Source organism: Desulfoplanes sp., assembly GCF_054921335.1.
The window spans coordinates 1-56,941 of sequence record NZ_JBUDSQ010000015.1 but is presented as its reverse complement, the minus strand read 5'-3'; the positions used below and the strand labels follow the sequence as shown (position 1 = coordinate 56,941).

Genomic DNA, 56,941 nt, shown 5'->3' with positions numbered 1-56,941 from the left:
GCGTTGCTGCTGGTATCCTCAGGGGGCAGGTATGGAACCTGCCCCTACGGGGGGGTGTCTCCTGCCTGCGTTGCTGTCTCTTGCCTGCGTTGCTGCTGGTATCCTCAGGGGGCAGGTATGGAACCTGCCCCTACGGGGGGGGGTCTCCTGCCTGCGTTGCTGTCTCTATCCGGTGGTCATCTCCCGGACCAGACCGGCTATAGCCGCCTTTGCGCTTTGCTGTTTGATCTGGGACCTGGTCCCTGAAAAATGCTCGCACGCGGCCCATGTCCGCCCGTGGACATACCAGCCGATCCAGACCGTGCCCACGGGTTTGTCCGGGGTACCCCCCGAAGGCCCGGCTATGCCTGAAAGGGCCACGCCTACATCCGCGCCGGTCACTCTGCACACGCCCTCGACCATGGCCCGGACGCAGGGGGCACTCACCGCTCCGCTGGTTTGAAGGATTTCTCCATCCACTCCCAGCAGTCCCATCTTGAGTGCGTTGCTGTAGGACACGACTCCCCCCAGATACCAGTCCGAACTTCCGGATACATTGGTCAATTCGTGGCCCACCAGTCCGCCGGTACAGGATTCGGCCGTGGCCATCGTCCTTCCTTTGGCCCTCAGAAGATCGCCCAGCTCACCGACCAACCATTCCATGCTCTTTTCCATCATGATTTCCTCACGCTGCCTCTCATGCAAAAAGTCTCGGGACGCCCATCCAGAGCATGGCTCCGCCAAGGCCCATCTTGGCGATCAATCCGAAAACCTTGCCCCACATGGCCCCCACTGCCGCCCGGCTGGCCCCGGCAAAGGCCATGCCCCCCAGAAGTTCCAGCCCAAGACTCCCCAGATAGGCCCCGGCAAAGGACCCCGGAATGGCCCCGGCCCCGAAAAAAAAGGGCGCTCCCAGAACAGCACCCACAAAGGCCCCGAGCATGGCCCCGAAATTTCCCTTTTTCGTCCCGCCGGACCGTTTCCCGCTCCAGAACAGGGTCACATATTCGAGCCCCTCACCCACAAGTGCCAATCCGGCGAGCACGCCGAAAAACGTCCACCCCATGCCAGCCGCGGGATGGATCCATTTCCAGATCCCGAAAAGGGCCAGAATGAACCAGTTGCCCGGCAAACCCACAAAATGGGTGCAGAAGCAAAGTAGCAGCAAAACGACGAAAAGGATGGCCAGAATCAATATGTTCTCCTAAAACGGACCCGGTATCAATCGCAAAACAATAGCATTTCTGCCTTGCATCTCGCCTCTCCCGCACAATCACCCTGACGGGGCCACAATCGTCCCCTCCTTGACCACTTCCAGTACTCTTTGCCGGCCCATTATCCTTTCCCCTGTTTGACCAGATGAAAGAACATGGACGTATACCTCCCCGAGGCCACATCCGGCAGGGAAAACTGCGGCAGGTCGGCCGGGGGGAAGGCACCGGTCAGCCCGAAAAAAAGATCGGCCGAAATCTGGTCCAGCGCCGGGGCTATTTCCTCCCAGAGATCGTGGGCCGCTGTCAGCGGCATCCCGTGGGTCCTGCACTGCAGGGGGCGGTGGTCAAAGATGAGACATGAGCCCTGCTCGGAAAAGGGACACAGGGTCTTGGTTCCCACCAGACAATGCCTGCCCTCGGCCAGGACCTCTCCCTTGGCCGCCCGTTCCTTACGGGCCACCCGGGCCGCCCGCTCGATGATTTCCTTGCGCACATCACTGGGCAGCCGGGTATCAAGCACCTTGCGCAGGTATTCGGCTTCGGCCAGGGGCATCCGGATCGGGGTGGTGCAGCAGGCAATGGAATCCCGTCCGCATACGGACAGCCCCTTGATCCCGGCACGCAACCGGTCCACCTCGTCCCGGATATTTTCGTATTCCTGAAGAAAGGGTTCGAGGTCCACGCTCTTGCGGACTTCCAGGCTGGGTTTTCGCAGGGTCAGCTTGCCGGTCTTGCGACCGTATTTGCGCACGGTCCACCACTGGTCGAAATTGGCCGGTTTGGCACGCAGATTCTTCAGGATCTTCGCAGCCATCTTGTGCCCGAGCCCCTTGCGCAGAAGGTAGAGGTTAAGAATCGTCCCGGTCCGGCCGATGCCGTGGCGGCAATGGATATACACCTTCTTACCCAGATAGAGGGCCTCATCTAGCCACTCCAAGGTGGGCTCCATGGTGGCCAGATCCGGGGCATCCTCATCATCGATGGGCAGATAATAGACCTCGAACCCGTGATCCTGCTCAATGGTGTGCAGATCGCAGAACTCGCCGCAGAGGTTGAGAATGGCCCCGATCCCCTGGGCGCGCAATGCCTCGAGCTGCACCTGGGACATGGGCGCGCTGCCCACGGCCAATTGGGACGTGACCCAGGTCAAGGAGGATCGTTGTATGGTCATCCGCTGTAAAACTCCTCGATCAGGGGGTCGATCTGTTCCGGTGCGTTCAAACGCATATCCATGAGCCGGGTCATGGCCAGTACCCGTCCCAGACGGACCAGCCCGGTTCGGGTCTCTTCCACGCAGAACCGATTCATGTGCGCGTCCAACCTGTCGCCTTTCACAGCCACTCCAAACCCGTTTTCCCCGAGCACTCGGGCAATGAACGTAAGGCGCAGAAGTCGTCCCTCCATATCCGCCCCGCCCCCCTTGAACCGAAAATTCACATAGGTGTTCTTGGAGGTTTCCGCGAGCAGGCTGTCGACCACGGAAAAATGGTACCCGAATCTGAGAAGTACGTGCATATAGCGTTTGGAAACAACGGCATAGCTGGCCAAAAGCGCGCTCTTGGCACCAAAAATCCCGGCACTGATCCGGTCGAATTCCTCCCAGTCCATATGCGGCATGTTGCTGTCCCAAAAGATGTCCGGACTGGCGAGTCCCTTCCAGAGTTCCCGCAGGGGCAGACAGCGGATCTCTTGCGGGCCGACCGCTGTCCGTCTGTGGTCACTATTCAGCCCATCCCCGAGATCCACGATACGCATGGACAGGGGGAGTTCCGACTCCAGCTTTCTGGCCCGCCCCATACCTCGGCCTGTTTTGTCGACCAGGGCAAACATCGTGCGGACGCCCATCTCGTGCACCAGTCGGATGACATCGTGCAGAGAGCTGCAATGCTCGAGATTGAAATCCGAAGACATGGCGTCCGTAAGATTGAGCGTTCCAATCCGGTCCATAATCCGGTCAAGTCGGTTCGCAACCGGTGAGGATCGGGGTTCGATGCGAACAGCAGCCTTCAGGAGCCCTTCTTCGCGTCCCGGATAGACATGGGCGTTGTTGCCGTCCATGGTCACGAAGGGCGACATGGACGCAATCCCGTCAACCCCGGGTCCCACCAGCACAGGAATGCCGAATTCCCGCGCCACCGCGGCAAAATGACAGGCCCGGCTCCCTGACTCGGCAAGAACACCGCGGACCCGGTCCAGCAGCGAGGCCAATTCGGGCCGAAGGGATCTGACGAGGAGAATGGATCCAAGGGGAACATCTGTTGGACGACCGCAGTCTTTTATCGCATGCACGGGTCCATACGCCGTTCCCGGAGCCACTCGACTGAGGCATATGGGCAGAGGATTGTGTACCGCGGACCCACCGGCCAAATGGCATGTTCGTGCCCCCACAGTGTCGAACGCTGCCGTCAAAGGACGGGTCTGGAGGATGAACAACCGGTTGTGCGCGTCCAGGGCCCACTCCACATCTTGTGGTTCCCCCTGGATCTCTTCGAGTTGCAGGGCGGATCGAGCCAGCGTCGTACAGACCTCCTCGTCCAGACAGTGTTCGATCCCTCCACCACAGAACGGACCGCAGCGGGGAACCAGACCGGCAGTGGGCGTCACCTGGCCGTCCATAAGGGCCTCTCCCCTGCCCCGCACTGCATAGATCCCCAGCATATCGCCCCCCCCCGCAGGATCACGGGTGTATACCACGCCGCTTGCGACCGGATTGAGCATGGGCTGCACCAGGACGGCCATGGGAGTTTCCGTGTCCGTAAATCCGTGATGGATGCGGTAGAACAGGGCATTGGGACTGTACTTGCCCGCAAGAACCCGTTTATACCCCTCCGTAATCCCTCCGAAAGACACGTCCGGGATGCTTTCATACTGCCCGGCAAAGGAAAATGATCCGTCCTCGGCCACAGCGCTGCTGCGCAGGATGAATCGGGAATCCGGTGATGTCCGGCAATACGAACGGACCCTGGACGACAACTCCCCGGCCACGGATTCAGGAACCTCGCTCTCCAGGATCAGATTCTGCATGTACTCGGCAAGCTTGGTCATCTTCACATGATCATGGGGCCGAACGCTCTGCAGGGCCCGATCGATCCTGAAACGCAGATCATTGTGCTCCACAAAAAGCTGCCAGGCCCTGGAAGTGACCACACAACCGGGCAGGACATGGATCCCCCCATGGGACATGACCCGGGACAGGGCAGCCGCCTTGCCGCCGACAAGATGTTCTTCCAGAGGGTGACCATCCAGGTCCAGGAGATAGGGGGGATCCGAGGGAAGAACAGGAAGGGAGCAGCCTGCAAGAATATCCGCTGCGACACGATCATGCCACTGGAGAATATCCCGCGCCGAACCAGGAGACATGGCTCCAAAGGCATGGATCATCCTCCTGGTCGCCTTGATCACCCTGCGGACCAGCCAGTCGATCCTGGCCCAGTCGGCGCATTCGTGCCCGTGACGGATCTCCTGCAGATCCGCGATGATCTCAAGGCCGATATTGTCGTAATGGAGCAGCTCCATGAAGCCGTTGTACCGCTCACGCATGAGCGTGCCGGGTCTAAAAACCCTGCGGGCCAGATGCGAAAGGGAGGGATGCGTCATGGCAGCAAAACGGCTCACCCCAACACCTCGGCAACCTTGGCCTCCAATTCCTCTTTATCGATCGGCTTGACGCAATACTCAACGGCTCCCAGGTTGAGAGATTCCCGGGCCGTTTCCAGGGTGGGATAGCCCGTGAGCATCATCACCTTGATATCGGTTGAAATGTTCATCAGCTCTTCAAGAACGTCCATCCCGCTCATCTTCTTGAGCTTCATGTCCAGAATCGCCAAATCAACCGGGGTGTTACGGGCGAAATCGATGCACTCTTCCTCTTCGGTGAAGGCGTGGACGGTGTGTCCCTTGCGGGAAAGAATGCGCTTTATGAGGATGCCCGCATCCTGGACATCATCGAGTACGACTATATTTGCCATGGCGTCTCCCAGGTCATGATGAAAGGTAGTTCATACCCTTCTTATGCATCCCTTGAACAAAGGTCAAAACACAGATGGCACCCCCGAGCCCCCCCCCCGTACCCAGGTGCTTGCGTGCCTGGTCAGACCAAAATCCATACAAGCTCCCCTCTACTTGCCCGGGGATGCCTGCCTTTCCATATGCAATCCATCAAAAACGCATCATAAAGTTATAGAAATTTTTTAAGCTATACGTATAGATTTGTAATAAAAGAATAATTATTTTATTCGTGACAAAAATCACAAAATACGATCCTTCCTATCGGATATTTTAGAAAATATTGTCCAAAAAAATTCTTTTTTTCCCATTTTTGCCTTTCCATAACCAGGCCCATACAAAACCACTCCAATCACGGGGCGACCCGTCCCAAGGCATGGCCCCGTTTTTTACCACCCGGCAAGGGACGTAAGCTCCCACACCCCCAACCCTCAACCGCACGACCCATTTTCGACATTTTTATCCGCTGATCGTTTCCAAAAAGACAAAAAACGGTTATGGTCTGTTCAAGGCAACGCGGATCCCTACCTTCCACCACATCGCAAGGAGAACACCATGAGTTTTTCAAAAAAGCAGCTGATCGTCATCGGCTTGGCCCTGATGGCCGTTGCCATCTGGTTCGATCCCGTCTGGGCCGACCGTCTGCAGGAAGCCATCGATGCAACCCCCAAGGGAACCGGAGAAGGACAGATCAATCCGGGGGCCCCGACAGGCTTTCTGGGCATCCCGGGGGCCCCGGATATCAGCCTCATCGTGGCCTTTTTCTGGGCCATCTGGGTCGGCTGGATCTTTTCCACGGTGGGGGCCTTTGGCGGCATCATGGCCGGTGTGGGCCATATCACCATCTTCGGCCTGAGCAACTTCGCCTCGGGATTCAAAAAAACCTCCCCGGTCCTGAACAAGCTGGTCACCGACTCCATCCGTGTGTCCAACCAGTGGCTGGTAGGTACCTCCGCGGCCTCGGGGTCGTTCAACTATTACAAGATGGGACGTTTGGTCCTTCCCCTCGGCCTCTGCCTGGCAGCGGGTTCCATTGCCGGTTCCTATCTGGTTCCCTGGCTGACCGCGGGCAAAATCTCCCTCACGTCCTACATCGGCTATTTCGGCCTGTTCGTTCTCTTTTTGGGCTGTTACCTGTTCTACGAAACCACTCCCAAGGGGCAGGCGGGCAAGAAAAAGGCCCGGGCAGCCGCCAAGGCCTTTGAAGAGGCCAACATAGGCAAGAACCGCGCCCAGGCCTCCACCGAGGAACAGGGTGTCAAGGTCCTGAACTTCAGCCTGAAAAAATGCTCCTTCACCTTTTACGGCGTTGAATTTTCCTTCAACCCCCTGGTTCCCATCTGCGGCGGGTTCGTCATCGCGGCCCTGGCCTCCTTCCTCGGCGTGGGCGGCGGTTTTCTCCTGGTCCCCTTTCTGACCAGCGTTGCCGGTCTGCCCATGTACCTGGTTGCCGGCACGTCCTCCTTTGCCGTTCTCGTGGGCATGGTCACCTCCATCTTCACGTACATGGTGGTCAAGGACACTCCGGTCTTCTGGCCGCTCATCGGTATCGAACTGCTCGGCGTGCTTGTCGGCTCCTTCATCGGCCCCCGGACATCCAAGTACATCCCCGATGTCTGGCTCAAGCGACTCTTCGTGGTCCTTGCCCTGTACGTGGGTATCAGATATTCCTCCAAGGGTTTCCTGGGCTTTAGCCTCCTGCCACCGTTCTAGAGGCAGGACCATCCACAGGTATGAAGTACGGCCCGGTTCACCACATGGAGAGCCGGGCCGTTTTGCTTTGACCTGAACCGCGGGAACATTTATACGTATTTTTATAAATCCACCATTCTTTCACCCGGCACACGCCCATGACCTGGACCACCATTCTCTCCATCCTTGATCCCGTCCTCATCGCACCCTACCGGATCTTTTCCGGATCTCCTGAACTGTCCTTCTGGTTCGGCACCGTTATTTTAGCCATGGCCTGCATCGTGCTTGGCGAAGCGTCCATGGCCCTGGTCTATCTGACCAACCGAAAGTACTACGCCCGCCTCAACCGGGAAATGATCCGCATGCACAACATCTCGGTGGACGCCATCAAACAGAAGAACAAATCCGTATACAAATCAGCCAATTCCTGGGCCAACGAATATTTCGGCAAGGTTTTCTTTGCCCAGGCCGCCCTGTTCGCCGTATCGCTGTGGCCGCTCCCCTTTGCCCTGGGCTGGATGCAGGAACGTTTTTCCGGAATCACTATAGCCACCATCCCGGGAATCGGCTGGGGACCGGAATATCCCTTCGCCCTGATCGGCAGCTACATCGTGCTCCGCGTCCTCTTTTCCCGTATCAAACACCGACTCCCCCTTTTCTCCCGGATCGCGGCCATGCACAGGGAGGATGCCGAACTTTCGGAGACAATGGCTCCGTGGGAGGGATAGGGGTGTTTTATGTTTTACGTTTCATGATGGTGCATGCCCATAGCATACTATAAAGCACCACAACTCGTAGGGGCGATTCATGGATCGACCGTTTCTGCAGCCCACAGGAGGGGCTGTATACACAATTTTTGACATTACAGAATTTCTTTTATGGAAAGCATATCTCCATGCAGCGTTTTTTGTTTTCTCTCGCCTCCATGTGCTTGTCCAAACGGGCGACTCGTGAATCACCTTTACATATCAACCTGTAATTCTTGAATCAGCATAAATTCTTACTATACAGTATATGTATTCAAATTGTATCCTGATCCTTGCAATATAAAACATAAAACGGGTTTATACAATGTCTGAATCCCCTTTCTCCTGCCGCATGCGCTTTTGCGTTGTGCTCCTTGGATTGTTGCTCATCCTTCCATGGGTCTCTGGGTGCGACCGGGGGGAAGAGGTCGTCCATGTGGACATGGACAAGCGAGAGACCATCCATCGGCCCAGACAGGAGCGGGCCCTGACCTATGCGTATCTGCCCCAGTACTCCCACTCGGTCTCGTACAAGCGGCACAATGCCCTTGTCCGCTATCTTGCGCAGAAGACCGGCCTGGCCATACGTCAGGTCTTTCCGAACACGTTCGACGAACATCTGGACATGGTCAAACAGGACAGGATCGACATCTCCTTTTCCAATCCCATGGTCTACGTGCGGCTGGCCGGAACCGGAGCCCGGGCCTTTGCGCGGATTATCGAACCATCCTCGGGAAAGCCCACCTTCCGTGGACAGATCATCGCCAGGGCCGACAATCCCTTTGTCAATCGGCTGTCCGACTGCGTGGGCAAACGGTGGATCGCCGTGGATCCGCTTTCCACGGGTGGCTACCTCCTGGCCCTGGGCTATTTTCTCGATCACGGGATTTCCAAGGACAGTTTCTCGTGCATCGACTTCGCTCCGGGTCCGGCCGGCAAGCAGGAAAAAGCCATCCTGGCCGTGTACGCCGGAAAATACGATATAGCCTCCATCCGTGAAGGTGCTCTCCAGGTTGTCGAACAAAAAATCGAGCCCGACTCCATCAAAATCATCGCCACGACCCCCCCCTATCCCAGCTGGGTCTATGCGGCCCGCAAGGACCTCGATCAACAGATCGTGGACCAAATCTCCCGGGCCATGTTTGCCCTGTCCCTGAACGATCCCGAGCAGGCAGCGATCCTCCATACCGCGGACATGGACGGGATCATCCCCACGGTGGACAAAGATTACGATCCCATCAGGCGGTTGGCCGACCGGTTGGCCCATGACGATCCTGGACCTGTTCCGCCATGCCGGCATATGGACGACCCCGGGGGTGACTCGTGAAGACTTTTTCACGCATGCGCGTGAGGACAAAGGTCAACATCGGCATCGCCCTGATCGTTCTTTTTTCCTCCCTGGTGGTCACCCTTTTCGTCACCCCCATAACCTCCAGGGCCCTGATCGACGAGTTCCTCAAACAGGGCAAGGTCATGGCGGGTAATCTCGCCCTGCGGGCCACCGACCCCCTGCTGGCAACGGACATGCTCGCCCTCAAGGGGATGGTCGACGAACTCATGAAGGTCGACGAGGACGTGACCTATGTCTTCATCCAGGACAAACAGGGACGGGTTCTGGTGCACACCTTTGAGCAGGGTTTCCCCTCGGACCTCAAGCAGGCCAACCAGAGCACTGATTCCGCGACTACAGGGACCAAGACCATCGATACGGGCACGGAAAAAATCTATGATTTCGCAACGCCCGTAATTATTGAAGGCAAGCGTCTTGGCACGGTCAGGGTCGGTCTTTCCCAGAACAAGATCCAGCAGGTCATCCACGGTCTCATCCTGACCATCATTCTCATAGCCGGACTGACCCTGTGTGCGGCTTTCGTTCTCTCCGCCCTGTTCTCGCGGCGGATCACCTCCAGGATCGGACTCCTCCAGCACCATGCCGAGGCCATCGTCAAAGGAAACATGGACCAGCCCACCTATCCGGGACCGGTGACCAAATGCTGGGAGATCAGGGACTGCAACCGCACCTCCTGCGTGGCCTGGGGCAACACGAGATACCGTTGCTGGTGTTTGTCCAACACCCAATGCCCCGAGTGCAAGGGTATGCCCTTTCCGGAAAAACTCTCGGTGTGCCGCAAATGCCCGGTCTTCAAAAACCGCAGTGGGGACGAGATCCAGGAACTCATGGAGACCTTCGACATCATGGCCCTGACCATGCGCTCGCACATCGAGGATCTCAAACAGGCCGAAAAGGACATGGCCCGGCAGCAAAAATTCCTGCGGACCATCCTCGACGTCTCCCCGGATCTCATCGGCCTGATCGGGCCGGACCATAAATATATAGCGGCCAACACCGCCTTTGCCCGGTTCGTGGGTAAAACCGTGGACACCGTGGTCGGGTGCACGGACAAGGATCTCTTCCCCCCGGATATTGCCCAATCGCGCATGGCACAGGCCCAGGACATCCTGCTCACCGGGACGGTTGTAAACGAAGAACAGCTCCTGCCCGAACATGACAGCGATTCCGTCCACTGGTTCCATGTCATCAGGCTGGCCATGCGCGACCAGAACCGCAGGATCACCGGGGTACTCTCCACGGCCAGGGACATCAGCGTACTCAAGAGCTATCAGGATCAGCTCATCCAGTCCCAGAAACTCCAGTCACTGGGCAAGCTCGCCGGTGGCGTGGCCCATGAGATCAACACCCCGCTGGGGATCATACTCGGCTACGCCCAACTCCTTCAGGAAGACGTGGAAGAAGACGGCCCCATCTACAACGACCTGCAGACCATCATCAGGCAGACCCATTTCTGCAAGAAGATCGTCGCGGACATGCTCGGGTTTTCCAGACAGAGCCAGAGCCAGAAGGTGATCATGTGCTTCAACAACTCTATCATGGAGGTCATCCATCTCGTCCGTCACAGCTTTCAGCTCGAACATGTGAAGATCATCACCGAACTCGACGACCGCTTCCCCATCATCCAGGGCGATCCGGAAAAACTCAAACAGGTGTGGATGAACCTGCTGTCCAACGCCATGGATGCCTTGGAAGGCGGCGGGGTGATCCTGGTCAGAACGCGACTCGACGTCAGCGACATGACCATCACCGCCTGGATCGCGGACTCGGGATACGGGATTCCCCAGAAAAAAATCAACTCCATCTTTGATCCCTTTTTCAGCACCAAACCAACGGGCAAGGGAACCGGGCTCGGACTATCCGTCTCCTTTGGGATCATCCAGGACCACCATGGGACCATCGAGGCGACCAGCCCCCTGCCCCCCGAATTCAGGACCAAAGACATGCCCGACGACGGCGGACCGGGAACTGTTTTCAAGGTCACCCTGCCCCTGGAACCGGTCCAGGAACCGGGACCGGGATACTGCGTGTATCCGCAAATGAAGGGAACGGAAACCCCATGAGTCTGCGCAACATCTTTTCCCATTGGACCTATGAAACCTTTCCTCCCGGAGCGATCCTTCGCTCCAAGTACAATGCCTTTGCCCGGCTCATGCGGGAGGACGAAACCTGCCTGGGGATCATCGCCGAAATCGAGGAGCTCCATTCCCAAAGCCCCATGGCGGACTGGTCCAGGATCCTGTACCTGACATCACGCCTGGATATCCATGTACGCAGGATGCTCGAACATCTGCAGCGGATCAACCCGGTCAGATTCATGGACCTCATGGATTATGTCTCCAAGACCAGCTTCTACATGCACATGGCCGTGAGCGTGAACGACCCGGAGATACGTCCCCCCTTTGTCTTTCCCCTGGCCGGGGCATTCAAACGAAAAAAACACGCCAATGACGGTTCGGCAGCCCTGTCCCGGATCATGGCCGAAAGCGGTTCCGCCCTGCCGATCCCCCAAGGATTCGTCATTTCCTCCAGTGCATACCATTATTTCATCGAGGCCAATGATCTCCGACCGAAACTGGACAAGATATTCCGGGACGTCGACCTCCGCCAGATCGACAAACTAAAAACCCTGTCCCGGACCTTGCAGGATATTATCCTCGAAGCCCCCATCCCGGCCGGCGTGGCCGATGCCATGGAAATCGCCACCCTGGACCTCGTGGGCGGATCCGGGACCGTGGATCTGGACGCGGACCCGCGACGTACCCCTGCCACCCGTGGACTGGGGGCCCATCACGTCAGACTCTCAGGCATCACCCTTTCGAATATTCTCCGGGCCTGGAAAGAATGTGTGCGGGTCAAATACCGGCCCGAGTGCATCGCCGAACGCATCGCACAGGGGTTGGCCGATAGCGAGGCCCCCATGGTGGTCATGGCCCAGGTTCTGCCCGCACAGGTCGGATCGGGATGGTTCAAGCCCGAACCCACAGAGGCAATACACTCGCTGCCCGAAAGAACCCGAAAACGGGACATGGTTTCCATCGTCCTCGACGCCGCATCGTCCGGCCCAGAAGACACAACCATGCTGCTGGCCAGGGACGAAGGCCACAGAGTGCTTTTGAACCCGGATCCCCCGTTCATGAGTCCACGCAACGCCAAACAGCTGACCATCCATGGGCTGGCCATCCAGGAACTTCTCGCAGCGAACCACACTATCGACTGGGTTCTGGATACGCGCCATCGGTTCTGGATAACATCGGTGGTACCCGACCCCCAAAAAACATCCGTTGGAAAACGCTCCGACAAGACCCTGAGCGCTGTCGGCCGATCATCCCTGCCCCCTGTCGGTGTGGAACAGCATGTTCCACCGGAACGGATCAAGTCCATGTACGATATGATCACTTTTGCCAGGGACAGGGGCATCGAAGAGATGTTCGCCCTGGTCAACCGTTCCGGGCTGGGACTCGAGGGAACCAAGCTACTCGACGATCCGCCGGCCAGGATCTGGGTCCTCAACCTTGCCGACGGTCTTTTCCCTACCGCCGTGGGCAAGAGCACGGTGGACCCCAACGAACTCAAATCCATTCCCATGTGGGCCCTGTGGTTCGGCATCGAGTCAACCATCGCGTCCAAGGGCCTTGACGACGATACCGCCGATGCCGCAGCCCCCCCCCACCTCTTCGGCCACGCCATCCTATCACGGACCTATCTGCATATGAGCATCCAAGCCGGTCCGGATTTTGCCGAAATCGACACGGTGTGCGGCCCGAATCCTACCCAGAACCATATCGGCTTCCGATACAAATCAACCGGCTTCCCCCCGCCGGCCCCCTTGATCGTGGACATGAAAACAACATTGGAGGATTATGGTTTTGCAACCAGTCTCCAGGGCAACATGCTCGAAGGGCGATGCCGGAAAATGGAGGAAAACCTCATCCAGAAACGGCTGGCCGTTGTGGGAAAGCTTGTTGCCGCGCAGAGGGATAAAGAGGGGGTGGGGGGGAGTGACCGGCGTTGACCGTATTGGCAATGTCGGCAGGAATAAAGACCGGGACTGCGGACACAGGGTACCGGCCTGGAACCTAAAACCTGGAACGTAAAACCTAAAACCGCCTATGCATTTCTATCGCCACATTTCCATGGACGAACTCCATTCTGCCAAGGTCGGCATCGCCCTTGGCAGCGGTGCGGCCCGGGGCATCAGCCATATAGGGATGCTCCAAGCCCTTGAGGAACTGGGTATCACCCCCTTTTGCATGGCCGGAACCAGTGTGGGCGCGATCATGGGGTCCATGTATACAGCCGGGAGATTCAAAGCCTATACCGCCAGACTCAGGCAATGGACCCGCAAAGACACCCTAAACATTCTGGACCTGGTTCTCCCGAAATCCGGACTGATCGAGGGGAATAAATTCATCGAATTCCACCGTCAGTATCTGAACATGCCCCGCTTCGAGGACTGCGACATTCCCATGGCCATGGTCATGACCGATGCCCGCACGGGCGACCAGGTCGTGGCCCAAACCGGGGACATCTGCAAGGCACTCAGAGGGACCATATCGGTTCCAGGCTTCATCACCCCAGCGCAGGACAACGGTCGTATCCTGCTGGACGGAGCCCTGGTCAACCCCCTGCCTATCGATATCTGTCGGGCCATGGGCGCGGATCTGGTCATCGGGGTGGACGTCAACTCCAAATTCATCAAATCCAAGATCCAGGGAAAAATCCCCGGTGCCAACCGATCCAAGCCCCTGCCTTCTTTTCTGAGCCAGCAAAATTTCATCACCTCCTGGGTCGAACGTTTGGAAGGCCATGATCTTTTTCCGAGCCAATTCTTCAACAAACTCATCCAGCGCAAAAATGACAATGGCTCGCAGGATATCTCTCTGTTCGAGATCCTCTCGAACACCATCGACATTATGGAAAATGCCCTCAAGGAAACCCGCCTGGCAAAGGATCCGCCGGACATTCTCCTCAAACCGGACACCCGGCAAATCAGCTTCCTGGACATACACCTGGCCAACGAGGCCATTGCCGCCGGAGAGAAAAGCGTCCGAGAAATGATGGATGGGATCAAAAAAACGGACAGATAATAATCCGAGAAGGTTAGGGTGTTGTTCCCGCAGCACGCACAGGGCCCACCAGAATATTTCTGGTGGGCCCTGTGCGTGCTGATACATCCTGGTTACCGGTCGGCGGGAACAAAACGAGCTGGTCGAAACCTAGGAATCCCTGCGGTCATCCACCCTTTTAGCCTTACCCTGGCTGCAGGGGAGGGTGTTGTGCTCGACCAGGTCCACTCTTGGGGTGATCAGGATTTCATCCCGGAGCTTGCGGGCGATGGACTGCTGCAATCCCTTCAAGACCCGCATGTCCTCTACAAAGAAATCATCTTTGACCTCGACCTTTATCCGCATCTGGTCCAGAAATCCTTCCCGTTCAAGAACGATAAGGTAGTTCTGACCCACTTCCGGAATCCCCATGAGCACCCGCTCGATCTGCATGGGATAGATATTGACCCCCTTGAGAATGATCATGTCATCGGCCCGGCCGAGAATCCTGTCGAGCCGACGATGGGTCCGGCCGCACGGGCAGTCACCGGGGAGGAACCGGGTCAGGTCCTTCGTCCGGTACCGGATGAGGGGCATACCCTCGCGGGCCAGGGTGGTCAGGACGAGTTCCCCGATCTCGCCGTCAGGCACGGGTTCGAGGGTTTCCGGATCAAGAATCTCGGCCAGATATGCATCCTCCCAGATATGCATGCCGTCCTGCTCCATGCATTCAAAGGCCACGCCCGGGCCATTCATCTCTGAAAGCCCATAGGAATTATACGCCTTGATCCCATAGATTTCTTCCACCCGCCGACGTACGGCCTCGGAGTGGGGCTCCGCACCGATGACCGCAACACGCAGCTCAAGAGAGCGCGGGTCCATGCCGATGGATTCGAATACCGTCGCCAAATGTAGGGCATAAGAGGGGATGATATGGATGACAGAAACGTGGAAATCCTTGAGCAACTTGATCTGCCGTTTGCTGTTCCCCGCCCCTGCAGGGATGGTGCAGCAGCCCAAGCGCTCGGCCCCATAATGGATGCCGAGGCCACCGGTAAACAGCCCGTAACCGGACATGTTCTGGAAAACATCCTCGGGTCGGATACCCACGCCATACATGGACCGGGCCATGAGATCGGCCCAGGTCTGGATATCGTTTTTCGAATAGAACACGCAGGTGGGAGAACCCGTGGTGCCGGACGAGGCATGCATCCGGTTCATCTCTTCGATAGACATGGCCAGCATGCCGTCGGGGTAATGCTCTCTCAGATCGTCCTTGGTGGTAAAGGGAAGTTTGCGGATATCCTCGACGGAATTGATATCAGCTATGCGCACCCCGGCCCTGAACAATTGGTCCCGGTAGAACCTGGACTTGCTGGCCTGGAAGGCCGCGTTCTTGAGACGCACCCCCTGGAGGGTGTCAAGGGATTCCCGGTCGAGTAATTCATTCTTGTGGAACACATCGTTGGTCATGATTCCCCGTCCTTGGGCTACAGGTCAGAAATTTTGGAGATTTGAAAAATTTTGGAAATTTGAGAGAGTTTGGGGATTTTGGGGACATAAGAGATTGGAAAGGGGGGCCGCTCCACCAATTTCTTGATTTTCTTACCGTCCCTAATTGCCCGCCATTTCTTCGGAAGGCGCGATATTGGCGAGATTTTCAAAGGCAGTGTATTTATTGAGGTACGTGAGTTCTACCGTTCCGGTCGGTCCATTACGCTGCTTGCCGATGATGATCTCGGCGATCCCCTTCTTGGGATTGTCCTCAGCCTGATTGTAGGCATCGTCCCGGTAGAGGAAGACGATGACATCCGCATCCTGCTCGATGGCCCCGGATTCCCGCAGATCGGAAAGCATGGGTCGCCGGTTGGTCCGTTCCTCGACCTTGCGGTTGAGCTGGGACAGGGCGACCACGGGCACGTGCATCTCCTTGGCCAGGGCCTTCAAGGTCCTTGAAATTTCAGATATCTCCTGTTCCCGGGAATCGATACGATGACTGGCCTTCATCAGCTGGAGATAATCGACGATGACCAGACCGAGATTTTTCTCGGCCTTGAGGCGACGGCACCGTCCGCGCATTTCCATGGTCCCGAGGGACGGGGTGTCATCAATATAGATAGGGGCCCTTGAAAGAACCTCGGCAGCCTCATAGAGCCGCTTCCAATCCTCGTCGTCCAAAAAACCGCTGCGCAGGTGACTCAAATCCACTTTTCCCCAGCAGCAGAGCATACGCATCATCAGCTGTTCCATGGACATTTCCAGAGAAAAGACCGCCGTGGGCACCTCATGCATGACGGCGGCCCGCATGCCCATATTCAGGGCAAAGGCGGTCTTCCCCATGCTCGGACGCCCTGCAACAATGATCAGGTCTGAGGGCTGCAGCCCTGCGGTCATCTCGTCGAATTTGTGATAGCTCGTGGGGACTCCGGTGACCAATTCCTTGCGTTCGACCCGTTTTTCCAGTTCGGAAAAAACGTCTGCAACCAGGTCCTTGGCCGACCGGAACACCGGTTTGACCTTGGCCTCGGAGATGGAAAAAATTTTCTGCTCGGACTGATCGAGCAGGGACTCCACGTTCTGGGAAGAATCGAAGCACTGGGAAAGGATGTCCGTGCTCGCTCCGATCAACTCCCTGCGGAGGGCTCTCTCCTTGACTATATTTGCGTGGAAGAGGGTGTTCGCGGCGTTGGGAACGGATTCGACAAGCGAGGTCAGGTACATCCCCCCGCCCACCTTATCCAGGTTGCCATTGGCCTGCAGAAATTCCGTCACCGACAAGAGATCGACGGGAATGCTCCGACGATACAGATCCTGGAACGCGGCAAAAATCATCCTGTGGACCGGAGAATAAAAATCATCCTCGACCAAAATATCCACCAGGGAATGGAACACCCCGTTGCGCAAAAAAACCCCGCCCAGAACGGCCTGCTCGGCCTCCAAATTCTGGGGGGGGAGTTTACGTAAAAGGTCGGCAGAGACCTTATCCAGACCTGCTGCCGACCCCTTGGATGCGGTATGTGGAGAACCGGCGTTATTCTTCTTCTGAAACTGGTTCAGCTGCGGGTTCTTCTGATTCGGATTCTGGTTCATCGGCTTTGTGTCCATGCGGTACGACCGAGACGCTCAATTCCGCTTTGACATCGGGATGCAGTTTAACTTCCAGAGTATACTCGCCCAAGGCACGGATGGGATCATCCAGCACGATCTTCCGCTTGTCCACCTCAACACCCATTTCCTTCAGGGCGTCGGCAATATTGACAGTGCTGACGGATCCATAAAGCTTGCCGCCTTCACCCACACGCACATCAATGACCACCCTGGCCTCGGCCAGCTTGTCGGCGAGTTCCTGGGCGGCGAAACGGATGGCGTCCATTTTTTCCTGCAACCGTTTGCGCTCGAACTCAAAGGCCTTTACATTGGCCTTGGTGGCCAGCATGGCATATCCTTGAGGGACGAGGTAATTACGGCCATACCCGGGCTTGACGGTAACCATGTCACCGAGCCTTCCAAGATGATCGATATCTGCTCGCAAGATAAGTTTCATAAGGCAACTCTCCTAAATAGTCCGTTTCTTGACATCGGAACTATGCGTAGCAGTATAATACAACAAGGCCATTTGACGGGACTTCTTGATCTCGCGGGTCAATGTCCGCTGATGCTTCGCACATGTGCCGGTAATACGCCGGGCAATGATCTTTCCACGGTCGGTGATAAAATCCTTAAGGATCTCGGGATGTTTGTAATCCAGGGGAAGTTCCTTGTTCTCGCAAAAACGGCAGAATTTTCTCCGGGGTGTAAAACGACGTTTGTAGGCCATGTTATTCTCCCTCCGGCTCGTAGGTGTCGGCAAGCTTGACGGTCAGAAACTTGAAAATACCGTCGGCAATGCGGATATTCCGTTCCAGTTCGGTGACGGCTCCACCGGGCAGGGCATACTCCAGCCGGGTGTAGTAGCCGCGCATGACCTTCTGGACGGGATAGGCCAACTCACGGATCCCCCAATCGTCCACGACCAGGACCTTGCCCGCGTCGCGTTCGATAATCCCGGACACGTTATCCAGGAGTTCCTGCCGTGCCTCGGAACCCATTTCAGGGCTCATCAGCAACAGGGTTTCATACTTTTGCAACATCGAATAAACCTCCTTGCGGTCTATTGGCCCTTCCTGTGCGCGCCCAAAAACGGATGGGAGCGGGAAGAGCAAGGAAAGAGGGGTTTTTATTTTTTTTGGAGGGGGATGTCAATGGGATTATAACTGGTTTTAGGTTTTAGGTGGCAACCCCCGGGACAACATCCGGAATCCCAGGCGTCAACATGTTCAATAGGGGCAATGGGGTCAACAGGGTCAGCAGCCCCATCACAGCGACAGCCGGGTGACCCTGTTGCCCCCATTGACCTTGTTGACAAGCCTCTTCTACCTCCCGTCTCCCTTTCTTTTATCCCGCGGTATATTCCCTCTCATTCTGCCCCAGCAGACAAAAAACCTCGTAGGCAATGGTCCCCCACCAGCCGGCCAAATCCTCGGGGGTGACGGGGTTGTCCCCCTGGCCGCCAAGAAGATGGACCGTATCGCCGGGCACAGCCGACGGAACATGGGAAATATCCACGGCAGTCATCTGCATACATACCCTTCCGACAATGGGTACTCGCTGGCCGTGGACGACCATTTCCGCCCTGTTGGACAGGCCGCGGGAGTAGTTGTCCGCATAGCCCGCCCCGACAATGGCCACGCGCATGTCGTGGGGGGCGTAAAAGGTCCGACCGTAGCTGATGGGGGCGCCCTTGGCCAGATCATGGACGGCAATGATCCTGGTGGTCACGTCCATGGCGGGCCTGAGCCCTTCGGCCTTGGCCTCCCACTCGGTCCCGGCAAAGGGATTGCTCCCGTACAGGGTGATGCCGGGTCGCTGGGCGTCAAAGGCGAGTTCGGGATAGGCCTGGATGGCTGCCGAATTGGCCAAGCACCTCTTGAAGGCAAGGCCGCCTCCGGCCAGGTCATCACACATTCCGGTGAACACGTCCCCCTGATGGAGCACAAAATCCCGGCTCTTGGGCTCGTCAGCAGTGGCCAAGTGGGAACAGACCATGTGCAGCCGGACGAACTCCGCCTTTTCCAGCCAGGAACGGACCTTCCCGATCCCACCAGGAGCAAAACCTATCCTTCCCATGCCCGTATCCAGGGCCAGAGCCACATCGAGAACTCTTCCCTGCCTCTTGCCCTCCTCTTCGATCAGGCGCAGTTGCTCCTCACGGCAGACAAAGGGCATGATATCGTACTCCCACATCATGGGATATTCCTCCGGAAGCAAGGGGCCAAGCAAAGAAAGGATCTTCCCTGCAAAGGGAACCAGCCGCAGGGCCGCGCCCTCGCCCACGGTTCCGATGGCCATGGTCTCGGCCCCGCAACGGGCCAAGAGCGAAGCCACCGGACCGATACCGTGCCCATAGGCATCGGATTTGACCACAGGAATGGGGCCCGGCGCCTTGGCAGCGATGAGGCGAAAATTGTTCTCCAAAATCTTCAGATCGATCCTGGCCCGGACATGGTTGTACCAGATAGTCATAAGGCGAATCCGTTTGGTTGTTTTTGTTAAATAGGACCATCAGGCCCGGGCAAGGCAAAAGCCCACGTATGACCACAGAGATCGGGATGCAAGAAAGCCCAATCGTATCCGACAGTGCGTGGCTAAAACCCAACACGCTCAGACTTCACCAGGGGGATATTTTCACCCCGGTTGCGTCCGTTCTCCTTTGCCGAATACAGCGCCACATCGGCATGTTTGAGCAGGTCATCGACCTCGACACATATGTCGAGTCCGGCAACGCCGAGACTGACCGTGGAATGCACCACACGGCCGTCATCGAGCCGGACGTGTGCCTGCTCCACAGCGGCCCGGAGCTTTTCGGCTACAAGCAAAGCCTGGTCAAGCCGTGTTTCAGGCAGCCCAACGACAAACTCCTCGCCGCCGATGCGTCCAAGAATGTCCACCCCTCGGAGCACGTTTTTCGAAGTGGCGGCAAGTATCCTCAGGATATCTACTGAAGGGTGAGACGGACATAATATCCTTGACGCCCCCGGGCCACAAGCAGAATGAGACTATTCTGCATTCTATACCGTTTGAAGGCCAGGGCATAATCCTTGGGATCCTTCATCGGTTGCCCGGCTTTGCGTACCCGGTTCCCATTCTCCCTGCTCGATCATTCCGAAACAGGGACAAACAGGTATCCTTATAGTGTTCCTCGAACATACGCATAGCGTCTCCTGCTGCCAGCTTTTCGATGCGGTGCAGGACGAGATCCCCGTCCTGCACCGCATCATGCAGTCTGGTCCGGTTTGTATACTCCATGGCCTGCAATTTCAATAAATCCCATTCCACCTCCCAACCCGAACATGCCCTGCCTGTCCTTTCATCCCCATGCGGAACATACCCTTTAGTTGCGCATCTCGAACAAAAACGTATTTTTCCTTGTCAAACATGTTGCCCACATCATATGGGAAGCCAAAGAATCAGAGTCAGATCAAACGTTCTCTATACCCAACCCGGAGGGCCGGTATGAGCCTTTTTCCTGATACAGTCAGACTGACGACAATCGTTTTTCTGCTGTGCGCATGTCTTAACGGTACGGCCATGGCTGATGGCGGAATCGATCCGGCCGACCCCATGGTCAGGATCACCTACGCCAAAAGTGATCTGGACGTCCCGGCCGTGCTCGCCGGAGTCAGCAGGGACGTCACCGCTTCCACAGGCATTGAGGAACGTTTCATCACCTACTACTGGCAGACCTTCGACGCCATCCATTGCATGGGCAAACCCGCAACCGACAAACCCATGTTCGTGGATCTCTACGTGCCCGGTTTTTTCACGGACGATCAGGTTTCCCAACTGATGACCGCCATTGCCGACTCTCTGAAAAAGCGAACCGGCGTGGACAAGGAATGGGTGTTCATCCACACGCACTTTCCCCTGCAGGGGCAGGTCTACATCAGCGGGCACGTGGAACACTGGGACAACTATCGGGGCCGTCCCGCCCTCTCTGACGACAACAAATGACAAATCGATAACGGCCGGTTTGCCGATACACGAGGCAGAGACGTTTCACTGCCAGGCAGCTATGTGGAACCCCTGTTTTTGGGTAATGACCGATGCATATTGCGGTTTGGGGATGCTGCTGACTTGGCGAATCTGATGGCTTGAACGGGCATGCATCAACCTGTTTCGACTCAAAAAAAACGGCGGCATCACCTCATGATGCCGCCGTTTCACGTATCTGTCATCTGCCAGTATGACTACACCACCCAGTCATCCCCTTCTTCGATGGGGGTGAAACCGCGGCGCATGGTGTTTTCCGTGACCACCCTCGGGTCCATGAACTGGACCAGGTAGTCGGGACCGCCGGTCTTGGAACCGATGCCGGACATATTGAAGCCGCCAAAGGACTGGCGTTCGACAATGGCCCCGGTGGACCCCTTGTTCAGGTACAGGTTGCCGACCCTGAATTCCTTGCGCGCCTTTTCCAGATTTTTGGGGCTCCTGGTGAACACCGCCCCGGTCAAGGCGTAGTCCGTGGCATTGGCCCATCCGATGGCCTGGTCGAAATCCCTGACCTTCATCACGGCCAGGACCGGCCCGAAGATCTCTTCCCGGGCGGTGGTGTGCTCGGGACGGATGTTTTCGACAATGGTCAGGGGGGCGTAGTAGCCGGGGACATCGATGTCGTCGCGGCAGACCAGGACCTCGCCTTCCTGCTTGGCGATCCCGATGCACTTCTTGATTTTTTCCAGGGCCTCCTCGCTGACAACGGGTCCCATGTAGTTGGCCGGATCTTCGGCAGAACCGATGGCCAGGGACAGGGCAGCCTCCTTGAGCCTTCTGACAAACTTTTCATAGATGGGCTCGAGCACGATGACCCGGGAACAGGCCGAACATTTCTGCCCCTGGTAGGCAAAGGCGGAATAGATGATAGCACGGACGGCCTCGTCAAGGTCGGCGTCGTCGTCCACGATGATGGCGTTCTTGCCACCGAGTTCGGCCACGACCTTCTTGATCTGCTTCTGCCCTTCCTGGACCTTGGCCGCCTTCTCGATGATCCGAAGACCAACAGGCTTGGACCCGGTAAACGCGACCATGGACAGGGTGGGCTGCTCGACCAGGTAGTCCCCCATCACGCTGCTGCGGCCGGGCACAAAATTGAACACACCGTCAGGCACACCGGCCTCGCGCAGAACCCGGGCCAGGGTGCTGCCGATCATGGAGGAAGGTCCGGCAGGCTTGTACAGAACACAGTTCCCCGCGACCAGTGCGGCCGTGGTCATGCCCGCGCTGATGGCAAAGGGAAAATTCCATGGCCCGATGACCGCGGCGATGCCCTTGCCCTGGTAGAAATAGTCGTTCACCTCGCCGGGGGCGTTGCCCATCCTTCTGGGTGGACCGAGCCGGAGCATCTCCTTGGCATAGTATTCCATAAAATCGATGCCTTCTCCCACATCGGCATAGGCCTGATCCCATTGCTTGCCCACCTCGAGAACCTGCCAGGCAGAAAGCTCGAAAATATTCTTCCGGGCGATGTCCGCGGCCCGCAGCAGGAGTTCCGCCCGCTTTTTGGGCGAGGTATCCCGCCAACCTGCCATGGCCGTGGCCGCTGCCCCCATGGCCATGTCGATCTCAGCCTGGCCCGCCTGGCAAACCTGACCGATGATTTCCAAAGGATCGGCCGGGTTGACCGAATCCATCCGGTCGTCAGTAAACACCTCCCGACCGCCGATGAACAGGGGGCAGACCTGCCCGCACTCGGCACGGACCTTTGCGATGGCCTCGGGGAACCCGTCCCTGACGCTCTTTTTGGTGAAATCGGCAAAGGGTTCGTTCTCGATGACCGATTGTCTGCCCTGTTTTTTGGCAGGCTTGTTCTTGAGTTCCCGCTCCAGGCTCATGGCCGGATCTTCCAAAAGGCGCTCGATCTCGGCCTCTTCGGCAAAACTCTGACGCAGGAAGGATTCGTTGGCCGTATTCTCCAGAAGCCGCCGCACCAGATAGGCCATGCCCGGCAGAAGATCGCCGTACGGGGCATACAGCCGGACCCGCTTGGCCACATTGAGCAGCCCCTTGCGCACGGGTTCGGCCATGCCGTAGAGGATCTGGAATTCATACCGCTCTTCGGGCACGCCGAGCTTTGTGGCCGTCTCCATGACTGCGGAGACAGTGCGGATATTGTGCGAACCACAGGCAAAATGGCAGATATCGTGGTTTTCAAGAATCGTGGCCGCCTGCCGCTCGAAGGCAATATCGCTCTCGGGCTTGTTCACATACACCGGGATGTCCCAGCCGTTCTGCTTGGCAATGACCGTTTCATAATCCCAGTAGGCCCCCTTGACCAGACGGATGGAGATGGGAAGGCCCTCGTTGCGGGCCCATTCGAGCATGGCGCTCAGGTCGCTGTCCGTATCTTTCAGATAGCTCTGCAGGACCACGGTGAGGTGGGGGTACTCCCTGAACTCTTCCGAGGACCGGATTCTACGGTAGCACTCGAGGGTAATGTCCTTGAAGGCATACTGTTCCATGTCGATGCACAGATGGCCGCCCATCTCCCGGACCTTGCGAAAAATGGGAATGACCCGCTCGCAGATCCCTGTGACCGAGCCCTCGAAATCCGAAGGATGGGCCTGGGAGAAAAGACAGGAGGGTTTGACCGAAATATTGATCCTGGGCGCGTGCCCCCAGTCGAGTTCCCCGGTGCTGTCGAGATTGTTCCACTTTTTGTACGAGGAAGTCAGTCCCTCGAGCAAATCCAGATAGGACTGCATGTACTGCTCGGCCTCGGCCTCGTTCACCGATGCCTCGCCCAGAATATCGATGGTAAAGGCGAAATTGTCCTTGCGCAGCCTGGCCAGGGTTTTCAAAGCCTGCTTGGTGTTTTCCCCGATGATGAATTGTTTGGCCATGCCCTCGATGTTCGCACGGATGGTCTTGGACATGACCTTGGAGGCCAGCTTGCCCCCGATGCCCGTGGCCCCTTTGGCCCCCCATTTCATGACCGCGGGAATGTCCTGGTTGTCGGCCGCAAAGTATTCCTGGATGTGCCGGTTCAGGGAGTCACCCGTGTTCAGGTAGGGAAGGACATCCACGAAGCGAAAGAGTTGGACCTTGAAATTCTCGTTCTGCATGGCCCAGTCCATGACCTTTCCGGTCCACCACCCCTTGTTGAAGATGGACGGGGCCTCACCGCTGATGCTGGCGAAAAATTCCTTGCCGCGTGCGGCAATATGCTGATTCATGTGATCGTCGGCCATGCGTGTCTGTCCTCCATGTTTTGGTTTAGTGCCCCATTTTTTTGCGTTTATGACTCGGCCTGCGCGTCTGCAGCTTTTCCATGGGCAGCCCGAGGGATTCCTTGATGGAATCCAGGACCAGTATGGTCCGGGTATCGCTCACTTCGGGGGTCTCGCCTATGGATTTGAGCAGGTCCACCAGATCGTCCGTATCCTTCAGACGGGCCTGGAGCATGTACGAATATTCTCCGGCAATAAAATGCACGGTCTGGATATTGGGAAGCTCGGCCAGCCTATGTCCCACTGTGGTCTTGCCCACCTTTTCCTCGGTCTTGACCTGGATGAACACGGTCAGGGGAAGTCCCAGGGACTTGGCATCGAGACGCACCTCATAGCCTTTGATGATCCCCGCCTTTTCCAGCTTTTTCTTGCGTTCCAGAATGGCGGACGGAGCCATGCCCAATTCCCGGGCCATGTCCGCGTTGGACACCCTGCCGTCTTTTTGAAGAATATTTAGTATTTCAGCGTCAAGGCTATCGATCATTCTCTATAATCCTTTTTTTTGAGCATATAGTTCAAATATACATATCAGGTCAAGAATATCCGTCAAAAATTCTTCTCCGGAACCGGACACTGAGACGTAGAAACACCCTTTTGCACACGACCTTCCGTTGCCACCATCTTCTAAATCACCTATGAGAGGGCATGCCCGGCCAGGGAACATCCCGGCCGGAACATTTCCATATTATACCATTTTCACTAAATTCCGGTCAAAGAAAAGCGGTTGGAAGCCGCTTCTACCTTGCGGATCTGACTTTCCAAAAAAGAATCAGAACAACGTAAAAATGGTAGTATTATCGAGGAGTAGACCATGAAACTACTACGAGCCCTGCGCATGGAGCGCTGCATCGGCTGCTATTCGTGCTCCCTGGCCTGTTCCAGGCTGGTGCATAAATCCCTTTCATGGGAACGGGCGGGCATACGCATCCATTCTGCCGGAGGATTGAGCACGGGGTTTTCCGCCCAGGTCTGTCTGGGGTGCGACCCGGCACCCTGCGCCGCTGTCTGCCCCACCGGAGCCCTGACCCAGCGTCAGGGCGGGGGCGTGGTATTCAAGAAAAAACGGTGCATCGGGTGTGGGGAATGCGCTCCCGCGTGCCCGGTCGACGCCATCCTCATGGACCGGGAAACCGGCCTACCCGTCATGTGCATCCACTGCGGACGGTGCGTTGATTTCTGCCCGCACGACTGCCTGGAAATGGTTGACGTGGGTAGGGACAGCGTCAAGGGCGGGAAGGTAACGGAGGAAAAACCCGGCACCGGGCTGGAGTCTCCCCACAAGGAGGAAGAATCATGACAGACCTGTTCAATGTCCTTCACGTGGACCTCTCCAACGGCAGATCCAGAGTTATGAACATTCCGGGACGCCACACTTGGCTCGGGGGCTCGGGCCTGGCCGCCCTGCTCTTCGAACGCTTCGGGCTGCTGGACGGACCTGCGGACCATCCGGACCAGCCTCTGGTTTTCGCCATCGGCCCTCTGACCGGGTTCTATCCATTGATGAGCAAATGCGTTCTGGGATTCAAGTCCCCATACCATAACCAGTACGCCGAGACCCACGCGGGGGGACGACTGGCCCTGGCCCTGCGCTTTGCCGGATACGAGGCCCTGGTGGTCACCGGACGGGCCCACAGGCTGTCCTGTCTGCAAGTGGGGAATAGAAAAGTCGGGGTAAAGGACGTCCATTTCATGGAAGGCATGGACATCTTCAAGACGGGCAAACTGCTCAGGACCATGTACCGGGAACACTCGGGGCATAGATCCATCCTCCGCATCGGTCCGGCGGGCGAGAACGGATGCGCCTTTGCGGCCATCAACGTGGACAGCTATCGCCATTTCGGACGTCTGGGTGCCGGCGGGATCATGGGTGCCAAAAACCTCAAGGCGATCATCGTTTCCGGCAACAGGGGATTCGACCTGGGTCCCTTCAAGGAATATCCCAAGGTGTACAAGGAGATTTTCCATGCGGCCACGGCCTCGGAACTGATGCAGAAATACCATGACCTGGGCACGGCCGAAAACTTGAAGAAACTGGACCGTTCAGGCTCGCTGCCCTGGCGCAACCTCGCCCAGACATCTGACAGCGAAAACATCGACGGGATTTCCGGAGAGACCTTTGCCAGGGATCTTCTTCTCAGGCAGACAGCGTGCGCCGGATGCCCGGTGGGTTGCATCCATGTGGGTCTTTTGCGGGAAAAATTCGGACCGGAAAACGAATTCCTGTACCGGCAGGTGGCCTACGACTACGAACCCATCTTCGCCGTCGGGTCCATGCTCGGGATAGCAAAGGCCCCGGAGGTCCTGACCCTGCTCGAGGACGTGGAACGCGCCGGGCTGGATGTGATGAGCGCGGGGGTCGCCCTGGCCTGGGCCACCGAAGCCCTGGAAAAATCGACCATTACGACGGCGGAGACCATGGTACCGCTGGCCTTTGGCGAGCTCGCCCCCTACAGACAGGGACTGGAATTTCTGGGAACCCCGCCCAATGCATTTTACCGAACACTGGCTCAGGGCACCATGAAAGCTGCTACGGAGTACGGGGGCAAGGACTTTGCCTGCGTACTCGGCCAGGAGATGGCCGGCTACGCCACCGGCGAGAACTTCTTTGCCGGCCAGGCCCTGGGGTTCAGACATTCCCACCTGGACACCGGCGCCTACGCCTTTGACCAGAAAAACGGTACCAAGGATGTGTCCACGGCCCTGGAATTCCTGCTCCAGGAAGAGCGCGAGCGCATCCTGCTCTGCTCCATGGTGGCCTGCCTGTTCGCCCGCAAGGTGTACACCACTAAACGACTTATCAAGGCCATGACCGCCCTGGGTCTGGAAGAGATGGCCGAGAACCTGGAAGAAAAAAAAGCGGCCATCCAGGCCAAACGCTGGGAACTCAGGTGCAAGACGGGATTCAAGCCGGACAAGGTGACCATCCCCAAGCGGTTCCAGGAGGTCGTGACCGCCCGGGGGCCGGTGGACTGGGCATATATGGACGAGCTTGTCAGGGCGTATGGACGATCCATCGAGGCATTTCTGCCTCGGGAATGAAGGGCATAGCAACCGACAAACATTCCATACAGAAAAGATAGTGAAGGGCAAAGAAAGGGAGAGTCGACGAGAGGAAGGATGATCAAACGGAGGGTTTTCCAAGACGCAGGTGATAATCCCTGCGCAACGCTGAAAAGGCAAAGGTCTCGTTTTTCACGTATAGTCCCTGATTGAACATGGCCCCATGCCCCACGATATGATATAATTGTTCCTTCCCCAATCCAAGATGTTTACAGGTGTATCCCATGAGATGAATATCGTGGAACCAGCGGCACCCTATGTCCAGAAGATAATCGCCGCAGGTTCCATATGCTCCGAACGGGTATGCCGTTCCATAAGGTATTGTCGCTTGCTTGTACGTTTTCAGATTAACGAGGCAGGAGTATTCGTTTACTCTACAACAGGGAAGGGGCCAGGGATTGGTTCGGTATTCCTCACAAAAATCCTTGAGGTGATACAGAAATCCCTTCCACCCACCTTGCGGATCGGCATCGAGGTAAAGGGCACGTAACTCATCAAGATCCGGTCGATATTTTTGGTAGCGGGTCCCATCGCACAGCCCCGCCCAACGTGCGGGACAATTGTGACACATGCCTATCCTGCCGACTGCCATATGATCGCCGATGCTTGCGAGATATGCTCCCACCACATCTGCATGATGAACCACGTCATTATGCATGATGTACACATAGTCGGCGTCCGAATGCTCCATCCCGTATTGATAGCGCAACCCGAGGCGAGATTCCTCATCGAAAAATTTTTCAGGATTGACGGCATGGACCCAAAACCATGCCTTGGGTGTGTAGTAGACGACCTTGTTTGCAAGCGGCTCAAGGATTTTTTTAACCGTATCAATCTGGTATGTTTTGTTTTTTTCTTCAAAGATCACATAGATAATATTGATGTGCTTATGGGAATACTTGAGTAACGATAGTATGCTCAAGCCAGTTTGATAGGGCTTGCCCAGCACATTTATGATCGCGTCGACTGGTTTTTTCATGCTTATCTTGGGTTAAAATCACAGGAAGCAATTCGGAGGCCGCACCACTTCCCGTCGAAACACTTAGACACAATTTTCTTGCTACCGACCCAGTTTGTCCTTGAGCATCACCTGTTTGGCGTACTTGCTGTTCTTGAGAACAATGCGCGAGGTGTTGGCCAGGTTATCCTTGATCTTGGAGCATATCCACTGGGTTGCGGTCTTGCCGTCCTTGTTGTCCACGATGACGTAGTAATCCAGGGTGGAACGATCGTATTTTTCGGCATGGAAGGTTCCTGCGCTCCACCAGCCGTCAACGCCTTTCTTGTGTTGCCAGTCCTTGTCGCAGAAACGGAAAGTCAGGATGGGTTCGCCCGGGCACTTCTTCGCCCAGAGTGAACGGGTTTCCTGCTCGATCTCCCCCTTGTCCATGCGCTCGGCCGCTTTTACGGCAATATCCATGTTCTTGCGGATTCCGGCGGTGTAGCGCTGCAGATCGGTGAAATCACGTTTCTGCGTATAGTTGAGCTTGGCCGGTGTTGCCGGGGAAGACGCCGTCTTTTCCGTACCCGCCTTCTGAGCCGCAGCTTGGGTCGCCCCGATCCGCTGATTCAGATACGCGATGAGCCCGTCCGCAATCCAAAAGGGGAGACGTTCTGCAACGTCTCCCCTTTTCCAGTATATCAAATCAATGCACTATCTAACCCTACCCTCACGCCAGGCCTGGACCAGCTTGTCGTAACTCACGGTCTCGCCCTGGGGCTTTTCGTTGGCCATCTTGGCCTTGGGGGCGCCGGGCTGGCTCAGCCAGTAGTCGGCGCTCTTTTTGGGATTGAGCTTGGGACCGCAGGCGCCCTGGACATCGGCACGTTCCAGACGCATGAGCACCTTGTCCATATTCTTGGCCAGGTTGTCCATGGCCTCCTGGGGGGTGACCTCGCCGGACAGGGTTTCCCCGATGTTCTGCCACCAGAGCTGTGCCAGCTTGGGATAATCCGGAATATTGGTTCCCGTGGGGGTCCAGGCGACACGAGCCGGACTGCGGTAGAATTCAACCAGGCCACCCAGCTTGGGGGCGACTTCGGTCATGGCATTGGTCATCAGGTCGGATTCCCGGATGGGGGTCAGACCGACCAGGGTCTTCTTCAGGGAGGTGGTCTTGGCTACGCAGAACTGAGCGTACAGCCATGCGGCCTTCATACGGGCTTCGGGGGTGGACTTGAGGAAGGTCCAGGAACCGCAGTCCTGGTAACCGAGCTTCATGCCTTCTTCCCAGTAAGGACCATGGGGCGAGGGAGCCATGCGCCATTTGGGCAGCCCCTTTCCGTCCACAACGGGGGTACCGGGTTTGACCATATCTGCGGTGAATGCGGTGTACCAGAACATCTGCTGGGCCACGTTCCCCTGGGAGGGAACCGGGCCGGATTCGTAGAAGGTCATACCCAGAGCCTCGGGCGGAGCGTATTTCTGGAGCCATTCCATATACTTGGTGAGAGAATAGACAGCGGCAGGCCCGTTGGCCGCGCCACCGCGCTCAACACTGGTACCCACGGGACGACACCCGTCCACACGCATACCCCATTCGTCAACGGGCTTGCCGTTGGGCAGCCCCTTGTCGCCGGCACCGGCCATGGACAGCCAGGCATCGGTGAACCGCCAGCCAAGATCGGGACTCTTCTTGCCGTAGTCCATATGGCCATAGACGCGTACGCCATCAATGGTCTTGACCTTGTCGGTGAAAAATTCCGCGATGTCCTCATAGGCGGACCAGTTGACCGGCACACCGAGCTCGTATCCGTAAATTTTCTTGAACTTCTTTTTCAGATCGGGACGCTGGAACCAGTCGTACCTGAACCAGTACAGATTGGCGAACTGCTGATCGGGAAGCTGATACAGCTTGCCGTCAGGGCCGGTAGTGAAGGATTTGCCGATGAAGTCATCAAGATCCAGGGTGGGCAGGGTGACGTCTTTGCCATCGCCGACCATGAAATCGGACAGGGGGAGCACGAAACCATAACGCATGTGGGTCCCGATCAGGTCGGAGTCGTTGATGTACCCGTCATAGATGTTCTTGCCCGACTGCATCTGCGTCTGGATCTTTTCAATGACATCACCTTCGCCGATCAGGTCATGGGTGACTTTGATCCCGGTGATCTCGGCAAAGGCCTTGGCCAACGTCTTGGCCTCATACTCATGGGTGGTGATGGTTTCCGAGACGACCTTGATGTCCATCCCCCGAAAGGGTTTGGACGCTTTGATGAACCAATCCATCTCTTTCATCTGCTCGGCCTTTGACAGGCTGGACGGCTGGAATTCCTGGTCCACCCATTTTTTGGCCGCAGTCTCGTACTGACCGTCAGCGGCAAACCCGGAACCGGCCATGCCCACAAGGGCGATGCAGGTCAGGGTAATCGCCAAGGGATACAACAACTTCGACAGGTTTGACTTCATGCTCTCCTCCATTTGGTGAAAAGTGTTCCTACGCTACGTCAACACCAGACAGTATATACGTCCGTCCAATCTCGCCTATCCGGACAGAGAACCTATCCCTTCCAGATGATAAACACGAGAAAACACGCGGAAATGAGCGTGGCACAATACAGAGGAGCGGTCACAAGCCCGATCCAGGCCAGATGGATATACGCGCTCCCCAAAAGCCCGATGAAGAGCCGATCCCCCCGGGTGGTCACCATGGGCAAAAACCCCTTGCGCGGCACCGTTGGGCACAACGCCTGCCACACCCCCATGGTAAGAAGCATCACCCCGATAAAAACAAAAAACCATGCCGTAACCGGCGTCCAGGCCATCCATTGCATATTCATGGTCACTATCCTCACATCAATTCATTCAACTCACCGTCAATCAGGTCAACAGCAACGGGTCATTAATTTGGTCACCGAAGGCTAGAGACAAGGCATGCTTTGTCTCTATGTCATTCCACCGACACAGCACAACGCGAAGTTGGGTCAAAACGTGCCCAGGTGCAAGGCGCAAGGGATTTTGAAACCGCAGTGTATACCAATACATGAGGATTTCAAAATCCCGCAGCAACGCCGCAGGTGGGTGCGTTTTGGCCCAACTACTACACGCGCCCCATGGCAAACCCCTTGGCCATGTAGTTCCTCACAAACCAGATAACGATGGTCCCCGGAATGAGCGTCAGCACGGCAGCCGCTGCCAGCCCGCCCCAGTCCATGCCCGAGGCGCTGATGGTCCGGGTCATGATGGCGGCGATGGGCTTGGCGTTCACCGTGGTCAAGGTCCTTGCAAGAAGCAGTTCCACCCAGCTGAACATGAAGCAGAAGAACGCGGTCACACCGATCCCCGCCTTGATCAGGGGGATGAAAATGGTGATGAAAAACCGGCCAAACCCATATCCATCAATGAACGCGGTCTCATCGATCTCCTTGGGTACCCCGGACATGAACCCTTCCAGAATCCACACGGCCAGGGGTACGTTGAACAGACAATGTGCCAGGGCCACGGCGATATGGGTGTCAAACAACCCCACCGTCTGATAAAACTGGAAAAACGGGAGCAGAAACACGGCCGGGGGAGACATTCTATTGGTCAGAAGCCAGAAAAACATGTGCTTGTCCCCGACGAACGCGTATCTGGAGAACCCGTAGGCAGCGGGCAGGGCCACGGCAAGGGAGATGGCCGTGTTCATGACCACATATTTGATGGAATTGACATACCCCATGTACCAGGACGGATCCGTGAAGATCATGGCGTAGTTGGCCAGGGTAAAATGGTCGGGGATGAGGTTGAACCCCCCGAGAATCTCGTCCGTGGTCTTGAAGGACATGTTTAGAAGCCAGTACAGGGGAAGGGCCAGGAAGACGAGATAGGTCACCAGGGCCACGAGTTTCACATTGATTCTCATTGTCCGTCTCCTTTGCCGATATTCATCATGGCCGTGTAGAACACAAAACAGAACAGCAGGATGATCAAGAAGTACATCAGGGAAAAGGCCGCCGCCGGTCCGATGTCAAACTGGCCCAGGGCCATCTTGGTCAGATACTGGCTGAGAAAGGTTGTGCAGTTGCCCGGGCCGCCGCCGGTGAGCACAAAGGGTTCGGTGTAGATCATGAAACTGTCCATGAACCGCAGAAGCACGGCGATGAGCAGGACCCCTTTGAGCTTGGGAAGCTGGATATAGCGGAACACGGACCACTTGGAGGCCCCGTCGATGCGTGCGGCCTGGTAATAGGCCTCGGGAATGGCCTGCAGCCCGGCGTAACAGAGCAGAATGACCAACGGCGTCCAATGCCAGACCTCCATGACCACCACGGTGAGCCAGCTGTCGAGTGAGTTGGCCGTGAAATTGTAATCGATGCCCAGCCAATTCAAGAATACCCCGGCAAGTCCGATGTCAGGGCGGGCAAAGACCACCCAGGTGGTCCCCACAACATTCCAGGGAATGAGCAGGGGCAGGGCCAGGACGACCAGACAAAAGGATGCACCCCAGCCTTTTTTGGGCATGGTGAGCGAGATGCCGATGCCCAAAGCCAACTCGATGCTCAGCACGGTGAAAGAAAAGATGATCTGCCGCAGCAGCGCCTCGTGCAGCCTGCTGTTATGGAGCATATCCCGGTACCATTCCGTGCCCACGAAATAGGCCTGGCCGGGTCCAAAGATATCCTGGACCGAATAATTGACCACGGTCATGAGCGGAATGATCGCGCTGAAGGCCACGACGGCAAAGACCGGCAGGATCAGGAACCAGGCCTTGTTGCTTTCCCACTTGTTCATCAGCCCACCTCCACGTCCATGAGTTTGTCGTCACAAAAGAGCTTGGTCTTTTCAGGAGAAAAGCAGATCCAGCAGTCCGTCCCCGTTGCCGGGACATAGGTCCCTTCGATCCGTCGGGACTTGAGGGTATTCTTGCCCACCTTCAGGGTAACGATCCTACTGCTCCCCTCGTCTTCAACGCTCACGACCCGGGCCGATATCCCGTTGTCGCAGGGTTCGGCCGCAAGATCGAGATACAGCGGTCGGATACCAATCTGAAATTTTCCGCCCATCCCCCCCGCCTTTTTCGCCACGGGTTCGGGAAGGGCCAGAGAACCGGCCGAAAACACGGCCCTGCCCCCTTCAACCGTGCAGTCCAAAAAATTCATACCGGGGCTGCCGATAAAATAGCCGACAAAGGTATGGGCAGGATGCTCGAAAAGCTCTTCAGGCGTGCCGATCTGGACCAGCCGCCCTTCGTACATGATGACGATCTTTTCGGCAAAGGTCATGGCCTCGGTCTGGTCGTGGGTCACGTAGATGAGGGTCAGGCCGAACTGTTTGTGGATCTCTTTGAGTTTGCGCCGGAGCTGCCATTTGAGATGGGGATCAATGACCGTGAGGGGTTCGTCGAACAGGATGGCGGCCACATCGTCGCGCACCAGCCCGCGGCCCAGGGATATTTTCTGTTTGGCGTCCGCAGCCAGCCCGCTGGCCCGCTTGTCCAAAAAAGGGGTCAGATCCAGGGCTTCGGCGATCTCATGGACCCGTTCCTTGATAAAGGTCGGGTCCTTGCCCCTGTTTTTCAGGGGGAAGGCAAGGTTATCGAACACGGTCATGGTGTCGTAAAGGACCGGAAACTGGAAGACCTGGGCGATGTTACGTTTTTCAGGGGGAAGAGCGGTCACATCCCTGTCGTCATACAGAATCCGTCCCTGGCTCGGCGTGAGCAGCCCGGAGATGAGATTGAGCATGGTCGTCTTGCCGCACCCCGAGGCACCGAGCAGGGCGTAAGCCCCGCCGTCCTCCCAGACGGTATTGACCTCCTTGATGGCATAATCCTCGGGTCCGGCCGGGTTGTTCCGGTAACTGTGAGCAATGGAATCGAGCTTGATCTGGGCCATGAAATCCTCTGAAGACCTCTAGTTTTCCGGGGAAACCACCAGGTTCCCCTGTTCGTCAAAGACATAGAAATATTGGGGACGGACATACACGCACACCCCGTCGCCCACCCCCCGGGAGTGGACCCCCTGTTCCTGCATGACCAGGGAGCGGTTGCGATAATGGAAATGGAGAAAGGTCTCCGAACCGTTGATCTCACTCAGCTCCACGCGGGAGCAGATCTCAACGTCCCGTTCGGAATAGGGGTGCAGGCTGAAATGGTGCGGCCGGATGCCGAACTGGTAGATGCCGGGTTTAAGTCCCTTGAGATGCCCGGTGAGGGGAAAATCGATATTGATACGCAGGTGCGCCGTGGTCCCGTTCACCTCGGCCCGGACGAAATTGATGGGGGGATCGCTGAACACTTCGGCCACCTTCATTGTGGCGGGATGGCGATAGATCTCCGAAGTGGGACCGACCTGCAGAACACGTCCCTCGTGCATGACAATGATATTCCCCCCGAGCATGAGGGCCTCGGAGGGCTCGGTGGTCGTGTACACGACAATGGATTCGCGCTCGGCAAAGATACGCAAAAGTTCGTCCCGCAACTCCTCGCGCAACTTGTAGTCCAGGTTCACCAGGGGTTCATCCATAAGCAAAAGCCGGGTGTCCTTGGCCAGGGCCCGGGCAATGGCCGTGCGCTGCTGCTGCCCCCCGCTGAGTTCCTCGGGGAGACGGTCCAGAAGCTCCGTCAGATGGAGCATCCCGGCGATAGACCGGACCCGCTGGTCGATCTCTGCCTTGCTCATTTTTGTGTTTTTCAGGGGGGAGGCGATGTTCTTGTAGATATTCAGGGAGGGATAGTTGATGAATTGCTGATAGACCATGCCCACGTCGCGCTTGCGCACCGAAACCCCGGTGACGTCCCCGCCGTCCATGAGCACCTCGCCCGAGGTGGGTTTGTCCAGACCGGCCATGATCCGCAACAGGGAAGTCTTACCGGCCAGTGTCCGCCCCAGGATCACATACCTGGAGCCTGATTCCAAAGTGAGGTCGATGTCCTTGAGATGCATCTCCCCTGCCACAATTTTGTCAATATTGGCCAGTTCAAGCCCCATGCATACCTCGCTGTTAGCCGATCTTCGGGTCGTGTTTGTCGTGTTTGACGTGCGCTTTGCCTTATCAGAGTTGGGACGATAAGGCAATGAGATAATGCAATTTATCGGAATGTCTTTCCCCAATGAAAAACCTTGTCTGGTATGGGTTGCCCGACCATATCATCGGAAATGGCAAAAAAAATTTCTCCACAAATCCGGGATGTTTTGTTACGAAATAGTGATTAGTGATTAGCGAAAGGAGAAGGGAGGCAGGGAGACGGGAGAACGGAGACGAAAACGTCATCCCGGACTTGGTCCGGGATCTCCATGGCGGTGGCGTCGCTTTGACATTGTGCCCACCTCTCTGACGTCCAAGATCCCGGCCTGCGCCGGGATGACGCGTATATTCCACACACCACTGACCACTTCCATCCCCCCCCCTTACCCCTTACCCCTTGACCCTTAACCCTTAACCCAACCCGACTCACACATGCCCATCCAAACCCAAGTACTGATCATCGGCGGCGGGGCCACGGGAACCGGCCTGGCCAGAGACCTGAGCCTGCGGGGCGTTTCCTGCCTGCTGGTGGAAAAGCGGGACATCAATGCAGGAGCATCGGGCGGAAACCACGGCCTGCTGCACAGTGGAGCCCGGTATGTGGCCGGGGACAGCGAAGCGGCCATGGAATGCCGCGAAGAGGGAGAAATCCTCCGGAAAATCGCCCCCCAATGCATCGAAAAAACAGGCGGGCTCTTTGTGGCCGTTGCCGGGGATGACGAGAATTATGTGGCCGATTTTCCGGACATGTGCCGCAAGAGCGACATTCCCTTTACCGAAATCTCACCGGACCACGCCCGGGAGCTGGAACCCTGTCTGTCAGAGGATGTCATCGGCGCCTTTGGAGTGGAGGACGGTGCCATCGACCCGTTCATGCTCTCCCTGGACAATCTGGCCCATGCACAGTCCCTGGGCTGCAAGGTGGTGCGCAACGCACGGGTCACGGGATTCGACATCGCGAACAAGACCATCACCCGTGTTCGGCTGACCAACGAAACAACGGGGGAAGAATTCCACATTCAGGCCGAATCCGTGGTCAATGCGGCCGGGGCCTGGGCCGGGACCATCGCGGCCATGGCCGGGGCCGAAATCCATATCCTCTATTCCATGGGCAGTCTTCTGGTGACCCAGGACCGGCTCGCCGGACGGGTCATCAACCGTCTGCGCAAGGCCTCGGATGCGGACATTCTGGTTCCCGGAGGTACGGTTTCCGTGCTCGGAACCACGTCGGTGCGCATCGACGATCCCGAAAGATGCCGACCGACCATCGAGGAGGCCGACCGGATGATCGACAACGCCACGGCCATGATCCCGGTCCTTGAAACCACCCGATATATCAGGGCCTATGCGGGCGTGCGCCCCCTGGTCCTCACGGGAGACGCAGCGGACGGCCGCAGCGTGAGTCGCGGGTTCTCCCTCATCGACCACCAAAAGGACAACGTGGATAATTTCATATCCATCACCGGGGGCAAGCTCACCACCTACCGGCTCATGGCCGAAAAAACGGCCGACATGGTCTGCGCCAAACTTGGGATCGATACTCCCTGTACAACCCGGACCACCCCACTCCCATCGTCTACCAAGGGCCATTGGACCGAACCCGGGTTTGCTCCCAGATCGTGGATCAGGGACAAGGCGGACGACGATCTCATCCTGTGCGAATGCGAGATGGTCTCCCGCAAAGGGGTCGATCAGATCATCGAAAACATGGACCACATGCGCGGCAGATCCATGCTCACGGCCATCGGCCTCAGAAGCCGGGTAGGCAAGGGTCCCTGCCAGGGCGGATTCTGCGGTCTGCGTATTACCGGCCACCTCTATGACCAGGGCCATGTCACGGGCGATCAGGGCATCAAAGAACTTGCCAACTTTATCGAACGCCGCTGGCAGGGATTTGCCCCCATCCTCTGGGACCGCCCCCTGATGCAGGCAGAGCTCCAGGAGGCATTGTATTGTGGGATGCTCGATCTTGAACTCCAGGGAAACAGATAGAAAAGAGGTAAATTTTAGAGAGTTGAGAGAGTTTAAAATTACAAACGGGTAGGCAACCATCCCCCTTCACCAAAAAATCTCCGTAGGGGCAGGCCCTACGAAAATGGCGTTATATCGACCTGAAAAATTACGGAAAAATGATGACCGATCACAAACAGACATACGACATCATGGTCATGGGCTCGGGATTTGCCGGCATGGGCGCGGCCCTGTTCGCGGCCGACAGGGGATTGAGCGTGGCCCTGTGCGGGTCCACCGGAGGGATCGATTTCAGCACCGGACTCATCGACCTCATGGGGGTGCACCCCGTGGAACAGGGCAGATATTGGAACGACCCATGGGGGGCGCGCGAGGCAGTGGTCCGGGACATTCCCGACCACCCCTATGCATTGGTGAGCAGGGAACAGACCGAACAGGCCATTGACGGATTCTGCGATTTTCTGGCCGCACAGGGATTGCCGTACACGGGATATGATGGAACCAACGCCCAGATCCTCACCCCCCTGGGGACGGTCAAACCGACTCTGAAGGTGCCGGTATCGGCCTGGCAGGGAGTCCGGGCATTGCAGGATAAGGCGTCAACATTGATCGTTGATTTCGACGGACTCAAGGGATTCAGCGGCAAACAGATGGTCGAAAACCAAGGGACGAACTGGCCGGGACTGCGTAGCGCAACCATCGACTTTCCCGGATGCGGTGGAGAGCTCTACCCCGAGCACCTGGCCTGGATGATGCGCGATGCTACCGTGCGCGAGCACCTGGCCAAACGGGTCCTTGCCCTGGGCCATGACACGGCCTACATCGGCTTTCCTGCCATCCTCGGCATTGCCGAGCCCATGCGCATTCTCGAACACCTGCAAGCTCTCACCGGAAAAACGATCTTTGAAATCCCCACTCTGCCCCCGTCCATCGCCGGAACCCGGTTGCGCCAGGCCTTTGATCGGGGACTGCCCGGCAAGGGGGTCCGGACCTTTTCCCAGAAGATGGTTCTGGACGCCTCCATGCCGGGGGAGAGTAGCGCCCCCTTTGTCTTTCAGATGGGATCAACGCGGCCGGAATTGACAGTCAAGGCCCGGTTTGCCCTGTTGGCCACGGGACGGTTTCTCGGCAAGGGATTGGGGGCCGACCGCACAACCATCCGGGAAACCGTGTTCGGTCTCCCGGTCACCCAGCCGGGCCCAAGAACCACCTGGCACAAGCAAACTTTTTTCCACCCCCGGGGCCATCCCATCAACCGATGCGGCCTGGAGGCGGACGCGGCCATGCGCCCGGTTGACGGCGCGACCGTTCCCATCCACCCGCGTCTTTTTGCGGCAGGAGCAATCCTGGCCCATCACGACTGGATGCGCATGAAATGCGGAGCCGGTCTGGCCCTGGCCACGGCCTTCCAGGCGGTGGCCCATATCTGCGAGCACCACAAGGCACAAGGATAACCCATGGATCTGCTGAACACGGGTCTGCTCATTGCAGGCATCATCTGTCTGACCGGCACGGTCTGGCGTGTACGTGGCTGGTTTTTTCCATCCACCCTTTCCCCCTGGCAACGATTGGCCGGAATTCCCAAGCAGGTACGTCAGGTCAAGTCGGTCAACGCATGGTTCAGAAAGGGGTCGGCTCTGATCCTGGATGTTCTGCTTTTGGAACGGACAGCCGGAACGGGCAGAATGCGTTGGGCCATGCACATGCTCATCTTCTACGGATTCATCGGCCTGTTCCTGTTCCACGCACTGGACGACCAGATCAGCATTACGCTCTTCGACGACTACCAGCCCACCCTGAACCCCTGGCAATGGCTGCGCAATCTTTTTGGTCTGATGGTCCTTGTAGGCGTCGTGCTCGGTCTGTGGCGGCGATTCCGGGACAAAAACCTGCGATCCCTCTCCCGATTCCAGGACTGGACACTTCTGGCCCTTGTCGGGGCCATCTGCCTATCGGGCTTTTTTCTGGAAACGGGCAAGATCATCTCCCCGGCCGTGTTCGAACGGATGGTCGAGGAATACGCGGGGCTGGACGAGGAAGAACACCTCGCTCTCACCACCCTGTGGGTCAGAAAATTCGGCCTGGTGGTCCCGGAACCGGTCGATGCAGATCAAGCACTCCTCGAAACGGGCCGGGAAATACACGGAGACAGCTGCGCCTTCTGCCACTCTCCCATGGGTTCCGCCTTTGTGTCCTATCCTCTGGCCCGGGCCATGGCTCCTGTGGCCGATTATCTGAATAGGATCAGGGCGGACCGGATATTCTGGTACATCCATGTCCTGCTCTGTCTTGCGGGCCTGGCCCTGCTCCCGTTTGGCAAATTTTTCCATATTCTGGCCACCCCGGCCAACCTTGCCGCGCGAGAGGGACGACGGGACAGCTCCGCCCCCAAAGACGGGCCCTGTCCGGAAAACATCGCAACCGGCCTGGGGCTGGACGCCTGCACCCGCTGCGGCGAATGCAGTCTCCACTGCAGCGTGCAACCAGCCTTTGCCATGCTCGGCAATGCCGACATCCTGCCTTCGGAAAAACTTCTTTCTCTGCGCAAACTGGCCAGAGGCAAATCCCTTGATCACCACACCATGGAGGCATTGGTGGAAGGCAGCCGTATCTGTACAAGGTGCATGCGGTGCACGGACATCTGCCCGGCAGGCATCGATCTGCAACGGTTGTGGATCGAGTCTACAAAGAGCCTGCACCGTGCCGGGCGGGGGGGGGCCAATACGGACATCCGAAAATTCCCACCGGCAACATGGGCCAAGGCCTTCAGTTCGCAGGAGGCAGAAATCACCAACACACCGGGTGGCGAGGGACTGGCCGACAAACGCGCCTCCTTCTGGGCCTGCATCCAGTGCACCACCTGCACCAGCGTCTGCCCGGTGGTCGCGGTGAGCGAGAACCCCACCAGGGATCTGGACCTGACGCCCCAGCAGATCATGAATCTGCTGCGCATGGGCCTCAAGGAAGAAACCCTGGCCGCGCGCATGGTCTGGAGCTGCACCACCTGCTACAAATGCCAGGAACACTGCCCGCAAAATATTCCGGTGGCCGACATCCTATATGAGCTGCGCAACATCGCCTCGGCCCGGCTCAGACACCGGCGTTTCCAACCTCCCCACACCGAGGACCAATCATGAACTACGCCTATTTCCCGGGATGCAAGATCCCCTATTATCTTCCCGAATACGGGCAATCGGTAAAAAATGTATGTACCCTCCTTGATATCGGTCTCACCGAGATGGAATTCTCCTGCTGCGGATGGCCCCTGCGACACCGCAGCTTCGAGGCGTCCATGTACTCGGCCGCGCGCAACCTGGCCCTGGCCGAACGCGAGGGCCTGCATATTCTGACCCCGTGCAAGTGCTGTTTCGGCAATCTCAAACATGCCCGGGAACGGCTCGCAAGGGACCGTAGACTGCACGATATCGTGGCGGAAAAATTGGACGAGGAAGGACTGCAACCGGCAGACAACATTGAGGTAAAGCATCTGCTCACCGTTCTGGACGAGGATGTGGGAGCTGATACCCTCCGCCAAAAAACGGTAGCCCCGTTGACGGACCTGACCGTTGCCTGCCACTACGGCTGCCACGCCCTGCGCCCGAGCACGGTGACCGGATTCGACGATCCCTTTGCCCCGACCATTTTCGAGCGGATCATCCACTCCCTGGGGGCACACACCGTTGACTGGGACCTGCGGCTGGAATGTTGCGGCTATCCTCTTCGAGGCCGTGACGATGTGGTTTCCACGGCGCTTATGCGCAAAAAACTCGAAGACGTACGTTCTTCGGGGGCCCAGGTCATGGCCACGGCCTGCACCTACTGCCAGATGCAGTTTGAACAGGAACGGGCCAAACTGCCCAAGGACGATCCCTTGCACACGGCACCGGATGCTGTTTTGTTCACGGAGTTGGTGGAGAAGGCGTTGGGATTGGAATAATCCGTACAAGGGGCAGACCTGTGTGTCCGCCCTCTTTGGGCGCATTTACGGTCCCCGTCCCGACAACATCACCCAACAAAGAATCACCGCGACTACGTGAAAAAATCCGCCAACCGCAAGCAATGGGCCGCACGTTCGGCCATTCAGAAGGCGATCCGGAGATCCGACCAGGGGATGTTCCGGGCCGCCTTTACCATTTTGTGGGACATGGACCGGAGCTGGCTTCTGTGGCGTCTGTCCATCCTGGCCATCGAGGAGATCTGGCAGCATGCGGGCACGGCACGGACGCTCCTGGCCACAATCAAGGAATCGGGGACCCCGGCATCGTTTAGAACCGAGGTGCACGATTTTCTACAACGCCTCTGCTTGTCGGCCAAGGACCACTCCACATACGTACTGCTCGTCCTTCTGGATCTGCACGCCCATGGTCAATATGGAGGACCAAAACAGGACCCATACAAACGCCGCTGGAATTCCCTGGTGCGTATGCTCACCTATCGCCACGAACATGGGGACGGGGCCGTTGCCGCAGCCGTTCTGGACAAGGCCGAACATCTCGAAAGTCCCGATGCCGCAGAAGCTGCCAAAGGATGCATGGACCGCTTTGCCATCAAAGGCGGCATGGACGGCGACCGGACCATGGCCCTGATCGGCGGGTTCCTGGCCCTGACATCGTACGCAGGACCACCGCCCCCTGCCCAACCGACCAACACGCAGGAGCCCTCGGACTGGCCCTGGTGGGTCTACGACCACCATACAACCGTTGGCAAAACCGCGTTCCCCTCCCTTGCGCGGGACCTGGGCATGTCAAAAACAGACCTCACCCGCCTGAGCTTCGCCTTCACCGGCGGCGTCAGAACCCCGATATCCCCGGACGCCTTCTGGCCCCAGGAACTCGACCGGGTCCACAACCAGATCCGCCCTGGCAGGCAGGACCAATGGAAACGAGTGCGGCACACCATCCGTCAAGGCATTGTTGACCAAGTCCGACGCGATCCCCTGGAACAGCCGCTCTCCCTGCCCTTTGTGTAATACCATTTTTACTACGTTCTAACCGAAGAAAAGCGGCTGGAATCCGCTTCTACCCTGACATGCCATGGACTCAGAACAAAGTGGAAATGGTATAATCCCGTATCCGTTCCCTCCTCCACAGCCGGTCGGGCTGGTGCACCAAGGTAACCTCCTTTGGTATTAACCGGGGCCATTCCTTCATAACAATCGTCCATCGCAAGGATGTCTATTGGAAACGCAACTATCCAGGCCAGAAGTGGGGAGGAACAACCGAATAAAATATATCGTTAAATTTGCTCACCGGTCCTTGACTTCCAGAAACCTGGGGATTCCAGAAAGTTAAGCATCGAGGGACCTGCATGCGAACCGCCTACGATCTCGAAATCTCTTAACTCTTTAAAATCTCTAAATTTTCTAACATTTCCAATTCTGATGTTTGGAAAATGTACCTACGTAGTTACAAGAATTCTTCTCCCCCATCATCTCCACGCTCTTCATACAGCCTCCCTCCCCCTGCAGGATCCAAAAAAGCCGGGCAGGCCACTTGAATCTTTGCAAAATCTACCATATTCCATATTTCTGATACGTAGGGCATCGAGCACGGATTCCATTCCCCGCGTTTTCATACGTCAAACATTCGTCAGCCCACCGTTTCGGGCCTTCCGATTCCTCGGATCCACACGGGAGCAATCACAAGGAGAGACCATGGCAACCTACATTGGCGCGATCGATCAGGGAACCACGAGCAGCCGGTTCATCATCTTCGACAACCACGGACGCATCGTGGGCATGGATCAGAAGGAACACGAGCAGATCTATCCCCATCCCGGATGGGTAGAGCACGACCCCATGGAGATATGGACCAATACCAAAGAGGTCATTGCCGGGGCCCTGGCCAAGTCCGGGATCAAGGGGAGTCAGCTCCATGCCGTAGGCATCACCAACCAGCGGGAAACCACCGTCGTCTGGGATCGGAACACGGGTAAACCGTTCTACAATGCCATTGTCTGGCAGTGCACCCGTACGCACGAAATCTGCAAAAAGCTCATGGCCGACGGGGGCCAGGACCGATTCAGGGAACAAACCGGCCTGCCCGTTGCCACCTATTTCTCAGGCCCCAAGATTAAATGGATTCTGGACAACGTGCCCGCGGCCAAACAGGCCGCCCTGCGGGGGGACGCCATGTTCGGGACAATCGAAACCTGGGTCATCTGGTGGCTCACCGGCGGTCCCAAGGGTGGCGCCCATATCACCGACGTGACCAATGCCAGCCGGACCATGCTCATGGACCTGCACACCCTGGCCTGGGACGACGAGATCCTGTCCATCCTGGACATTCCTCGACAGGGACTCCCGCGCATCGTGCCCTCGTCCGACGAGGCCACCTGGGGCCCCACCAGCCAAGCAGGTCCCTTTGGGGCACGCATCCCCGTCTGCGGAGCCGTAGGCGACCAGCAGGCCGCCCTGGTCGGCCAGACCTGTTTCGCCCCGGGCGAGGCCAAAAACACCTACGGCACCGGCTGCTTCCTGCTCATGCATACCGGACACGAACCCATGGCCTCCAAACACGGACTGATCACCACCCTGGCCTACCAGTTCAGCGGCCGCAAACCCTCGTATTGCCTGGAAGGTTCCATTGCCATTGCCGGGGCACTGGTCCAGTGGCTCAGGGACAATATGCAGATGTTCGATTCCGCCCCGGAAGTGGAAGAGTTGGCCCGGCAGGTTGAAGATACCGGAGGCATGTACATTGTGCCTGCGTTCTCCGGACTTTTCGCCCCCTATTGGCGTCCCGATGCCCGAGGAGTCATGGTCGGGCTGACCCGGTACATCAACAAACACCACATCGCCCGGGCCGCATTGGAGGCCACGGCCTACCAGACCAGAGACATTGTCGAGGCCATGAACAAGGACTCAGGGGTGGAACTGACCAAACTCAAGGCCGACGGGGGCATGGTCTACAACAATCTGCTCATGCAATTCCAGGCCAATATTTTGGACGTGCCCGTGGTCCGCCCCAAGGTGGCAGAGACCACCTGTCTGGGCGCCGCCTATGCGGCAGGCATCGCCAGCGGCTACTGGTCAGGCAGGGAAGATCTGTATAACAATTGGGAGGAAGACATCACCTGGTATCCCGACATGCCCGAAGGAGTGCGGGAAAAAGGGTACCATGGATGGAACAAGGCCGTCTCCCGGACCCTGGATTGGGAGGAGTAGCGTCCCCTCAAGCAATCACTGAGGATGCCCACCGGCTACCCTACCAAGGTGGGCATCACGATAAAAGCCAGGGGACTCCGGAACGCCTGGGCCAAAACAGACCTATCCTTCCAACCATCAACCCATTTCTCCTACCGCTATGCTCCCAAAACTTCTTTCATCCAAGATCACCCAACTGGCAATCGGCCTGTCCGTGCTTTCCACCCTTGTCCTTGGCGTATACATGGTTGTGAAACATGAGCGGCCTGACGGGGAACAGCAAAACGTGCAGCCGTCATCCCAGCTCCATCCTCTGGCCGAACATCTGGACAAAAAATACACCGAGGACCTTCCAGGGCTACTGGAAAAACGGTATATTCGGGTGCTGACAACCGTGAACCGGACCAATTTCTTCATCGACGAAGGCCACTTGGTCGGTTTTGAATACTCTCTGCTCAACGGATACCAAAAATTTATAAACGGCAAAAAAGGCAATAAGGGACTGCGGATTGTCCTTGAATATATTCCCGTGGACCGTAACGAACTTATGCCCAAGCTGGTACAGGGATATGGGGATATAGCCGCGGCCGGGCTGACCATTACGCAGGAACGGAAAAAAAAGGTCGATTTCACTACTCCTTATCTGACAAATGTCCGGGAGGTCATCGTGACCCATAAAGACGGATCCGTCCCTACAACACTGGAGGATCTGGCCGGGCACAAGGTCTATGTGCGGGAAAGCAGCAGCTACAGGGAGAGTCTGGTCCGGCTCAATAAACGCTTGGAGAACAGGGATATCGATCCGGTCCGCATTGAAAAGCTCGACGAACATATCGAAACAGAGAGCATCCTTGAGATGGTCAATACCGGGGCCATCCCCATGACCGTGGCCGACGAACATATCGCCCGGGCCTGGTCCGGGGCGCTTCCAGATATCGTGGTCAACGAGAACCTGGCCGTTCGAACGGGGGGCAGGATCGCCTGGATGGTCCGCAAGAACAATCCCGAACTCCTGGCCAGTCTGAACGACTTTCTCAAGTCCCACAAACAGGGTACCCTGTTCGGGAATATCTATTTTGAGCGCTATTATGCCCCCTCGGAGGGACTCAAAAATCCCAAGGAACTGACCGACTGGGACAAGCTCAAAAAATATAAAAAGGTTATCCGGAAATACGCGGACAAATACGGGTTCGACTGGCTGCTCATCCTGTCCATGGCCTTCCAGGAATCAGGACTCGACAACGACAAGACCAGCCATGCCGGGGCGGTAGGGCTCATGCAGATCCGCCCTTCCACGGCTGCGGACAAGAACATCGGCATCACAAACGTCCGCAATCTTGATAACAACGTCCATGCCGGGGTCAAATACCTCCACTTTCTGCGCACCAAATATTTCGATTCCCCATCCATCCGCCCCCGGGATCAGATCCGTTTCGCCCTGGCCGCCTACAATGCCGGCCCTGCCAATATCCGCAAGGCCCGCAAGGAGACAACACGCATGGGGCTCGACCCGAACCGCTGGTTCCGCAATGTGGAACTGGGAGCCCTCAAAACCATCGGCCGAGAAACCGTGCAGTACGTGAGCAACATCAACAAGTACTACATCCTGTATACCACCATTCTCCACGAAGAACATGCGTCCCATGAGGCCATGGAGGACGAGGAAAAGGAACTCTCCACGCAAAAAGAATAATCCCCCAAAAATCACAACGGGCGGACCTGCGTGTCCGCCCGTTGTGGTAAACGTCCACCAGACTCACATAAAAAGGGGCTTGCGCGCCACAGCCAGAATCCGGCTGCTCTGAGCGACGATCTCCGGCCGCTCGGCATAGTCCCGGGCAATGACCTGCATGGCCTGCAAAGTTTTTTCATCTTCCAGGGCCGCCTTTGAGGCACCATCCGGGGGAAACCCGAACATGGGGGTGATGCCCGCAACGGTCAGCACCTCCATACCCTCCTCCTCGAACCGGTTTTGCAATTCCCCGGGTCCGAGCAGATGCATGGACAGCCCGCCATGCCCCCGGCACTCGCCCGTTGCCAGCACCTCCTCGATCTCTTTCCCCCGCCCCTGTCCGAACAGCTCAAAGGCCCTGCGGTACCTGTTGCCCGCATCGCACAGCACATGCCCGCCGGGCCGAACCACCCGGCAATATTCCCTGACGGCCTTTTTCGGATCACGGCACAGGGTAATGGGTTCGCCCGTGGAAAGGACCATGTCGAAACTCGCATCTTCAAAGGCGTGCAGATCGCAGACATCGAGCTCCTCAAAACGCAGATTGTCCGCAAACCCGTGTTCCTCGGCATATTCCCTGGCCTTCACAAGCATGTTCGGGGAAATATCCGACAACGCGACGGAAAACCCCAGGGGAGCCAGCCGCTCGGCCCAGCGTCCGGTGCCGCATCCCGCTTCAAGAACCCTGCCCCCGGAGATATCGGCAAGAAGCGGCTCAATATACCCCCACCAGCTCTCGTCGTACAGCCGGGACATAATATCCTCGGTTTTACACCCCTTCCGGGCCGCATGCGCTTCGGCACGGCTGTTCCAGATATCACGCAATGTTGTGTTGTCCATGTTCTCTCCTTTGTATGTGTCCCGGCCCGAAAAATGCCGGCCGGACCACCCGTCGATCCGTCAACCCGACACGACCGCGTTCATATTCCTGTAGGGGCGATTGCGGCACCCCCCCTCTTGACATTTTCGTTTAGCACCTTTACCAAATTATTTTATGAATGCCAAGGAAGAAACCATACGTCACATGACCGGCAGGCTGGCCCGGATCATCAACAAACACATCCGCATCGAAAGCATCCCCGTTCCCATGGGTGATGACATTCGTTTGAGCCCGGGAGAGATACGTTTCATCCAGACCATCGGGGACAACGAGGGCGCCAACGTCATAACCCTGGGCAAGTGCATGGGCATCACCAAGAGCGCGGTCTCCCAGATGGTGGGCAAGCTGGAGAAAAAGGGATTCGCACTCAAGCGTGCCGCAACGGACAACAACAAGGAAATCCTGGTCTTCCTCACCCCGGCGGGTAAAGATGCCTACGCGGTGCACAAAGAATTCCACGAACGTCATCAGCGGAACCTTGTTGAACGTCTCGAGGAGTTCTCCGACACCCAGATAGCAACCGCTGCCACGATCCTTTCCGTGGTCGAAACCGTGGCCGACGAGCGGATGACCGGAGTGTTCGGGAAGCAGCTATAGATCCCCGCACTTCCGCTGGGACAGGCCCCTGTACTCTAAAGAGCAGAACTGCCTGCCCGATAGGGGAACCAATCGGCACAGGGTTTTTCTTCTTTTTTCTGCCCAATAGTTTAGCTGCTAAATATTCATACCCGCAATCTCACCCATACAACTACATCCTGCACAGGGCGTTCACCAACGACCAGACCCCGCCGGTCCTGCATCTGACATTTGAGGGCAACAGCAAGAACACCACCAAGCTGGGTTCCTTCATCTACTCCCTCACCGGAGCCGCCCGGAGGACAGCTTGTTGAACCACCAATGACCACAATGCCACGGATCATCCGCACGCCCATATCCACCCCCTGCCGAAAAGCTGGGACCAGAGACCCAGAATCCCCATACCCGACCCGAACGGCAGGGGAAGAAAAACCGACGACTGCGGCGACACCATGGAATTCTCCCTGCGGGTGGAACAGGGATGCATCACCCGCACACCCGACTTGACCTCCACCACACACTCTGGAATCCTGAGCAATGACAAAAACCACTTCAGCGTTGCGCTCCCTCCAATAGATCACATCAAAGGCCACCTCCGCCACAGAGGCATTTAACTCATTAAAATTACCTAACTTTTTGTTATCCAAACAAAAAATGAAGAAAAAACAACTTGTATGGGCCTCATTTAGAATTTTTTCGTACGCAATCGTTGTCACGAACATCCTTTCCTTTGGCGTATTTCTCTATATCATAGCGCCGTATACCTCGTATTTTTTCTTCAATGATCTACGTTTTTGGAGATATCTCAAATTCTATCACCAATACTACTTGTATTCTTTGAAATATATCTACGAACTCATTTGGCACAAACAATCCCTGATCAGAGACGTGCTGCCGCTGACCTCCCCGCCGATGGATCGTCCCGACCCGAACCGGTTTCAGGTTTCAAAAAACTGGAGATGGCCTGCGGATTCCTGCGGAGACTGCAATCGCTGCTGCACCTTTGTAACCCCTTGCTGCTTTCTGGACACAACCGATAAAAAATGCCTGTGTTACGGGAGTCTGTTCTGGAAATTTTTTAATTGCGGACGGTTCCCTTCTTCCAGAGAAATATTGCTCTATTGCGGATGCCCGAAATTTGAAACGGTTGATCCATACCAAAAAGGACACGGGCTTCAATTCTGAACGGCGGCAGCAGAGAGCAAAACTACCAAATAAACGAGACGGTAAAGCCAAGGATGCAACATATCCCACCAACAAGGACTGCTCATGAACAATGACCTGTTCACGCGTCTTCAATCAATTGTCTGCGCTATCACCAGAGGGGACTTTCTCAGGGGCAGGGAGTTCAGCAGTTTGACCGACGGTCAGGATCTTGACCCGGAAAAGGAAAAATTCATTGAATCCCTGGATCTGATGGCCTTAAAACTGGAAGCGAGAGAGATGGCGCTTGAAGAAAAGATCAATGATCTCAGATCCAAAAACAAAAAACTGACCCTGGCAAAGCAAAAAAATCAGCTCTTTTCAACCATCTTTGTCAATCTGTTCCTGGGTGTATCGTTGTATGTCTTTATGATATTTCTGGCCAGAGACCTCAACTTCCATGTCCAGGATTCGGCCCGGATTGTAGAGGCTATCTTTTTAGGGGTATGCATTCTGATCATCCGCAAAAGCGGTTTTTCCTTTTCATTCTTTGGAATAACCAGGAAGGGAGCGGCAGAATCCATCCGCTCCATCCTCCCGAGTACCCTGGCTGTATGCGCAGGCCTCATAGCGCTCAAAGCTCTGTGTATCAGGCTTAAAGTGCCCGGGCTCAACAATGAGCTGGTTATTTTCGCCCATTTCGACCTGCTCCTTTTGATCTATCTGCCAGTAGCCTTTTTGCAGGAATTCCTGGCCCGAGGCGTCATCCAGACAGCCGTTGAATCCGTACTCGGTGGGCCAAAAGCTGCGTTATGGGCAATTATTACCTCGTCGGCTCTGTTTGGCCTGGTGCACATCCAATTGTCGGTAGCCGTTGCCTTTGCGTCCTTTATCTGCTCAATATATTGGGGGCATTTCTACACCCGGCGCAGGACTCTGGCAGGGGTGGGTATATCCCACTTTTTGATCGGGGCCATGGCCTATATTTTAGGATTTTGGGGTTATATGTTCAAAATCTGACAACATGGACAAGAGCGTATGAACAGCACATTCCTCTGCTCCCTGAAAAGGGTTCTGGCTTCCATCCATATGTGGATTTTGGGTACTATCTCAACCATTCTCCTTTTTGTGATTATGCTTCTGGTTACGGCAGTCACTCTGTACGCTGACCCCAAACGCACATGCCAACACGCTCTTTGTTTTTGGTGGTCGGACGCAGTCCTGGGCCTCAACCCTTACTGGAACGTGCAACTGCATGGGCTGGATCATATTGATCAGACCCAACCCTACGTCATAGTGGCAAACCACCAGTCTATTGCGGATGTTGCCATGCTGTTTCAAACCAGGATACAATTCAAATATATAGCAAAAAATTCCCTCTTCAGGATCCCTTTTCTGGGATGGTGCATGACGCTTGCAAAGCATGTCCGTTTACGACGCAACAGACTCTCCAGTATTCGCAAAGCGTACCAGGAAGCATCGGACTGGATTGACCAGGAAATGTCGGTCATGTTCTTCCCGGAAGGCACTCGCAGTGCATCGGGTGAAATGCGTACCTTCCACAAAGGGGCTTTCAGGATGGCCCTCCAAAAAAACGTACCGGTGCTTCTCGTCGCCATCCAAGGCACGGGGAAGGCCATGCCCAAAGGTAAATCGCTTTTTCTTCCCGGAGGGACAGTCAGCCTGAATGTTTTACCGGCCCTTGACCCAGATGATTTTACAACAAAAGGAGCGGAAAAAATGAGAAACGCCGCTTGGGAAAGAATCCATAACGCTCTTGCCCCCTCCCGGAAATCTTAAAAAACCAATCAAATCTCTATGTCTATACTGATGAAAATTACCGGAGAAAAGGGATCGCCTCAAAGCTGTTACATTTTGTTGATGTAACAAACTCTTCCCTGACCAAGAGTACTCCGCAGCAGGCTAAACATTCCTTCGTGACGGGATATCTTCAATTACATTCGTTTGTCGGATGAAGAATAAACTACTAAATCCGAAACATCCCCTGCCCGCTATGCTTGGAAAATCATTCTATCTAAAGGAGAAATAACGATGGAAGCACCCAAGAAAATTCAGAGTAATCGAAGAAATTTCCTCATTAAAAGCGGAGTGATAGCGGTCGGTTTAGCTCTTGGAGATCAGCTCGTTTTCGCCAAGCCGAATACTGATGTTTCCCTGATGAAAATTTATTGTGCAGGTCCGTTGTTCAATGATCTCGAACGGGAAATGATGTCAAACATTGCTGACGCACTTGAGGCTTATGGGTTCAAGACCTACCTGCCCCATCGAGACGGTTTTGAGTTTTCAGAACTGTCTCCTTCCCTCACCAAAACTGGCGTTCCGCCTCAAAAGGCCCAGCAACTTCTGAACAAAATAATCTTCAATTTTGATATATACAATCTGCTGCAGTGTGATGCTACCGTTTTCAACATGAACGGCAGGGTACCTGATGGAGGATCAATCGTTGAAGCAAGTGTTACCTGGGCTTGTGGACATCCTCTTGTCATTTACAAAGATGACCCCAGAACCCTGGAATTTGGGATTGACAACCCAATGATAACAGGGCTTGCCGATTTTACAAAGGTACAGACCATAGCTGATATCCCAAAAACCATTCATACGGAAATAAAGAACACTATCAAACCTATGGATATACATTCATATCCTGAAAAATTGAAAAAAACCTTTCAAACAGGGCAAAAAATAGCCAAAATCAAGGAAAAGTATACAGACAACATGAAAATATGTAATGAACTCTTAAAAATTTTGCAGTAACTCCAGCACCCAGAGAAGCTTAGAGGTGTCATCTATCTGCCCCACCTTTGGGGGCCACTTTATAACAATCTGTTTTTACTTAAACCTTTCAACCTTAAACCTTACCCCTTAACCCTGCCTGCAAAAATATATTTTTTGCAGGCACATCCGTACATCGTACCGTTTCCCGGCTTCCACCCGAAAACAAATCATCTTTGAACACACCCCGATGGGGATGCAAACAGTACCGCACCCGCAGGCATCGTCCGCCTGGATTCCGGACAGATGAGTCACAGTGACAAACCGCTACAACCGGAGGAACTGCTTGAGAGAGCAACTTCCGTTGTTCATGACAGGCAGTTCGATCGCATCGCCATTGTACCGCAAGCGGACAAGATGATTGTCTCCGGTGCGGTACAATTCGATCTGCAGATGTGATGCATATTGCGGGGGTATGTTCAGCGGCTTCCCCATGAGTTTCATTAACGGCAGGATGGTCGTGTCATGGCCCGAGTACAATTTGAATCGCGGGGTTTTCTTCTCCGTGGCGGCCTGTTCGAGATCCTCTTGGATCTGCTCGAGCAATCCCATTCCCATCAACTGAGCCACCTTCTCGTTTTTGAACTGGAATGCCAGTGCCCAGTCGCAAAGCCCGATGATTTCTGCTTCGTCCCGGTGAGACAACCCCTGCGGCAGAGGAACCCCATGGGCTTTTCTCACAATGAGAACATCCCCGATGGTCAGCACATCATCCAGCCCGTCCACCTCATTGCCAAGAATATCCTGCCATTGTTCGAATTTTTTTCTGTAAACCTCTTCCTTGTTCACCCATTCGTTTGCAGTGAATACATAGAGCTTCAAGATTTTCTGATAGTCGGGATAGGACTCCATGAGCAATGTGGCCCCTTCCGGAACAGTACGCAGGGGAATGGGCTGATACCCGGACGGCAACGCGTATGATCCACCGGCCAGCCTGGGACCGGAACCCAACGGATACAAGCCGAACAACAGACATTGCGCACTCTGGATGGTTCGGTTCATCCCGTTGGCCACCGCATATACGGAACCGTTTTCATAGGTCGCAGGCAGCAATGCACACTCCTCCACATACCTTTTCCGGAGTTTCTGCCCCAGCTTGAACTGCTGCTGCATCCCCTTGGCCGTAAGTTGGCTCGCACCGATATCCCATGCATGCGGATCGTTCACCAATTGAGCAAAGGGAGTTCTGTCACCATGCCGTATGACAGTGACGGCAAAAATCAGTCTCTCCGATTCCCCTTCCGACAGAGAACCCTTGGTCCCCGCAGCCAGGACAGCCGGGACAAGAGCAACTGCTGCCAGTACAATCACAGCAAACACGACGCCTCTCACTGAACATTGCTTCATCACATCTCCCGTTGGTTACGTGGTGTCGCTACTCCCAGCATGTGGCATGGAGCCTACACGTCGGCATCAACTTCCCGACTCGCCAGGGTATCCCTCAATACCTCCAAAGACGCTTCCGGAGCATTGCCCTGAAGTGTGGAGAGATCCAGGGCAATGCTTCCAAGTCTCCTGTACAGTTCCCCAAGGTCCGGTTCCCACCGGTTCAGGGCATCCATTTCCCGGGCAACCACGCCGTGATCCCCCCGGGCAACCGGGCCGGAGAGTCCTTTTACAGTGCCCATACGCAAAACATTCTCCACGGTATCGCGAACCAGGGGAGCCATGATCTCACGGGCGGTTTCCCGGTCCAAACCGGCCTTCATGTAGCACCGCAGACCAACATCCAGCAACGCGGTTACATAGTTGCACACAAAGACGGATGCCGCGTGATAGATGTCTTTGTTCGTCGCATCGATGGGAACGACCCTCCCGCCGATCTCCTCGAAAACCCTGGTGAGCACATGGACCGCAGCAGCATCGCCTTCGATCCCGCACAAGGTCCCTGCAAAGGTCCGGTATGACCGTTCCGGGTCGGCAAAACTCTTCAGCGGATGAACACTTGCGGTCATCACACCGTGCTGTTTGAGCGAATCAAGCTCGGACGACGGCAATGATCCGCTGAAGTGGAAGACGATATTCCCGGGAGCAACCAGTCCGGATCGGGCAAGATCACGCGCACACGCTCGGATATGATCATCCCCCACCCCGAGCATGAACACGTCGGCTCGACGCATCGCCCCAAGTGCATCAACTGCTTGCCCGGAATGGATGAATGCCACCCCTCGGGACGCACTTTCCCGGGAGCGACAGAGCACGTCTCCCATTTCGAACAATCCCTGTTCACTCAGAAGTCGACCAATGGGCCCGGCAACATGCCCGCATCCGATGATATTGAGTCGTTGCATGCCTTGCATCCTGGTTACATGGAAAAAGCAGCACCAGCGAACCGCTTTCGACCGCCACCACCTTGCAGGCGGTTACGCCAGTTCCCACACGTTCCGGCCATTCACGGCCGTAACACCGGGTTTGACATCAAAAGGGGTCTGGGTGGAACAGGCGATATAGCATGCCCCGATATCCTCCGCACCGTACATTTTGACCATCTTGTCTATTCCCCGGGTATCCTTGCTGGTGGGGTGTTCCTTGAGTTTCGTTTCAACGGGATAGAGTTTTCGGTTCATTTCCACCAGCAGGTCGACCTCGTTGCCGGCCTGATCGCGCCAGTACCACAGGGCAGCGGACGGGCGGTGCCAGTCCCGCCATTTGAACCACTGGTTCAGGACGTGATTTTCCCAATAGGCTCCTGCCGATGGGGACGCAAACAGGGTTGCGGCATCCTGGAATCCGGCGAGATAGGCGGCCAGTCCCGTATCCGTAAAATAGAGCTTGGGGCTTTTGACCAATCGCTTACCAAGGGAGCGGTAGTAGGGTTCCAGGAGCACGATCTGGTTGGATGCCTGCAACACGCTCAACCACTGCCTGGCCGTTGTCGTGGAGATGCCGACATCCCGTCCCAATTCCGATACATTCAGGGTCTGGGCGATCCTGGCAGCGCAGGCTCGCAGAAATCGTTCGAAATCCCGAAGGCTTCCGATCCTCAGAATGTTGCGTACGTCCCGTTCCAGATACGTGGCCACATACCCCTGATACCAGCGTTCCCTTCCGGGCATCGGCTCCCCGGCCCACAATGCCGGAAACGCCCCCTTCCAGATAAACTCACGGATGGACACGTTCGGCGCGACCGCACTTTTCTCCCACTCCCCGGCGGACACCCCAAAAAAGGGCACCACCGCGGCCCTGCCCGCCAGGCTGTCGGACACCGCCTCCATGAGCATGAAATTCCGGGACCCGGTCAGGATGAATAAGCCGTTCTGATTCTTATGCGCATCGACCCAGGTCTTGATGTGCCTGAAAAACGAGGGCGCATACTGGATTTCATCGATGATCACCGCCGGCGGATTCAGTCCGAGAAATTCCCGGGGCCGGGTCTCGGCCGACTCGGCATTCTGGGCAACATCAAGGGAGACATACCGGTAGCCGGGAAAGGTTCTTTCCAGAATGGAGGTCTTGCCCACCTGCCTGGGACCCACAAGCACCAGGACCGGAAAGGACCGGACAACCTCTTTCAATTCGTCTGCTATCTCTCTTGGTATCCACATAAACGCATATTTACGGAGAAAAAACAAAGTGTCAAAATTAAAAAGTCAAATTGTCAAAACCTGAAAAGTCAAATTGTCAAAAATCAGAACCACGTCTTCTGATTCCAAAATGGAAAAAGGCAGCATGGAGTGCCTGTCCCCCAAAGCATCCTTTTGTTATCCATCTTGTCTCCACGGTATGTGTCCCGACCGGGAGGATTCCGGCCGGACAGGCCGCCGGATTCTGGCCTGCAGGGATTGTCCCCCGCTGTTGCCCCCCTGTGAGCGGTTACGTTTCAACCATGGGCATATGGAGTGCCCGGATCAAATACGTCCATTCATTGCATTGCAAGGGCCGCTATCGGCACAGCGTACAGGTCTTCGGCAAACGGTACCGTCTCTTCGCCGTTATAAAAAACCACCCCCGCACGGAACGTACTGCCAAGAGTTTTCTTGAGGGCCCTGAGCCCCCGGAACTGTTTCGCAGTGACCCGCGATGAAGATTTGACCTCAACGCCGACAACTTCACCTGAAGGTTTTTCAAGGACGAGATCCACCTCCAGTCCCGAGTGGGTCCGGAAATGAAAGGGGTGCGCACGGGTGGAGCTCCAGGTCAATTGTTTGAGGAGTTCATTGACCACGTACGTTTCCGTCAAAAGGCCCGCCAGCTCGGGTTCGCGCTCCAATCGACCTGCATCGGCACCGATCAGGTGGGCACCCAGCCCGGAATCGACCATATACATTTTTGGGGTCTTTGTGATCCTTTTGCCCAGATTTCGAGACCATGCCTGAAGCTGATGAATCAGGAAAACCTTTTTCAAAAGGGTCATGTAGCGATCCAATGTGGCATTGGGAATTCGGGATGTACGGGAGACTTCCGAACGGTTGAGCAATGTGGCCGATCGTGATGCCAGCAGCCTCATGAGTTGGAGCATGGCCGCTGTTTCCTGAATACGGGTCATGTCGCGGATGTCCCTTTCGATGATGGTCGTGAGATAGGATTCAAACCATGCTTCCCTCCGTCTGGGCGAAGAAAGGGCATCGAGGGAAGGATATCCGCCCACAACCAGAGCCTCGAACAGATTGAAAGGACAGGTCCGGTTATTCAGCTGAAGGGGCATCTCGTTCCTGAACAGCATGCTGACAATGTCGCTGCAGTGACCAGCTTTTTCGTCCTGCGACAATGGCCACAGGGTGAGAATCTCCATACGCCCGGCAAGGGAATCATTGACCAGAGGCATGGTCAACAGATTGGCCGAGCCGGTGAGGAGGTACCGGCCCGGCTTTCTATCCCTGTCGACTATCTCCTTGATGGCCAAAAGCAGGCCCGGCACCCGCTGAACCTCATCCAGAATCAAGGGACGAGGCTGCCGGGACAGAAAACCGGATGGGTCGGACGAGGCCGCTTCAAGCGCCGTTGCATTGTCCAATGTTACATAGCGAGCAGGAAAGTGCTGCCTGGCCAGCATTCTCACAAGCGTTGTCTTGCCCGTCTGGCGCGCACCCTTCAGAAAGACAACAGGGCTGTCCGCAAGGGCTGCAAGAAGTTCATGGGTGATATTTCGCGTATACATGGATGAATATTTACCATCAAATGGTAAATTATCAAGTTTTTTTGGGATTGAAAATTTCTTGCATCCACCATTCTGATCCGTGGAAAATGCACCTGAATAGTTACAAACAACCAATCCTTTGCCCCGAACCAGCAAAGGCCCCCGGCAGACATGTCTGCCGGGGGCCTTTTGGGATATACGTGGGGGCTCAAAGGACGACCGGAGTCATCCTGTTTCCGAAAATCAGCGCTGAATAT

General features: G+C 56.3%; 49 protein-coding genes. 20 read left to right on the top strand and 29 right to left on the bottom strand.

Translation table 11 applies throughout. From position 1 onward, the window contains the following. Positions 1-165 precede the first annotated feature (165 nt). The 5 genes from ACY692_RS05220 to ACY692_RS05200 form a co-directional block, all read right to left on the bottom strand. Positions 166-657 carry a CinA family protein gene (locus ACY692_RS05220; RefSeq protein WP_462324287.1) on the bottom strand — a complete coding sequence of 164 codons (492 nt, stop codon included), beginning with the start codon at positions 655-657 and terminating at the stop codon, positions 166-168. 19 nt (positions 658-676) lie between these two features. After that, the gene (locus tag ACY692_RS05215; RefSeq protein ID WP_462324286.1) at positions 677-1,174 is read right to left on the bottom strand and encodes a DUF456 domain-containing protein; all 498 of its coding nucleotides are present in this window, start codon (positions 1,172-1,174) and stop codon (positions 677-679) included. 140 nt (positions 1,175-1,314) lie between these two features. Continuing rightward, positions 1,315-2,364, bottom strand: a complete 1,050-nt coding sequence (locus tag ACY692_RS05210) for a phosphatase domain-containing putative toxin (RefSeq protein WP_462324285.1) — start codon at positions 2,362-2,364, stop codon at positions 1,315-1,317. Then, the gene (locus ACY692_RS05205; protein WP_462324284.1) at positions 2,361-4,808 is read right to left on the bottom strand and encodes a PEP/pyruvate-binding domain-containing protein; all 2,448 of its coding nucleotides are present in this window, start codon (positions 4,806-4,808) and stop codon (positions 2,361-2,363) included. Before ACY692_RS05205 ends, ACY692_RS05210 begins: the two co-directional genes overlap by 4 nt. Next, positions 4,805-5,161: a response regulator gene (locus ACY692_RS05200; protein ID WP_462324283.1), complete on the bottom strand. Its 357-nt coding sequence runs from the start codon at positions 5,159-5,161 to the stop codon at positions 4,805-4,807. The genes ACY692_RS05205 and ACY692_RS05200 overlap by 4 nt, the downstream gene beginning before the upstream one ends. 592 nt (positions 5,162-5,753) lie before the next feature. On the opposite strand from ACY692_RS05200, the gene ACY692_RS05195 reads away from it, so the two are divergent. From ACY692_RS05195 to ACY692_RS05170, 6 genes are all read left to right on the top strand, one after another. Continuing rightward, positions 5,754-6,911: a sulfite exporter TauE/SafE family protein gene (locus ACY692_RS05195; protein ID WP_462324282.1), complete on the top strand. Its 1,158-nt coding sequence runs from the start codon at positions 5,754-5,756 to the stop codon at positions 6,909-6,911. 137 nt (positions 6,912-7,048) lie between these two features. Next, entirely contained in the window at positions 7,049-7,618 is a 570-nt protein-coding gene (locus tag ACY692_RS05190; protein WP_462324281.1) for a hypothetical protein, read from the top strand. 370 nt (positions 7,619-7,988) lie between these two features. Continuing rightward, positions 7,989-8,963 (top strand): phosphate/phosphite/phosphonate ABC transporter substrate-binding protein, encoded by a 975-nt coding sequence (locus ACY692_RS05185; protein WP_462324290.1) that lies wholly within the window; start codon positions 7,989-7,991, stop codon positions 8,961-8,963. Further along, positions 8,960-11,050, top strand: a complete 2,091-nt coding sequence (locus tag ACY692_RS05180) for an ATP-binding protein (protein ID WP_462324280.1) — start codon at positions 8,960-8,962, stop codon at positions 11,048-11,050. The genes ACY692_RS05185 and ACY692_RS05180 overlap by 4 nt, the downstream gene beginning before the upstream one ends. Further along, positions 11,047-13,002, top strand: coding sequence for a PEP/pyruvate-binding domain-containing protein (locus tag ACY692_RS05175; RefSeq protein ID WP_462324279.1), 1,956 nt, complete (start codon positions 11,047-11,049; stop codon positions 13,000-13,002). Before ACY692_RS05180 ends, ACY692_RS05175 begins: the two co-directional genes overlap by 4 nt. 97 nt (positions 13,003-13,099) lie before the next feature. Continuing rightward, positions 13,100-14,077 carry a patatin-like phospholipase family protein gene (locus tag ACY692_RS05170; RefSeq protein WP_462324278.1) on the top strand — a complete coding sequence of 326 codons (978 nt, stop codon included), beginning with the start codon at positions 13,100-13,102 and terminating at the stop codon, positions 14,075-14,077. Positions 14,078-14,206: 129 nt separating this feature from the next. Here the strand turns inward: ACY692_RS05170 and ACY692_RS05165 are convergent, their stop codons facing one another. From ACY692_RS05165 to ACY692_RS05130, 8 genes are all read right to left on the bottom strand, one after another. After that, a complete protein-coding gene (locus ACY692_RS05165; protein ID WP_462324277.1) occupies positions 14,207-15,508 on the bottom strand; it encodes a phenylacetate--CoA ligase family protein in 1,302 nt (433 codons plus the stop codon). A gap of 141 nt (positions 15,509-15,649) precedes the next feature. Further along, a complete protein-coding gene (dnaB, locus tag ACY692_RS05160; protein WP_462324276.1) occupies positions 15,650-17,125 on the bottom strand; it encodes a replicative DNA helicase in 1,476 nt (491 codons plus the stop codon). Then, positions 17,067-17,579 (bottom strand): 50S ribosomal protein L9, encoded by a 513-nt coding sequence (gene rplI / locus ACY692_RS05155; RefSeq protein ID WP_462324275.1) that lies wholly within the window; start codon positions 17,577-17,579, stop codon positions 17,067-17,069. The genes dnaB and rplI overlap by 59 nt, the downstream gene beginning before the upstream one ends. Before the next feature lie 12 nt (positions 17,580-17,591). Then, positions 17,592-17,852 (bottom strand): 30S ribosomal protein S18, encoded by a 261-nt coding sequence (gene rpsR / locus ACY692_RS05150; RefSeq protein ID WP_462324274.1) that lies wholly within the window; start codon positions 17,850-17,852, stop codon positions 17,592-17,594. A gap of 1 nt (position 17,853) precedes the next feature. After that, positions 17,854-18,162, bottom strand: a complete 309-nt coding sequence (gene rpsF / locus ACY692_RS05145) for a 30S ribosomal protein S6 (RefSeq protein WP_462324289.1) — start codon at positions 18,160-18,162, stop codon at positions 17,854-17,856. 307 nt (positions 18,163-18,469) lie between these two features. Next, positions 18,470-19,597, bottom strand: coding sequence for an alanine racemase (gene alr, locus ACY692_RS05140; protein ID WP_462324273.1), 1,128 nt, complete (start codon positions 19,595-19,597; stop codon positions 18,470-18,472). A 122-nt stretch (positions 19,598-19,719) separates the two neighbouring features. After that, positions 19,720-20,058: a GGDEF domain-containing protein gene (locus ACY692_RS05135; protein WP_462324288.1), complete on the bottom strand. Its 339-nt coding sequence runs from the start codon at positions 20,056-20,058 to the stop codon at positions 19,720-19,722. A 124-nt stretch (positions 20,059-20,182) separates the two neighbouring features. After that, entirely contained in the window at positions 20,183-20,380 is a 198-nt protein-coding gene (locus ACY692_RS05130; RefSeq protein ID WP_462324272.1) for a hypothetical protein, read from the bottom strand. A 207-nt stretch (positions 20,381-20,587) separates the two neighbouring features. Between ACY692_RS05130 and ACY692_RS05125 the strand changes: the two genes are divergently transcribed. Continuing rightward, positions 20,588-21,085 carry a hypothetical protein gene (locus ACY692_RS05125; protein WP_462324271.1) on the top strand — a complete coding sequence of 166 codons (498 nt, stop codon included), beginning with the start codon at positions 20,588-20,590 and terminating at the stop codon, positions 21,083-21,085. Between the two features lie 236 nt (positions 21,086-21,321). Here the strand turns inward: ACY692_RS05125 and ACY692_RS05120 are convergent, their stop codons facing one another. Together ACY692_RS05120 and ACY692_RS05115 are read right to left on the bottom strand one after the other, a co-directional pair. Next, on the bottom strand, positions 21,322-24,321 hold the full coding sequence (locus ACY692_RS05120) for a proline dehydrogenase family protein (protein WP_462324270.1): 3,000 nt from the start codon (positions 24,319-24,321) through the stop codon (positions 21,322-21,324). A gap of 25 nt (positions 24,322-24,346) precedes the next feature. Next, positions 24,347-24,844 carry an Lrp/AsnC family transcriptional regulator gene (locus tag ACY692_RS05115; RefSeq protein WP_462324269.1) on the bottom strand — a complete coding sequence of 166 codons (498 nt, stop codon included), beginning with the start codon at positions 24,842-24,844 and terminating at the stop codon, positions 24,347-24,349. 327 nt (positions 24,845-25,171) lie between these two features. On the opposite strand from ACY692_RS05115, the gene ACY692_RS05110 reads away from it, so the two are divergent. Further along, on the top strand, positions 25,172-25,657 hold the full coding sequence (locus ACY692_RS05110; protein WP_462324268.1) for a 4Fe-4S dicluster domain-containing protein: 486 nt from the start codon (positions 25,172-25,174) through the stop codon (positions 25,655-25,657). Next, a complete protein-coding gene (locus tag ACY692_RS05105; protein ID WP_462324267.1) occupies positions 25,654-27,399 on the top strand; it encodes an aldehyde ferredoxin oxidoreductase N-terminal domain-containing protein in 1,746 nt (581 codons plus the stop codon). The genes ACY692_RS05110 and ACY692_RS05105 overlap by 4 nt, the downstream gene beginning before the upstream one ends. A gap of 82 nt (positions 27,400-27,481) precedes the next feature. Here ACY692_RS05105 and ACY692_RS05100 read toward each other — a convergent pair whose 3' ends face one another. The 8 genes from ACY692_RS05100 to ACY692_RS05065 all read right to left on the bottom strand — a co-directional run bounded on the left by ACY692_RS05100 (position 27,482) and on the right by ACY692_RS05065 (position 35,331). Beyond that, the gene (locus ACY692_RS05100; RefSeq protein ID WP_462324266.1) at positions 27,482-28,399 is read right to left on the bottom strand and encodes a hypothetical protein; all 918 of its coding nucleotides are present in this window, start codon (positions 28,397-28,399) and stop codon (positions 27,482-27,484) included. Positions 28,400-28,480: 81 nt separating this feature from the next. Further along, positions 28,481-29,065: a hypothetical protein gene (locus tag ACY692_RS05095; protein WP_462324265.1), complete on the bottom strand. Its 585-nt coding sequence runs from the start codon at positions 29,063-29,065 to the stop codon at positions 28,481-28,483. A 9-nt stretch (positions 29,066-29,074) separates the two neighbouring features. Further along, on the bottom strand, positions 29,075-30,829 hold the full coding sequence (locus ACY692_RS05090; protein WP_462324264.1) for an ABC transporter substrate-binding protein: 1,755 nt from the start codon (positions 30,827-30,829) through the stop codon (positions 29,075-29,077). Positions 30,830-30,921: 92 nt separating this feature from the next. Next, the gene (locus ACY692_RS05085) at positions 30,922-31,200 is read right to left on the bottom strand and encodes a DUF2160 domain-containing protein (protein WP_462324263.1); all 279 of its coding nucleotides are present in this window, start codon (positions 31,198-31,200) and stop codon (positions 30,922-30,924) included. Positions 31,201-31,460: 260 nt separating this feature from the next. After that, the gene (locus ACY692_RS05080; protein ID WP_462324262.1) at positions 31,461-32,264 is read right to left on the bottom strand and encodes a carbohydrate ABC transporter permease; all 804 of its coding nucleotides are present in this window, start codon (positions 32,262-32,264) and stop codon (positions 31,461-31,463) included. After that, the gene (locus tag ACY692_RS05075; protein ID WP_462324261.1) at positions 32,261-33,133 is read right to left on the bottom strand and encodes a carbohydrate ABC transporter permease; all 873 of its coding nucleotides are present in this window, start codon (positions 33,131-33,133) and stop codon (positions 32,261-32,263) included. The genes ACY692_RS05080 and ACY692_RS05075 overlap by 4 nt, the downstream gene beginning before the upstream one ends. Then, the gene (locus ACY692_RS05070) at positions 33,133-34,236 is read right to left on the bottom strand and encodes an ABC transporter ATP-binding protein (RefSeq protein WP_462324260.1); all 1,104 of its coding nucleotides are present in this window, start codon (positions 34,234-34,236) and stop codon (positions 33,133-33,135) included. The genes ACY692_RS05075 and ACY692_RS05070 overlap by 1 nt, the downstream gene beginning before the upstream one ends. Positions 34,237-34,254: 18 nt before the next feature. After that, positions 34,255-35,331 (bottom strand): ABC transporter ATP-binding protein, encoded by a 1,077-nt coding sequence (locus tag ACY692_RS05065; RefSeq protein ID WP_462324259.1) that lies wholly within the window; start codon positions 35,329-35,331, stop codon positions 34,255-34,257. A gap of 469 nt (positions 35,332-35,800) precedes the next feature. On the opposite strand from ACY692_RS05065, the gene glpA reads away from it, so the two are divergent. From glpA to ACY692_RS05030, 7 genes are all read left to right on the top strand, one after another. Continuing rightward, positions 35,801-37,360, top strand: a complete 1,560-nt coding sequence (gene glpA, locus ACY692_RS05060) for an anaerobic glycerol-3-phosphate dehydrogenase subunit GlpA (RefSeq protein WP_462324258.1) — start codon at positions 35,801-35,803, stop codon at positions 37,358-37,360. 140 nt (positions 37,361-37,500) lie between these two features. Continuing rightward, positions 37,501-38,793: a glycerol-3-phosphate dehydrogenase subunit GlpB gene (gene glpB / locus ACY692_RS05055; protein ID WP_462324257.1), complete on the top strand. Its 1,293-nt coding sequence runs from the start codon at positions 37,501-37,503 to the stop codon at positions 38,791-38,793. A 3-nt stretch (positions 38,794-38,796) separates the two neighbouring features. Next, a complete protein-coding gene (locus ACY692_RS05050; RefSeq protein WP_462324256.1) occupies positions 38,797-40,476 on the top strand; it encodes a 4Fe-4S dicluster domain-containing protein in 1,680 nt (559 codons plus the stop codon). Then, positions 40,473-41,276, top strand: coding sequence for a CoB--CoM heterodisulfide reductase iron-sulfur subunit B family protein (locus ACY692_RS05045; RefSeq protein WP_462324255.1), 804 nt, complete (start codon positions 40,473-40,475; stop codon positions 41,274-41,276). The genes ACY692_RS05050 and ACY692_RS05045 overlap by 4 nt, the downstream gene beginning before the upstream one ends. A 96-nt stretch (positions 41,277-41,372) precedes the next feature. Further along, entirely contained in the window at positions 41,373-42,308 is a 936-nt protein-coding gene (locus tag ACY692_RS05040; protein ID WP_462324254.1) for a hypothetical protein, read from the top strand. Between the two features lie 684 nt (positions 42,309-42,992). Then, the gene (gene glpK, locus ACY692_RS05035) at positions 42,993-44,504 is read left to right on the top strand and encodes a glycerol kinase GlpK (RefSeq protein ID WP_462324253.1); all 1,512 of its coding nucleotides are present in this window, start codon (positions 42,993-42,995) and stop codon (positions 44,502-44,504) included. A gap of 139 nt (positions 44,505-44,643) precedes the next feature. After that, positions 44,644-46,176, top strand: a complete 1,533-nt coding sequence (locus ACY692_RS05030; RefSeq protein WP_462324252.1) for an MltF family protein — start codon at positions 44,644-44,646, stop codon at positions 46,174-46,176. Between the two features lie 63 nt (positions 46,177-46,239). Here the strand turns inward: ACY692_RS05030 and ACY692_RS05025 are convergent, their stop codons facing one another. After that, complete coding sequence (locus ACY692_RS05025) at positions 46,240-47,055, bottom strand: class I SAM-dependent methyltransferase (RefSeq protein ID WP_462324251.1); 816 nt, start codon at positions 47,053-47,055, stop codon at positions 46,240-46,242. Positions 47,056-47,209: 154 nt separating this feature from the next. On the opposite strand from ACY692_RS05025, the gene ACY692_RS05020 reads away from it, so the two are divergent. Next, the gene (locus tag ACY692_RS05020) at positions 47,210-47,692 is read left to right on the top strand and encodes a MarR family transcriptional regulator (RefSeq protein ID WP_462324250.1); all 483 of its coding nucleotides are present in this window, start codon (positions 47,210-47,212) and stop codon (positions 47,690-47,692) included. A gap of 125 nt (positions 47,693-47,817) precedes the next feature. On the opposite strand, the gene ACY692_RS05015 is transcribed toward ACY692_RS05020, so the two are convergent. Continuing rightward, complete coding sequence (locus ACY692_RS05015; RefSeq protein ID WP_462324249.1) at positions 47,818-48,393, bottom strand: hypothetical protein; 576 nt, start codon at positions 48,391-48,393, stop codon at positions 47,818-47,820. A 547-nt stretch (positions 48,394-48,940) separates the two neighbouring features. On the opposite strand from ACY692_RS05015, the gene ACY692_RS05010 reads away from it, so the two are divergent. From ACY692_RS05010 to ACY692_RS05000, 3 genes are all read left to right on the top strand, one after another. Beyond that, positions 48,941-49,834: a CPBP family intramembrane glutamic endopeptidase gene (locus ACY692_RS05010; protein WP_462324248.1), complete on the top strand. Its 894-nt coding sequence runs from the start codon at positions 48,941-48,943 to the stop codon at positions 49,832-49,834. 18 nt (positions 49,835-49,852) lie between these two features. After that, positions 49,853-50,614, top strand: a complete 762-nt coding sequence (locus ACY692_RS05005) for a lysophospholipid acyltransferase family protein (protein ID WP_462324247.1) — start codon at positions 49,853-49,855, stop codon at positions 50,612-50,614. A gap of 252 nt (positions 50,615-50,866) precedes the next feature. Continuing rightward, on the top strand, positions 50,867-51,589 hold the full coding sequence (locus tag ACY692_RS05000; RefSeq protein ID WP_462324246.1) for a nucleoside 2-deoxyribosyltransferase: 723 nt from the start codon (positions 50,867-50,869) through the stop codon (positions 51,587-51,589). A gap of 285 nt (positions 51,590-51,874) precedes the next feature. Here ACY692_RS05000 and ACY692_RS04995 read toward each other — a convergent pair whose 3' ends face one another. The 4 genes from ACY692_RS04995 to ACY692_RS04980 form a co-directional block, all read right to left on the bottom strand. Then, positions 51,875-52,927: a histidine phosphatase family protein gene (locus ACY692_RS04995; protein WP_462324245.1), complete on the bottom strand. Its 1,053-nt coding sequence runs from the start codon at positions 52,925-52,927 to the stop codon at positions 51,875-51,877. A gap of 80 nt (positions 52,928-53,007) precedes the next feature. Then, positions 53,008-53,898: a Rossmann-like and DUF2520 domain-containing protein gene (locus tag ACY692_RS04990; RefSeq protein WP_462324244.1), complete on the bottom strand. Its 891-nt coding sequence runs from the start codon at positions 53,896-53,898 to the stop codon at positions 53,008-53,010. 72 nt (positions 53,899-53,970) lie between these two features. Continuing rightward, complete coding sequence (locus ACY692_RS04985) at positions 53,971-55,122, bottom strand: ATP-binding protein (protein ID WP_462324243.1); 1,152 nt, start codon at positions 55,120-55,122, stop codon at positions 53,971-53,973. A gap of 347 nt (positions 55,123-55,469) precedes the next feature. Then, positions 55,470-56,705, bottom strand: coding sequence for an ATP-binding protein (locus ACY692_RS04980; protein ID WP_462324242.1), 1,236 nt, complete (start codon positions 56,703-56,705; stop codon positions 55,470-55,472). Between the last annotated feature and the right edge of the window lie 236 nt (positions 56,706-56,941).

Coding starts and splice junctions, on each gene's coding strand:
- ACY692_RS05210 (WP_462324285.1), bottom strand. CDS start 2,364: ATGACCATACAACGATCCTCCTTGACCTGGGTCACGTCCCAATTGGCC.
- ACY692_RS04980 (WP_462324242.1), bottom strand. CDS start 56,705: ATGTATACGCGAAATATCACCCATGAACTTCTTGCAGCCCTTGCGGAC.
- ACY692_RS05000 (WP_462324246.1), top strand. CDS start 50,867: ATGGAAGCACCCAAGAAAATTCAGAGTAATCGAAGAAATTTCCTCATT.
- ACY692_RS05190 (WP_462324281.1), top strand. CDS start 7,049: ATGACCTGGACCACCATTCTCTCCATCCTTGATCCCGTCCTCATCGCA.
- ACY692_RS05065 (WP_462324259.1), bottom strand. CDS start 35,331: ATGGGGCTTGAACTGGCCAATATTGACAAAATTGTGGCAGGGGAGATG.
- ACY692_RS05020 (WP_462324250.1), top strand. CDS start 47,210: ATGAATGCCAAGGAAGAAACCATACGTCACATGACCGGCAGGCTGGCC.
- ACY692_RS05100 (WP_462324266.1), bottom strand. CDS start 28,399: ATGAAAAAACCAGTCGACGCGATCATAAATGTGCTGGGCAAGCCCTAT.
- rpsR (WP_462324274.1), bottom strand. CDS start 17,852: ATGGCCTACAAACGTCGTTTTACACCCCGGAGAAAATTCTGCCGTTTT.
- ACY692_RS05005 (WP_462324247.1), top strand. CDS start 49,853: ATGAACAGCACATTCCTCTGCTCCCTGAAAAGGGTTCTGGCTTCCATC.
- ACY692_RS05200 (WP_462324283.1), bottom strand. CDS start 5,161: ATGGCAAATATAGTCGTACTCGATGATGTCCAGGATGCGGGCATCCTC.
- ACY692_RS05010 (WP_462324248.1), top strand. CDS start 48,941: ATGAACAATGACCTGTTCACGCGTCTTCAATCAATTGTCTGCGCTATC.
- ACY692_RS05085 (WP_462324263.1), bottom strand. CDS start 31,200: ATGAATATGCAATGGATGGCCTGGACGCCGGTTACGGCATGGTTTTTT.
- ACY692_RS05195 (WP_462324282.1), top strand. CDS start 5,754: ATGAGTTTTTCAAAAAAGCAGCTGATCGTCATCGGCTTGGCCCTGATG.
- ACY692_RS05030 (WP_462324252.1), top strand. CDS start 44,644: ATGCTCCCAAAACTTCTTTCATCCAAGATCACCCAACTGGCAATCGGC.
- ACY692_RS04990 (WP_462324244.1), bottom strand. CDS start 53,898: ATGCAACGACTCAATATCATCGGATGCGGGCATGTTGCCGGGCCCATT.
- ACY692_RS05080 (WP_462324262.1), bottom strand. CDS start 32,264: ATGAGAATCAATGTGAAACTCGTGGCCCTGGTGACCTATCTCGTCTTC.
- ACY692_RS05185 (WP_462324290.1), top strand. CDS start 7,989: ATGCGCTTTTGCGTTGTGCTCCTTGGATTGTTGCTCATCCTTCCATGG.
- ACY692_RS05130 (WP_462324272.1), bottom strand. CDS start 20,380: ATGGAGTATACAAACCGGACCAGACTGCATGATGCGGTGCAGGACGGG.
- ACY692_RS05115 (WP_462324269.1), bottom strand. CDS start 24,844: ATGATCGATAGCCTTGACGCTGAAATACTAAATATTCTTCAAAAAGAC.
- rplI (WP_462324275.1), bottom strand. CDS start 17,579: ATGAAACTTATCTTGCGAGCAGATATCGATCATCTTGGAAGGCTCGGT.
- alr (WP_462324273.1), bottom strand. CDS start 19,597: ATGACTATCTGGTACAACCATGTCCGGGCCAGGATCGATCTGAAGATT.
- ACY692_RS05025 (WP_462324251.1), bottom strand. CDS start 47,055: ATGGACAACACAACATTGCGTGATATCTGGAACAGCCGTGCCGAAGCG.
- ACY692_RS05050 (WP_462324256.1), top strand. CDS start 38,797: ATGGATCTGCTGAACACGGGTCTGCTCATTGCAGGCATCATCTGTCTG.
- ACY692_RS05090 (WP_462324264.1), bottom strand. CDS start 30,829: ATGAAGTCAAACCTGTCGAAGTTGTTGTATCCCTTGGCGATTACCCTG.
- ACY692_RS05110 (WP_462324268.1), top strand. CDS start 25,172: ATGAAACTACTACGAGCCCTGCGCATGGAGCGCTGCATCGGCTGCTAT.
- ACY692_RS05165 (WP_462324277.1), bottom strand. CDS start 15,508: ATGACCAACGATGTGTTCCACAAGAATGAATTACTCGACCGGGAATCC.
- ACY692_RS05170 (WP_462324278.1), top strand. CDS start 13,100: ATGCATTTCTATCGCCACATTTCCATGGACGAACTCCATTCTGCCAAG.
- ACY692_RS05105 (WP_462324267.1), top strand. CDS start 25,654: ATGACAGACCTGTTCAATGTCCTTCACGTGGACCTCTCCAACGGCAGA.
- glpK (WP_462324253.1), top strand. CDS start 42,993: ATGGCAACCTACATTGGCGCGATCGATCAGGGAACCACGAGCAGCCGG.
- glpA (WP_462324258.1), top strand. CDS start 35,801: ATGCCCATCCAAACCCAAGTACTGATCATCGGCGGCGGGGCCACGGGA.
- dnaB (WP_462324276.1), bottom strand. CDS start 17,125: ATGAACCAGAATCCGAATCAGAAGAACCCGCAGCTGAACCAGTTTCAG.
- ACY692_RS05070 (WP_462324260.1), bottom strand. CDS start 34,236: ATGGCCCAGATCAAGCTCGATTCCATTGCTCACAGTTACCGGAACAAC.
- ACY692_RS05220 (WP_462324287.1), bottom strand. CDS start 657: ATGATGGAAAAGAGCATGGAATGGTTGGTCGGTGAGCTGGGCGATCTT.
- glpB (WP_462324257.1), top strand. CDS start 37,501: ATGACCGATCACAAACAGACATACGACATCATGGTCATGGGCTCGGGA.
- ACY692_RS05015 (WP_462324249.1), bottom strand. CDS start 48,393: ATGTTCGTGACAACGATTGCGTACGAAAAAATTCTAAATGAGGCCCAT.
- ACY692_RS05175 (WP_462324279.1), top strand. CDS start 11,047: ATGAGTCTGCGCAACATCTTTTCCCATTGGACCTATGAAACCTTTCCT.
- ACY692_RS05075 (WP_462324261.1), bottom strand. CDS start 33,133: ATGAACAAGTGGGAAAGCAACAAGGCCTGGTTCCTGATCCTGCCGGTC.
- ACY692_RS05120 (WP_462324270.1), bottom strand. CDS start 24,321: ATGGCCGACGATCACATGAATCAGCATATTGCCGCACGCGGCAAGGAA.
- ACY692_RS05125 (WP_462324271.1), top strand. CDS start 20,588: ATGAGCCTTTTTCCTGATACAGTCAGACTGACGACAATCGTTTTTCTG.
- ACY692_RS05045 (WP_462324255.1), top strand. CDS start 40,473: ATGAACTACGCCTATTTCCCGGGATGCAAGATCCCCTATTATCTTCCC.